The sequence below is a fragment of the Arcobacter acticola genome, assembly GCF_013177675.1.
Taxonomy (GTDB): Bacteria; Campylobacterota; Campylobacteria; order Campylobacterales; family Arcobacteraceae; genus Aliarcobacter; species Aliarcobacter acticola.
Genome location: NZ_CP042652.1, coordinates 1729770 through 1787440 on the forward strand (window position 1 = coordinate 1729770; position 57671 = coordinate 1787440).

The following is a 57671-nucleotide window of genomic DNA, read 5'->3' on the forward strand; positions in this document are numbered from 1 at the left end:
CTCACTTATAAGTTTGTGATGAAGATTAATATCACCTTCTAAAATGATAGATTTTTCCCTAGCCATAAGCTTTGAAAAACTATCTAAATAATCAATTAAGTCTAGTTTTTTTAATATATTTTGCATGGTGCGATTATATCTAAAAGGGAATAATATTAATATGAATTTTTTGTAAGTTAGAAGATCTTATTTTAAATACTAAGTTTTATTAGTCTATGAAAATATATCTCAAAACGTTATAACAATTTGAGATATATTTAAGTTTATTTTTGTATACTTCCGCCCCACAAAAAAAGATAGGAAACATATGAGAATAACAATAACAAACGAAGAATTTAACAATATTCAAAAAATCTTAGTTCAAAATGATATATCGTTGTATGAGAGATTTAATGAAGAGTTTAAGAAGTCAATTTTATCGTGTACACCAAAGAAAATAAAAGCTACAAATAAAGCAAACATAGCAAAAAGAAGAAAAAGTAGAAATGCAATAACAAATGCAGTTAATATGTTAAGATTTGAAGATAGAGATATTACAGTTTATAGTGTGGCTAAAACAGCTGCTATTAGCTATAACACTGCTAAACAATACAAAGATTTTATTCTGGCTCAATAAACTACAAAATAGCTTTCAAAACAAAATATATACAAATAAACTTATATAGTTTATTTGGTATTTTTCAAAATAATACAACAAAATGAAACACTAGCATCCCCCTCATACACAAGTTTAAAAGTTAAATATGCTAAAATCAATTTTTAAAACTATAAATATCAAGGTGTGTTGTGTCTATTTTTACTTTACAATCGTTAGCAGGTGGATTTCTAGATGAAGATTTAGAACATTTTAATAAAAAATTTGATGATTGGTGCGTCCAATTTGATAGTTATGAAAAAGCTATGAATAAAGTGAAAACTCTTGATAATCAAGAGTCTATAGATGTTGTAGAAATCACGCCACTAAGTTATCCAAAATATTTTTTTAGAGAGTTACAAGGCACTATTTATACAACAAGACAAATAGAAGATAAAATTGTCTGTGTTGTGGAGCCATATATGGGTTCTAGCTTTAGAATCGCAATATGCGATCTTAAAACAAAAAATGTAAGACTAACAAAAACCAACTACAAAAATATCCCAAGTATCGAAGCTGCTTTTGCTAATTTTGGAGAGTAATTGTTGTTTGTTAATTTTAAGAGAAATATCTTTTAGCTGATTAATTTTTATAAAAAATACTGCCAATAAACCAAAGCAACAACTGTTACCATTAAAATTGCCAGAATATTTATAAAAAACCCAAAACTTGCCATTTGTTTTACTTTTACAGCTCCGCTACTCATGGCTATTGCATTTGGTGGAGTGGCGATTGGTAGCATGAAAGCATATGAAGCACAGATTGTGGCTACCATTAGAATTAGAGTCATATTTATATTTGCAACTTGTCCTAGTGAATAGATTATTGGCAAAGCAATTGAAATAAGTGCTGTATTTGATGTGATTTCAGTTGTAAATGTAATCATACTAGCGATTATTAAAATAAGTAAAATCACTGGTAAATCTGTTAAAGACAACATATAATTTGCAACTTCATTAGCAAGACCTGTTTTTGAAAAAGCTGCTGCTATTGTAAATCCTGCTCCAAATAAGAAGATAATCTCATAAGGAATATTTTTAGCATCTTCCCACTCAATAAAGCCAATTTTTGGAACAAACATCAAAAGTCCAAAGCTTAATAATATAGCAGTTTCATCTAAACCAAGTCCTGAATAATAAGGCTCAATTTTTGAATTAACCAAAAGTGTAATAACCAAACCTAGTAGTATAAATAATAATCTTTTTTGCTTTGGTAATAAAACTTCTTTTGCTTTTATCTCTTTGTCAAGAACAACATCACCTAAACCCAAAGACAAAATAAAAGGTATAACAATAAGCATTAATAAAGCCAAAGGGCCTGTTAAAAACATCCATTGAATAAAAGCAATTGGTTCAATTGAGTGTTGTTGCATAAAGCCTAAAAGTATCAAATTTGGTGGTGTTCCAATTGGTGTAACAATACCTCCAATACTACAACCATAAGCAATAGCAAGGGCAAGTCTAGCTTTAAATTTTAAATCTTCTGTTAAAAATATAGCAATAGGAAGTAAAAGTAAAGCTGTTGTTGAGTTTGATAAAACAGAACTTAGAAGTGCTGCTGTTATGGATAATGAGAATATCATTCCCCTTGGAGTATTTGGAAAGATTGTTAATAATTTATTTGAAATATATTTATGCAAATTTATCTTTTGAGTGGCGATTGCAATCATAAAACCACCCATAAATAAAAATATAGTAGTATTAGAATAATTTGTAGTTGCACTTTTTATGTCCAATATTCCAAAAGCTGGAAACAACACAATAGGAAGTAGTGAAACTACTCCAATTGGTAAAGCTTCATTTGTCCATAAAATTACAAAAAGAACAATCAAAGCTATTAAAGTAGAATGTTGAGTATTAAAAAACATATTTGAAAGGAAAAAAAATCCTATTGCCACCACTATCGATAAAAATATATTTTTCAAAACAAACTCCTAATTTATTTTTGTTTAGGTCTAAATGGTTTTATAACCTCTTCATTGCACTCTAGAAATGGTCCTTCCATTAAATCTATACAATAAGGGATTGCAGGGAAAACTGCATCTAAGCACTCTCTTATTGATTTTGGTTTTCCAGGAAGATTTACTATTAATGAACTTCCTCTAAGACCTGCTGTTTGTCTTGAAAGAATAGCAGTTGGTACAAACTTTAAAGACTCAGCACGCATTAACTCTCCAAAACCTGGCATCATTCTATCACATACAGCTTCTGTGGCTTCAGGTGTTACATCCCTTGTTGCTGGTCCTGTTCCACCTGTTGTTACAACTAAACAACATTTTTCATTGTCAACTAAATCTTTCATTGTATCTTCAAGAGTTTTTTGATCATCTTCAATACATCTATAAATAGGTTCCCAAGAAGATGTTAAATAATCATTTAAAGTATCAATAATTGCTTTTCCTGATAAATCTTCGTAGATTCCCTTACTTGCTCTATCTGAAGCTGTAATAATTCCAATTTTTGCTATTTTTTCACTCATAATAAATGTCCTTTTTCTTTTATATAATATACCGTTGCAAATTCTTTAAAAAATTCTTGTGCTTTTGAAGCATCAATTATTTTATCATTTCCACCTAAATAAACTTCAATCTTCACACCTTTTTCAATAAGCTTTTGAAGCTTTTCTTCACTCCATTCATAATAAAGAAGTTCTTGTAGTTCTTCAATACTTCCTAATTTGAAATACTTTGAAATATCTAAATCTAGAGGAGAAAGAACATTTGATAAAAAAGTTTGACAATAGGCATTTGCATCTTTTTTGAAATACATAACTTGGGTTCTTTTAAATTTTTCATCTTTAGTTTGAAAGTAAGCGGGAGAAAAAAGTTGAAGTTTATCAACTCTTTTATTTGAATTTAAGACATCTTCAAAAGCCTTTACAGCCCCATAAGAAAAACCTGAAACTGTAAAATCATTTTGAATTATATAATCTTTAAATAATTCAGATTCTTCAAAAAAACAGAAACCTGAAAAGTATTTTTTAGATATCATCAAGAGTAATTACCTCGTTTTTAAGCATTACATTTTTTAATCTATTTATTTCTTCAGCATTTTGTGATAGTTCAGATCTTAATTCATTTTTTATATTTGTAAGAAGATCTTCAACGGAATTTACCATTTTGTATTTATTAACTACATCAGTTGCTGTTTTAAAAGCTGATTCTAAATCTTCATGATTTATTGCGTATTTTTCTTTTTTTATAACTTCAACACCAATGAATCCCGCTAAATCTCTTTTAATATTTTCACATAATTCATGATATGAAGGATATGCTGAATTTAGTTTTTGAACACTTTCATCAAATAAAGCTACTTTTGTTTTTGAAATAAACGCTTTGCTAGCTTGGTAAATAGATAAAATTTCTTTTTGTTTTTCATCTAATATTTTTATTTGTTTTTTTCCAAACTCTAGTTTGTTTTTTGCAATTAAAATATCATCATTATCAAGTATTTTTTTGTCATTTTTAATCATATTTAATAAAGCTTCGTTAATTAAAGTTGCAAGTGCTGCTGAGCTAAATCCTGCTGTTTCATTAACTAATCTTTCAATATTTATTTCATGATTTCTATTATTTAAATATAACTCTAAGATTTTCTTTCTATCATCAATATTTGGAAGACCAACATGAACACGTCTATCAAATCTTCCTGCTCTTAAAAGAGCATCATCTAAAACTTCGATTTTATTAGTTGCAGCTATTACAATAACTCCATTATCTCCATCAAATCCATCCATTTGAGTTAGAAGTTCATTTAATGTTGATTCTCTCTCATCATTTGATTTTCCACTTCTTGCTTTTCCAACGGCATCAATTTCATCAATAAATATAATAGCAGGAGCATTTTGTTTTGCTTTTGCAAAAAGTTCACGAACTTTTTTTGCACCCATTCCAACATAAATATGTACAAAACTAGCACCACTTTGATAAAAAAATGGAACATCTGCTTCACCTGCAACGGCACGTGCTATCAAAGTTTTTCCAACACCCGGAGGTCCTACTAATAGAACACCTTTTGGAAGTTTTATACCAAATTCAAGATATTTTTTAGGATTATTTAAAAAATCAACAATCTCTTCAAGCTCTTCTTTTATCTCTTTTATCCCAGCTATATCTTTAAAGGTAATATTAGAACTAACAGCTTGTATATTTGAGTTTAAATCATCTTGCACTACTTTTGCTTGACTTTTTGTAAGTTCAGTATCAAAAGCTGATTTCTCTTCTTTTTTACCCTTATTAAAAAATGCTCTTACTTTGTCTTGTTTTACTTTTAATAATAAAGCTAAAAAAAGTAGAATAAATAAGAAGATAATTCCTATATAATAAGAACTACCTTGAATATGTGAACTACTTTTATAAATAGTATAAACAAATAATATCAGCAATACAACTGCTGACATAGCCATCAATTTAAAGTTTTTTTCTAAATTTTTTTCTAAATCTTTATTATTTGAATCTTGCGACATTTTTATCAGCCTTTACTTCATAGTCATCTATAAAAACCCAATCCCCAATTAAATCTACAGGTGAATCAATTTCTATTTGATTAAAAAATTGATCAAACCCTATATATTTTCCATTTTTTTCTTGCTCTATTAAAATTTCTAATGTTTTAGTATTTGCTTTTCTAAAATCATAGTTCTTTTGCTCAATTATTTTTGTTAATTCATTGTATCTTATTTTTGCAATATCGCCTTTTACTTCAGGCTTCATAGTTGCACTTGGTGTTCCATCTCTTTTTGAATAAGTAAAGGCATGAATATGAGTTAAAGGAAATTTATGTAGATTTTCCATAGCTTCTTTCCATAATGCATCTGTTTCACCTGGATGTCCAACAATAAAATCAGTTCCTAATGCATAACCATTTTCTTTTAGGAACTCAAAAAGTTCTAAATCTGATAATACTTTATTTCTTCTATTCATAATTTTTAACATCTCTTTTGAAGTATGTTGAAGAGCAATATGAAGATGTTTTGCCATAAATGGCTCATTTATAATTTCTTTAAATTCATCATCAATTTGAATAGGTTCAATACTTCCCATTCTAATTCTTCTAACACCTTTTATTAAAGACATTTTTTTAAGAAGTTTTGCCATTGAAGTGTGTTGTTTTTTACCATAAGATCCAACATTTGTTCCAGTTAAAATAAACTCTCCAAAACCATTAGCAGCAAGTGTTGTAACTTGCTCTAGAATCTTATCTTCACTATAAGATCTTGCATCTCCTCTTACATAAGGAATAATACAATATGAACATCTAAAATCACAACCCTCTTGGATTTTGATAAATGCCCTACTCTTACCTACAAATTCTTCAACAATAGTTTCATCAATATGTGTTAAATCACCTGCATGGAAAAATCTCTCTTCTTGTAATAAAAGCTCATTAATCTTTTCTTTTTCAGAGTGTCCAAAAAGTGAATCTACTTTATTTTCTTTAAAAAGATTTTCACCTTTAGTCCAAACTCCACATCCAGTAAATACAACCCTTGGGTCTTTTGGAAGTTTTTTAAGTCCACTTATATAACCACGAGCTGTACTATCAGCGCTATTTGTAACTGTACATGAGTTAATAATAACAACATCAGCTTTAGATTCATCTTGTGTTACTTCAAAATCTTTTAAATTACTCATCATAACTTGAGTATCAAATACGTTTGTTCTACAACCAAAAGTTTTAAAATATACTTTTGGTTTTTCTTTTGCAAAATTCATAAATATTTATTCCTAATTTATCTTCTAATTATTTCATCTTCTAAATCTTTTGGTTGCTCTCTTCTTTTTGAAGCTACACCATAAGGATTATCTGTTCTATTAATATTAATTTGTTGAGTTGGGTATGCAATATGAATATCATCTTCTTTCATAAATGCATCTAAAATCTCTGGACTTATTGTACTTCTTAAAACAAGCGCTGCGTATGAGTTTGTTAAATACCAAGATGAGATAACAATACCGTGAGGTTCAACAAAAGTAAAAACTCTAGGCTCAACTCCTGTTGCTCTTAATTGATATTTATTTCTCATTTTAGATAACTGTTTTCTTGTTATATCTGTATAACCTTTTGAATAATGCTTTAAAATATCTCTAGCTAATCTTTGAGCTTTTTTGTGATTTGAATCAAATGTAATAGCAATATCAATTCCATCCCAAACAGTTCTAAGACCTGAGTGTGTATAGTTTGCTATCATTTCAGAGAAGATATAGTTATTTGGAATAAAGAAAATTCTTCCTGTTCTTCTATTTGTTGTATATGAAGTAAGTGTAATATCTTCTCTAATTGTAATTTTAAATAATGAAATATCAAGAACATCTCCAACAGCTTCAACACCATTTCTATTTACTTTTATTCTATCTCCCACTTGAATAGATCCAGAAGTTACTATAACCATCCATCCAAAAATTGACATAAACCAATCTTTTAGAGCAATAGCAATACCAGCAGATGCAAATCCAAGAATAGTAACTAAATATGAAACATTGTCAATATATGAGAAAAGTAAAACCATAATAATCAAAAAGAACAAAGTAAAATTGATTATTTTGTTTGTCATATAATAATTTTCATTTTGAGAAAAATATTTTTTTAATGCAAGTTTTACTAAAAATGCAATAACAGATAAAATTACTATTATTATAAAAATAACCAACATTTTTTGAATTTGTTGAGATATTTGATTTTTTATCTCTAAAATAACTTGTTCAATTTTTCTTGTATATACTTCTTCTGTTGTTGTTACAATCTCAAGAACCATTGAAAAATCTTTTTTCTGCTTATCTAAGAAAGTGATTTTTTCTTTATATTCTGCTTTTTGATCAAGATTAAATAATTCTAAATATAGAACTAATTCTTCATCTAGCCTAAGAGTAAGAACATCAATCTCTTTTTCCAAAGTATTAAATTGCTTCTTATTGTTTTCTAATTTTTTAATATGTGATAAAGCGTTAATAATTCCAAAAGGATTTGTTATATTTTCATATATACCAATTTCAGGAGGATTTATAAGGCCTCCGATTGGTGAACCTTTATATTCATTTATTAATTCAAGCTCGTTTTCTTTTACTCTAATTTTATTATGTAATTGATAAACTTGTTCTTCAATAGTATTATTCTTTCTTTTTAAAGAATCTTTTAATGAAGCTAATTCAGTAGAAATTTTACTGTATGAAACATAATTTGAATATCTTTTTAATAAAATATTATCTTTTAATTCAAAATCTATTTTTGATATTTTTTCAAGCAAAACATTGATTTGTGAAATATTTTGCATATCTAATTCTTTTGTTTTAAGGTCTTGTAATTCTTGCTTTCTTTTTAATTCAAGCTCTTTTTGAGCTTCATCATATTTTTCTTTTATAATCTTTTGTTCGATTTGTTTGACTTCAGCTTTGTCTTTTTTATCAACAACAACTGAAGATGTTGTACTAAGAGGTGCTTCTTCTTCTGCAAAAACAAAGCAAGTAAATAATACTAAAATTAATATTTTCTTAATCAATTTAAAAACCTTTTAATATTTGTATAACATCATTTTTTGTAATTTCATTAGTGATTTTACAATCTCCTAATCCTATTGGAAGAATAAATTTTATTTTATTATCCAGTGACTTTTTATCTAAGAAAAAATGCTCATAAAAATCTTCAACATCTTTGATTTTATAAGTTGTTGGGATATCATATTTTTCTAATAAATTTTTTACTCTTAGTTCTTCATCTTTACTCATAAGTCCAATTTTCACTGCTAGTGCGTTTGCCATGCACATACCAATTCCAACAGCTTCACCATGTAAATATGTATTATAGTTTGTTTCATTTTCAATTACATGTCCAAAAGTATGGCCATAGTTTAGAGCTGCTCGTATTCCTAACTCTTTTTCATCTTGAGAAACAACATCTGCTTTTGTTTGAACAGATTTTGCAATTGCTATTCTAATATTTTTTTCATCATTTAAATCATTTTGCTCTAACCATTCAAAAAAATCTTTATTAAAAGTAACTGCCATTTTTACAATTTCTGCAACACCTGCACCAAACTCTCTTTTTGGAAGAGTTTTAAGCATAGAAGGGTCAATATAAACAGCTATTGGCTGATGAAAAGCACCAATTAGGTTTTTACCAAACTTATTATTTATACCTGTTTTTCCACCAACACTTGCATCAACTTGGGAAAGTAGCGTTGTTGGAATTTGAACAAAATCAATTCCTCTTTGATAAATTGAAGCTGCAAAACCAGTCATATCACCAATAACACCACCACCGAAAGCCACAAGTAATGATTTTCTATCAAGTCTTTGTGTAAAACAGTGAGCTAAAATATCTTCGATTGTTTGCATATGTTTATATTCTTCTCCATCAGGGATTATACAAACACTAAGCTCTTTGGCATTTAATTTTGATTTTAAATAATCTAAATGAAATCCACTAACAGTTGGATTTGTAACAATTACAACTTTTCTATCAAAGTAAATTTCATTTAATTCATCTATAAAAATTTCATAAGAATTATCGTGGGGTAAAGTAATTTTAACAGTCATTTTTATTTATCCAAATATTTATTTAATTAGTTTTCTATATTATCTAAAAAAAACTAAAAATAGATTGAAAGCCCTCGTAATAAGGGCTAAAAACAATAATATTATATTCTAATCAAAATTTAGATACAATAGATAAAAATTAAGATTAGAAGGAAGTATTATTAAAACTTTTACATCAATGAACTTAGATGAAAAAATCATAAGTGCACTAAAAGATTTAGACTATGAAGAAGCTACGGAAATACAAAAAAAAGCTATTCCAATTGCTTTAAAAAGAAGAGATATATTAGCAGCTGCTCAAAGTGGTACAGGTAAAACTGCTGCATTTTTATTACCTATATTAGCAGAATTATTAGAAACAAAACAAACAAAAACTATTCTTAGAACTTTAATTTTAGTTCCTACAAGAGAATTAGCAAGTCAAATATCAAAAGCAGTTGAAGATTTTTCAAAATATATGGATATATCATCTCTTGCAATGGTTGGTGGAGTTTCAACAAAAGATCAAGAGAAAAAAATAGCAAAAGGTATCGATATTTTAGTGGCAACATCAGGAAGACTAATGGAACACTTAAAAAATGGAACAGTTGATCTATCAAGTGTTACGACTGTAGTAATTGACGAAGTTGATACAATGCTTGATATGGGATTTTTAGAAGATATTGAAAAAATTCTTCCAAATGTAGGTCCGAAACGACAAATCATGATGTTCTCTGCAACTATGAATCAAAATGTAAAAAAACTTGCAAAAGAATTTTTAAAAGATCCAGTTGTAATCGAAGTTGCTCAACAAAGATCAGCTGTAAAAATCATCGATCAACAAATTGTTTTGGTAGATGAAGCTAATAAAGCAGCAGCACTATCATATATCATTGGTTCAAACAATTATTCACAAGTTTTAGTATTTGTAAATATGAAAATAGAAGCTGATACATTAGTTGAACATTTAGAATTAGATGGATTAACAGCTGGTTGTATTCATGGTGATGTTAGACAAACAGCACGTGCAAAAGTTATGAGAAAATTCAAATCAGGTGATATTAGAGTTTTAGTAGCAACTGATATTGCAGCTCGTGGAATTGATATTCAACTTCTGCCTATTGTTGTAAACTATGCTTTACCGGAAACAACAGCTGATTATACACATAGAATTGGAAGAACAGGACGAGCTGGAAATCCAGGTATTGCCCTTACTCTTTTAAGCGTTAAAGATTATAAAATGATGATAGAAATTGAAAAAGATTTAATTATCAATATTCCAAGACGTGAAATTGAAGGTTTTGAAGCAACTGAAAAAAAACCAAGACTTTTCAAAGCTAGACCAAAACAATTAAGTGTAAAAATGGCAGAAGCTAAAAAAGCTGCTAAAAAATCAGGTTTTGCTAAAAATACTATAGCTAAAGATGTTAAAAAGAAAAAAACTACAAAAAGAGATGCAAATAGAAGTTTTGCTAAAAAGTAAGAGAAGCTAAGGCTTCTCTTTAACTATTTTATTATTTCATTCCCTCATAAATTTCTTTTATAGCATCCATAAAAAACCTATGATGATTTGGAGTTTTTGCAACTCTATAATCTTTTATTCCCAATTCTTCTGCAACTTCTAAATACTCCATATCAAGCTCATATTCTGTCTCTGAATTATCAACAGTAAAAGATATTGGATATATAATTACTTTTGATTTAATCTCTTTTAATTTATCTTCCATATAAGGTCTTAACCATTCCATTGGGCCTAATCTTGATTGATAAGCTACGTGTATTTTTTTAAAAGATATATTTTGCTCTTCTAACTCTTTCTTTGCAAATTCAACATTTGCTAAAATATGTTTTTGATACAAATCACCCTTATCTATAATTCTTTGTGTTAATCCATGAGCTGAGAATATTAGTTCAAATTCTTGTGAATCTTCACCTTTTAAAGCCTCTTTTATTCGCTCAACTATTGCTTTATTGTAAAGTTTATTATCATAGTAAGAATCTATTGTTTTTATTTTTTTATCTAAATTATATTTTTTAGCAATTTTTACAAAATCTTCAATTGATGATTTTGTTGTTGTACTTGAATAATGTGGATACATAGGAATTGCATAAATTTCATCATAATTTACAAGTTTTGGCATAACATCACTTGCAAATGGAGGCGTGTATCTCATTTCATAAAATACGTCTGCATCAAGTTCTTTATTTAATCTTCTTACAAGTCTTTTTGTATGTCCAACAATAGGTGACATTCCACCTAATTTATGATAGTTTTCTTGTGATTCTTTTAATCTTTTTGTGATTATTATTTGTCCTATCATTGCTCTTATTGGCTGTGGAGCTCCGATTATATATTTATCATTGAACATATTTCTTAAAAAAACTTTTACTTCACCTATATTGTTTGGTCCACCCATGTTCATTAAAACTACTGCTCTTTTCAAAACTTCTCCTACTTTCTTTCTAAAATTTCTTTTGTAATTTTATGTCTGAAATCAAACATCTTTTGTAAATCTTTTAAAACAAAACCTTCAAGTAGTTTTCCTAGTATCCCCAAAGGCATTTTAAAAGTTATTACATCTTTTAATTCACTCATATTTCCATGTTTTATAAATATATGTTTATGTTCCCAAAAAGCAAAAGGTGATTTTAATGCAAAATCAACTAATAAGTTTGGACTATCAATTTTCTCTATTTTAACTTCCCAATTCATTGGTATAAAATATTTAGTACTTTTTATTTTCAATATTTGTGATTTAACAGGTTTAAAATCTTTTGTTAATAATTCCACTTTAGTATCAGGAGGCGTAATATATGTTAGATTATTTGTATCTAAGTGAAAATCAAAAAGAGATTTCGTATCACAATTAATATATGAACTTTTAATAAATGTTTGCATTTTTTCTCCTTGTACCAATATTTTATACAAGGAGAGTTTACAAGAAAGGATGTGTATTTAGTAGGTGTTTTTTGTCTGTTTATAATTTATTATAAACTTCTTCGTTCAATATACTCACGGAACTCTTTTGCTCCATCTTTAGAACTTGTTATTACTTCTGTAATTCCATCAAAAGAGATTTGAAGTTTTGATTGCTCTACACTTCTCATTGATTTTATTTTATCTACATTTACAATATAAGATCTGTGGATTCTAAAGAAATTTCTATCTGATAATAATGTTTCTAAATCCCCTATTTTTCTTCTTACGTAAGCATCTGCTTCTTTTATTTTTATAATTACTTCGTCTAAATCAGCTTTAATATAATAAATATCATCTATATCAATAAGATATAATTTATCCCCTCTTTTCCCTAAAATCTTTTTAGAATCATTTGAAGATACTTTAAAAGATTTGATTTTATCTAAAATATTTTTTATATCAATTGACTCAATAGGTTTTACTAAATATCCCATTCCACCATTTTTAAAAGCCTCTAAAGCAAATTCTTCATAAGCTGTTTGAAATACAATAAAAGTTTTTGGCTCTATTTGAATAATAGAATCAGCAAGTTCTAAACCTGTTATATTTGGCATTGAAATATCTAAAAAAACAACATCAAATCTTGTTTTTGTTATCTCTTTTAATGCTTCTATTGGATTATCAAAAGCGGTTATATCTTCAACTCCATTTTCATTTAATAATCTTTTTAATCTGCTTAAAGCTAACTTCTCATCATCAACAATCATTACTTTCAAAACTAATCCTTTAAAATGTCCCATTTTAAAGGGACCATCTAATTTAATGTCTACTTTTTAACGATGAATAAAATTCATCTAAAAGTAGCAAAATCCTAAAGAAGGCAACGAGTTGCCTTTTATCTATTTTAATTCAATTACAAATTGCATTTTATCTTCTAAAACATTAGCAGATAAAGTACCGATTTTCTGTAATTTTAATCTACTTTTTAAATTTGTTAAACCTGTACCAAAGTTTATTTCTTTTGTTATTTTTCCATCGTTTTCTACTATTATTTTATCTTTTAAAAACTTAATATCTATATTTAAAATTTCTGATAAATACCCATGCTTTATAGCATTTTCAACAAGTAGCTGAATTGAGAACTTAGGTATTTTAATATTTTTATACTCATCATAATTTTCAATATTTAAAACTATTTTTTCATCAAATCTTATATTTTCAATATTAACATATGTTTGCACCATTGAAATCTCAGTTTCAAGTTTTATTAAACTATCTTTACTTATTGCATTTCTTAAGAATTTAGAAATATGTATGATTGCATGTTCCGCTTTCTTTGGGTCTTGATAAACTAGTTCTGATACAGAATTCAAAGCATTAAATAAGAAATGAGGATTAAGTTCATTTTCCAAAGCTTTTAATTTTGTCTCTAACATTTGACTTTTTATAGATTCATTTTTATATTTCATAGAAATAAATTGATGTAAAATCAATCCAACTAAAAAAGTTAGAAATCCAATAGTAATAGAAATATAAATCCAAAAAGATGAAAGAATATAAATAATTTTAAAATCACCAAAGGAAAAAAGAAGAAAGGAAAAAGAAAAACCTAAAAAACCTGATAAAAAAGAAAAGATAAAACTAATCAAATACCAAAATTTCTGTTTTACCTTTGGAAGAATAAATTTATTCGAAATTGTAATTAAAAAAAATGAAAATAACGAGATAAAAATAGCACTTGATGTACTAAAAATAATTGTAGAAATATTTTGTAAATCATAACTTAAAAAATAAAAACACAAAGAAATAAAAAATCCAAAAAATGCACCAATAATGGTTATGTAAATCCAATCTTTTAATGTGATTTTTAATTCAACGCTTTGCATTTAATTCCTTTTCACAATAAATCATTTTAATACCAATCAACTAATTGCAAATTTTCAACCCTTTGAAACTCTTTTGTATTTCTAGTGACTAAAATAAGATTATTAGCTTTTGCACAACCTGCAATTAAAACATCTATAGAGCCTATTGGTGTTCCTTTTTTTTCTAAATCTGCTCTTATTTTTGCACTTTGAATAGCCTCTTTTTGAGTGAAATCAATTATTGTAAGTTGAGATAAAAGTCTTTTTAGTTGTTCTTCACTTTTTTGACTATCATTTGATTTTGCAATCCCAACTTCAAGTTCATAAACTACAATTGAGGGAATAAAAATCTCTTTTGGGGAAATATTAAATAAGTTTTTTGAAATATCACCTAAACCTTTGAAAAAATAAATTATTGTATTTGTATCTAATAAATACATTTAAAACTCTTCTCTTTTTATGTCTATTGTATTATTTCTTATCTCTTCAAGTGTTGGAAAATCATTCCATGAACCACTTAAATTTTTTATATCTTCATTCCAACTATTATTTAGTTTTTGCTCAATTGCATTTGAGATATATTTACTTATTGATTGCCCTGTATTTTTAGCTACTTCTTTTATTTTTTCTTCTAAATTATTATCTATATAAATTGTTATTTGTGCCATTTTGAACTCCATAATATAAGTGTACTTATAAGTGTATTATATTTTATTTAATTCTTTGTTTAAAACATTAACTCCAATAGCAACACCAGGCCAGCCTTGTCCTGCAAAAACTGTATCTCCTACATTGTATAATCCTTTAAAAGGAGTATTACAAGAAGGTAGGCTAAAAGCTGATTTTATGTTTATTGGTTTTCCACCACAATTTGTTCTATTTATAAAAGAGTAAAAAGTTTTAGAAGTTGCTGCGAAACTTCTTGTGATATTTTCTTCTTTTACAGTATCAAAATATTTTAAAAACTCTTTAATAATAAACTCTTTTGTTTCTTCTTTTTTCTCTTCATACTCTTTTTTTGTTAAGCCTTCCCAAAATATTGCTTTTGAGTGAGTTGAGATTGTAAGACTTAATCCATCTTTTGACATTTTTTCATCATTAATATCACTTAATGAAACAAAAAATGAGTTTGAAATACAATTTGGAATTTGTTTATTTAAAACTATTTGATAGTGATGTATTAACTCTTTTTTGATATTTAATTTCAGATAAACAACAAAAGCACTTTGATCACCAAATTTAAATCCTTGAAAATATGATTTTATTTTTTCATCTTCAAAAAGTTTTGAGCTGTCAAAAATAGTTGAATTTAAAACTACTTTATTACATAAATATTCATCTTTTGTGGTTTTTAAAATATATTGCTTATCATTTTTTTGTATTGATATTACTTGTTCATTTTTATTAACTTTTACATCTTTTAATAAATCTTCAATTAGTTTTCCCATTCCACCATTTACATAAAAAACCTTATGAAAAGGATATGCTAAACCTAAACTCATAGATAAAAGTGTTGCATTTTGAGATGTAGTTTGAAGAGTTATTAAAAGTTGTGAATCAATAAAAGCTTTGTATTCAGCACTTATATTTGGCAAAGTATCATTTATAAATTTATCAGCACTTATAAGTAAATCTGTTTTAAACTCTTTTAAAAGCTCAAGAATAAAAATTGAAGATTTAAAAAAGGCTTTTAGAGAATATTTTGCAAAATAGATATGTTTTAATTTCCAGAATTTTTCATCTATTTGTTTTATCTTCGTCCAAAAAACTCTATTGTTTTTATGATAATAAACATTGTTTAACTGAGTTAAAAACTCTTCAAAATTTTGAACTCTATCTACTTTTTTATTTCCTTGAATATTTCTAATGGCAATTTCACTTTGTAAAATATCAGGTTTTAAACCAACTTTATCAAAAATATTTTTGATTATATGACCATTTTCGTATCCCACAAAAGTTGTAGCTCCTGAATTAAAATAAGCTCCAAATCTTTTAAAAGTAGATGCGCAACCCCCAAGATTATGATCTTTCTCAAAAACTACAATATCTTTATTTTTATTAAGTGCTGCTGTTAAAGAGCCACCTATTCCACTTCCAATAATAGCTATATCAATTTTTTTCATTATTAGCTCTTTTAAACTCATCTATTGCTCTTTTTCTAGAAAATTCTATACTAACAATTTGAGAAGGATAATCAAGGAAAATATTAGATTGAACACCATTTTCACTATGTATTTTTTTTGGCTCAACATCTTTTAACTCTTTTAATACTGATTTTATAAACACCGCTTCTTTATCAAATTTCGCAGATTGTAAATATGGATTAAAAATCCTAAAATATGGTACAGAATCAGCTCCAGTGCTAGCTGCCCACTGCCAAGAACCTATATTTGAGCTAGCTTCATAATCAAGAAGTTTAGAAGCAAAATATCTTTCACCTTTTTTCCAATTTACCAATAGATTTTTAGTCAAATATGATGAGACAATCATTCGAAGACGATTATGCATAGTTCCAGTTTGATTAAAGTGTCTCATAGCTGCATCTATTATTGGAACACCTGTTTTTCCTTCGCACCATTTTTGAAAAACTGTTTCATCTTCATTCCAATTTACATTTATACCATTTAGGTTTTCAAATTCACTTCTTGGAAAATGATATAAAATATAATTATAAAACTCTCTCCAAAAAAGTTCTCTGATAAAAAATTCTTTATTTTCAGTTCCACTTCGTAACTTTTTTATTTTATTAAAAGCTTCTCTTGGCGAGATTAATCCAAATCTTAAATGAACTGCTAAAGTTGAAGTTGCATTTTTATCAAAAAAATCTCTATCTACTTTGTAGTTATCTATTTTTAGGGCAAATTCTTTAATTAACTCATCTGCAGATTTTTGTAAAAAATCTACTAGTTTTTGAGCTTTGAAGCCAAGTTCTTCTAAAGTTGGTACTTTTTCATAATCAAAAGAAATCAATTTTAGATTTTCATTTCTATCAAGTTCTATTAGTTTATGCGAATCCCAAATAAATGATAGATTTTTATAATAAGGTGTAAAAACTTTATAAGGTGTTCCATCAGCTTTCAGACAATCATTTGGATGTGTAATAAATGAATCTGTAAAAGTTTGAATAGGAATAATCTGAGCTATTTGCTCATCTCTTTTTTTAGCATAATCATCAAAATCTATAGAGCATAAAATATTTTCAAAGCCTTCATTTTTTAGACTTTCAAAAACTTCTTTTGGACTTGAATGAAATATTGCTAAATCAAGTCCAATACTTTTTAACTCTTTTTTTAGATTTAAAACACTTTGATAAATAAAAGTAACTCTTTTATCATCACGTGATAGTTTATTCAAGATGTTTTTGTCAAAAATAAAAATAGGCAATACTTCATCTTTTGCAAAATGTAAAATTGCACTATCTGTGATTCTTAAATCTCGTCTAAACCATAAAATTTGTTTCATTACTTATAAGCCTTAACATCACTTCTTAGAGCTAACTCACTTGGATATGGATTTAAAAATTTTTGTACTTTTAAATACTGTACATCAAATCTGTTTACATATAAGTTGATTAGTTTCATAACTGCAATTAATGGAATGATTTTTTCTTTATACTCTTCTAAACTAGCTAAAATAATGTCCTTTTCTTCTTTTGTAATTAACTTTTTAAAGTATCCAAAAATATGAAGTAATACATTATATGTTTTGCTTACACTTCCTTTTAAAGAAATAGCTTTTAAAAACTCTTCTTTATACTCTTCTAAAACTTCGCCAAGTTGTTTTTTATCATGATTAGCAACTATTTTTCCAAGACTTGCATATGATTTTTGAGCTTTTGCGTAGATTAGATATTTATATGAAGTATGAAATATCACAAGATCATTAAAAGTAGGATTTGATTTTAAAAATTCATGAAAATGTTGATATGCAAAAATTTGCATTAAGAAGTTTTCCCTAAGCCAAGGATCGATTAACCTTCCTTCTTCTTCCATAGGTAAATAAGGATATTTCTCCTTTAATTGTTTAGCAAATAATCCAACTCCATTTTTAACACTTGGAGCATTTAAAGGTTTATATACTTTTACCCTTTCCATTCCACAAGTTGGAGATGCTGATTTTAAAATAAATCCACATAAATCATCATCTTTTACTTTATTTGCACATTCAACTGAGATATCTTCTAACTCTTTTGTTACATCTCTTGGATCTTTTTTTGTAGAAGTTAGAATTCGTAATTCTCCATCTTCATTTTGAACTTGTCTAATAGCTTCCCTTGGGCTTCCCCAGATAATAGTTTCAGGACAATAGGGAACAGTTTCAAAATATTTTTGTAAAATGTCAACTATAAATTTATCACTTGCGCCAACCCCATCATATCTACATTTTGTTCCAATTAAGCAAGATGATACACCTAGTTTCATTTTTTATCCTTTTTTTATTTTATTTTATAATAAAAAAGATAGTTTTAATAGTGTTAATTTAGCGATTAATAAATTTCAATATGTTCATTATCAAATATCAGCATAAAACTTTGATTCAAATTCCCACTTAACTTGAGCAAATACTTTTTTTATTTCTTCCAAGTTATTTGAATAAAATTCTCTTTTTATATTATCCAATTTAGATTGTATTTCTCGTTCTGCTTTTTTCCTATCATTGAAATACATATAATATTCTAGCTCATAATCTACAGGTACAGAAGTATTTAAATTTTTAATTCTTTTTTCAGGCTTATTTTTTGTCATACCAATTTTAAATCCATTAAAAAGATTATTTGAAAGTATGTAAACATATCCTTCATTCAATAATTCAATATTTTTTAATTTATATTCAATAAATTTATTGTTCCTATTATATAACTCAAATATTTTGCAATCTTTATATTTAATAATTTCCTTTAACTTATCTCTATATTTATAGGTTGTACATATATTCCCAAATGAATTGTATTTATTTAAATATTTTAATTTTTTACTTTCTTTATAATAAATATTTTCATAAGTCAGTTCATCATTATAATAATTTTTTTCAGAAAAAGTTTTAGAATTACTATAATCAATAATATACTTTATCTTTCTATCTTTATCATAAATTCTATACTCTGAGTTATTTGTATATATCATTAATAATTCATCAAATTCATTTTTATAAAATTGAATACTATTTTCTTCATAATCAAAATAAAAAATGGTATTTTTAATATTTATTTTTTGCTTGTGGTATAGGTGGTTAATCACTAAATTTCCTTGTTAAGTTATTTAATAATTATCACAAATTTTTATAAATAAATCAAAAAAGTATAAAAAGATTTACTACTTAATATAATTTATATAATATTAAGTTTATAGAGTTAAATTCATTCTTTTTAAAATTTCATAGGTTTTTGTCACATCATAAGTTGCACTATGATATTTATCTCCATCAAATTCTATTCCATAGTATAGACATGTTTCGTCTAATTTTGGATTTTTTAATCTTCCACTTTTTCCATAAACTTTTACTATGTTTTTATTTTCACTCATTGTGCAAATATGATTTTTAAAAGTAACTTTTCTGTCTATATGTCTTAACTCAAAAGAGATATTATGAGCTACTAAAGTATCACAATTTGAACAAAACTCTAAAAAATCATCATCTTCTGTAAAATAAGAACAATAAGATTTGTCTTTTCTATAATCTAAAATTAACTCAGGAGTAAGTCTATGAACCGCATAAGAGAAATAATTCACTGGATATCTTGATAAATAATATCTATGAAATTTATCTAAGATTTTATACTCCTTATCAATTCTAACAGCTGCTACTTCTATTACATCACCAATATTGCTACTATTTGTTTCAAAATCTATTATTATCATTTTATGGTTTTTTCTCTTTTTTCATAAATTATTTCTTTTATTTTTTGATAGTTTTTTTTATTTAAACTATCTATTTCATCTATTAAATATTCATATTTTTTATAGGTATTCCAAACATTTGAGCAGTGTTCAAATCTTTGCATTTTATATAACTCTATGCTAACACTTCCATTAACAAAGGCTTTTAAAATAAATGATTCTTTTCTTGTTGATTCATTGTTTTTGTACTTACGCCAAAGTTCTTCGAAAATATCATGTGATTCTACAAATTTATTTTGATCTAATAGCAGAATAATTTCTTCTAATTGTAAATTTATATCCATTTAAAGCCTATTTTTATTTAAAATATTATATCTAAAACTTAATAATGATTTAATCTAATTAGTACTAATATAAAGTATAGAATATTAAAAGGAGTATATTATGGAAATAAGTTCAAACTCAACGATAAACCAGAATCTTTATCTAAATAATAATCAAACCCTAAATAGAATAGCAACAGGTATTGAATTAAATCAATCAAGTGATAACTCTTCTGCCTTAGCAATTGCAAATAATCTTTTAGCTCAAGGGAATGGTTACTCAAAAGCTATAGAAAACACAAATTCAGCAATTGCATCAACACAAATAGCATCAAGTGCAATAACTGAACAATCAAGTATATTGGATAATATTAAAGAAAAACTTCTTCAAGCATCAACTGATACAACAAGTCAAGATGGAAGAGAAATGATTTTAAAAGATATTCAATCTCAACTTAATCAATTTGATCAAATTGCTAGTAGTACAAACTACAATGGACAATCGCTACTTCAAAATAGTGCAAGTGATAATTCAGCATCTCAAGCACAACAATATCAAGCTGGCTTAAACAGTGAAGATTTAATAGAAACAACTTCTGTTCAAGCAAATACAGAAGGTTTGGGATTAACAGCTCTCTCATCTCAAGATGCTACTTCATTTACTTCAAGTGCAGCAAAAGGATTTTTGCAAAGTGTAGATGATGCAATAAATAGTTTAAATGATATAAGAAGTGAATTTGGTTCTGTACAAAATCAGCTAGAAAGTTCAAATAGGAATTTAATGTCGCAAGAAACTAGTACTTTAAGTGCTGCTTCTGCAACTGATACAGACTATGCAAAAGAATCTGCAAATTTCTCAAAACAAAATATTATGGGACAAATTGGAGCTTTTAGTTTAGCTCAAGGAAATAATATAAATCAACAAATGGTAACTAGACTTCTTTCATAAAATGAAAGAAAATAAACGTTAGACTAAAAGTCTAACGTCTAGGAGGACCAGGATGTCTATCCCATCTACGATCTGGACCATGATGCCTTGGTATCATTCTATGTGGTGGCGGTCTATCAAAATCTCTATAAACAACAACTACTTGAGATGAAGGAACTCTTCTTTCATAATAATATCTATCATCATAGTAATAGTAATCATCTCTTATATATGTTGTAGTTCTTTCATAATTACCGCTATTATATGAGTTGTATCTATTATAATTATCATTGTCATAGTTATTATAATTTCTTGAATCTCTAGTACTATTTGCAACCGTTGCACCAATTAAACCACCTGCAACCCTAGCTACATCCTTTCCATTTCCTCTACCGATTTGATTACCTATTGCTACACCTATTGTTGCACCAACTATTGTATCTAATCCTATATCATTATTATTTCCAGCAAAAACTAGCGAACTTGATATAAAAAGTATTGATAATATTTTCTTCATTTTTGACTCCTAATAATCTATTAATTAAGGAAAGTATAGGTCATTATTGTGAAGGTATTGTGTACTATTTTAGTCTTCCAAAAATCTTATATTTCTCCCAATAACTATCTAATGCTTCATTTAATTTAGCATCTGTTAAATTAGTTTTTTTCTTTACTCCAAACCTTGTAATAAAAGACTCTGCCATTATAGTTTCTTCTTTTGTTGGATTTTTCAAATAAGCAAACATAGCTGCTTTTACTTTTGTTTCGCTACTATATTTTAATAAATATCTATAAAAATATTTATCAATAGTTACAGGCATTTTTTTATGACATCCAACACAATTCAAATCATAAATAACATCTTTGGTATTTTCTGCTAATAAAAAAGTTGTAAAGAAAATAAAAACTAAAAATATTTTTACCATGTAATACTCACTTTTGTTCCAATATTTATTTCAGATTCAACACTTATTTTCAAATTGTACTCTTTTGCAATCAAAGAAACAATATTTAATCCTATTCCAAATCCACCAACACTTTTATCAAATCTTGTATATCTTTCAAATAATGTAGCAAGATTTTCAGCACTTATACCTTTTCCACTATCTTCTATAATAAAACTATTTTCACTTAGAACTATTTTTATAGTTCCTGAAATTTTATTGTATTTAATTGCATTAGATAAAAGATTATCAATAAGTTTTGAAATTTTTTTATTATCACAAAATAAAAATACATCATCTTTAATATTTAGTTTAAAAGTGATTTTTTTCATAATTGCTAAACTTTTAAAGAAATCTACCCTTTGTTTTAAAATATTTGATAAATTAAGATCTTCATTATTTGAAATTATTTGATTATTTAATGTAACAAAAGTCAAATCTTCATAAATATTTGAAATAGTTTTTGCCCCTATTTCTATTCTATTTATTTTTTTTGCTAACTTTTCATCCAATAAGCTTTTATCAATCATTTCGATATTAGTAATTATTGCTGTTATTGGAGTATTTAATTCATGGGTTGTATCTTTAATAAATCTATCAAGAAGATGTAATGCATCTCTCATAGGTCTTAAGAAAAGTTTTGAAATAAAGTATCCAATAAGAATCATAAATAAAAAAGCTGCAAGAAAAGAAATAATCATTTTATACTTAATCTCTTCAAACCAAAGATGGTCATCTGGTATTTCAATGATTATATATTTACTTCCTAAGTAGTATGATTCAGGTTCTTTTATAAAATGTATTTGATTCCCGCTTGAATAAATAACATCATCCAAACTAATATTTGATGACTTTAAAGTTGAGAATATCTCTTTTTTATCACTATCAAAAATAGCTGACTCGTATTTTTCATTTCTTGGATAAATATTATGTTTGTCAATATTTACGTGTAAATCTTTTAATCTAATAACAAAATCGTTTGAATAATTTTGTAAAATTTGTCTTTTTTCTTGAAGCATTAAATCTTTTTGAAATTGGTAATACAAAAATGTAACAACACTTAATATCACTAAAACTAGGAATGAGTATAAAAGACTAAATCCTAAAAGTGTTCTAGTTTCACTACTGGTTAAATCTATACCCGAGTTTTTTAAGACTAACAATTTTATCTTTCCCTAATATTTTTCTTAGATTTTTTATATATGTTCGTAAAGAGTTATCACTATACTCTTCGTCATAATCCCAAACATGATCATAAATTCTATCATGAGATAAAAGTTCATTTGGATGTTGTAAAAAGAATTTTAAAAGCTTTAATTCTTTTAAATTTAGTTTTATTTCTTCATTATTGTTTTTTAACTCATTTGATATAGAATTAAATGTTATATTTTCTGTAATATTTATTACATCACTTTTTTGAGAAAATTCTCTTTTTAAAATAGTTTGTACGCGAAATAAAAGCTCTCTTAACTCAAATGGCTTTCTAATATAATCATCACAACCACTTATATATCCCTCTTCAAGAGAATTCATTGAATTTAAAGAAGTTGTGAAAATTGCTGGAACATTATTGTTTTGAGCTCTAATTTCTTTTAAAACATCAAAACCATTTTTATTAGGTACATTAACATCAAGAAGCAATAAGTCAAAATGATTTTCATAAATAGAAGAAATAGCATCATCTCCATCATAAACACAAACTACCTCAAATCCCTGTTCATCAAAGTATTCAGCAACAGTTTCACTTAAATTTAAATCATCTTCTAATAATAATATTTTATTTTTCATTTTGATCAAGCTTTTCTATAGTTTCTTTATATAAATTTCTTTCATCTTCTGTCATTGTAGAAATTCTTGAATTTAATTCTTTTATAAAAGAATCTTTATTTGCATCTTTCACATAACCAATAATTGCTATTAGTTCTTGAGTGCTCATTTCAGAATAATCTTCTTTTGCAAAAAGAGAGCTCACTATAAAAAGGAATATTAAGGCAATTTTTTTCATTTCACGCACTTTATTTTTATTTAATTGTAACATATTAAATGTATAATAATCGTTGTATATACTTTGTTATTTTGCAATAAATAACTTTTATTAACTATTTAAAAATAAATTTTAAGCTTTTATAAATAAATTTTCACTAAAATCAAGAAAAAAAAGAGAGTTATATGTTTAAAAATTTAATACTTCTAGGATGTGTAACATTCCTATTTAATGGCTGTTTTGGAGAAAAAAAAGAAGAAAAATGGACTGCATTTATTTACCCTGATAAGCAAGATACAAAGAAAAATATCAAAAGTCCTATAACTTTTAACTCATTAGAAGAATGTAAAAATGTTTCTATTTTAGAAATCAGAAATCAAAACTTAGAAAATATCGCATTTTTCAAATGTGGATTAAATTGTACTTATCATGAAGGTATGAAATTAGAAGTTTGTGAAAAAATGCTAAGTTCTACTGATAAATAGTATAAGGTAAATGATGAAAAAATTAAAGTATTTAAATATTTGTTACGATTTACAAGAAAATAATGAAAAATTCTATAATTATTTATCTTCTTATACAAGTAACCTTTTTAAATATGACAATGATGATGAATTGATTGAGTTAATAAACACAAAAGAAATACATTTAGTTGTTACAAAATATAATTTTGAGATACTAAGAAAAATTAGATCTTTGAATAATCAAATCCAAATAGTTGCTTTTTTAGATGAATTAAATCATACACATTTATTAGAAAGTTTAGAAATTGAGTATATAAAATTTATTAAATCACTAAATTGTGCAAATGAAATAATAGATACATTGATACATTGTATAGAAAATATAGATTCTAAAAAATCTAATATTATAAAGTTAGGTAATGACTTTATTTATGATTCTTATAATAAAACACTTTTTAAAAATGAACAAATTGTTCCTTTAACAAATAAAGAAAATTCGTTTTTATATTTTTTATTAAGAAATTATACTAAAGATATAAATTATGATGAGATAAATAAAGAAATTTGGAAAAATAAAATGAGTCCTGATGCACTTAGATCTTTGGTTAAAGAAATAAGAAAAAAAACATATAAAGATTTAATAAAAAATGTTTCAGACATAGGATATAGAGTAGATTTATAATAAAATGAATGAAAACAATGAAAAAATATCTTTAAACTATATATTTAAACTTCTATTACATAATAGAAAAGCGCTTATAATAGGTCAAATTCTAACTATCATTGCAATAATGGTAAGTGTTCCTATTCCTCTACTTCTACCTCTTTTAGTTGATGAAGTATTACTTAATAAACCTGATTTTTTTGTAAACAATATTGATAAGTTTTTTGGAAGTGGAAATGCAATTTACTATATTGTTATTGTTACGATTATTGTTTTATTTTTAAGATTAGTATACTTTATTTTTGGAGTAGCTATTACAAAGATATTTACTAAAGTATCAAAATATGTAACTTTTAAAATAAGAGAAAGACTTTTAAATCATCTTGAACATGTAAATATGAATGAGTATGAAAGCTTAGGTTCAGGCTCTATTTCTGCAAATTTAATAACAGATGTAAATACCTTAGATAACTTTATAGTTTCAATTGCAAGTAAATTCATAGCCTCTATTCTTACATTAATTGCAGTTGCCATTGTTATTATTACTATTAATCCTGTTTTAGGTCTTATGATATTATTTATTCAACCTATTATTATGATACTTTCTAAAAAAATTGCAAAAAAAACAGGTGTTTTAAAACAAGAAGAAAATAAAGCAATAGAAGTTTTTCAAAACAATATAAATGAAACATTAGACTTATTTGGTCAAATAAAAGCTAGTAATAAGGAGAAATATTTCTTTGATGATTCTATAAAAAAAGCGCAAAATATTCAAAAAACATCAAATGAGTTCAACTATAAAAGTGTAGCTTATGAAAGATTTTCATTTACAATCTTTTTAATTGCTTTTGAAATTTTTAGAGCAGTTGGATTAATTTTAGTAGCTTACAGTGATTTATCAATTGGTTTAATGTTTGCTATGTTTGGATATATTTGGTTTATTATGACACCTGTTCAAGATATTTTAACTATTCAATATGCCTATGCAAGTGCAAGTGCTGCAATTAATAGAATAAATAAAATATTAGATTTAAAGTGCGAAAAAAATGGAACTGAAGAACTAAATAAAAGCTCAGAAAAAATTGATATTTCTATCCAAAATCTAAACTTTTCATATAAAGAAGATAAAGATACATTAAAAGATGTTTCCTTTGATATAAAATCAGGTGACAAAGTAGCAATCATTGGAGCAAGTGGTAGTGGTAAAACAACAATAGCTCATCTTATCTCTGGATTTTATTCAAAAAACTCAGGAGACATTTTATACAACAATATAAGTATAGACAATCTTAGTAGACAAAGTTTGAGGGAAAATATATTTCTAGTATTACAAATGCCAATTTTATTTAATAACACTTTGAAATTTAATATAACTATGGGAAATGAAAATATAAGTGATGAACAAATTTATAAGGCTTTAAAAATTGCTCAACTTTATGATACCGTTGAAAAAATGAGTGATAAGTTAGAAACAATAGTTGGAAAACATGGGGTTAGATTAAGCGGTGGACAAAGACAAAGACTATCAATTGCTAGAATGATTATAGCAAATCCTGCTGTTGTTATTTTTGATGAATCAACATCTGCTTTAGATGTTCATACAGAAGTAAAACTATTTAATGATTTAGAAGAGTTCTTAAAAGAAAAGACTGTAATAACAATTGCACATAGATTAAGCACAGTTAAAAATGCTCATATGATTTATGTATTAGAAGATGGGAAATTGGTACAAAGTGGCAATCATAAAGAGTTAGAAGAAAAAGAAGGTCACTATTTAGAGTTTGTTAAAAACCAGTTAATTTGACTATAATACAAAAAAATTAAATTTAAACTAAAAGGTTGTAGATGGATTCAATAAATTTAAAGAATTATTTCTTTTATTTTGCAAGTTTTGTTGTAATAATAGCAGGGGTAAAAATGGCAAGCCAAGTGGTTGTAATACTCTTTTTGGCTATATTTATTTCATCTATTTTTTCTACACTTTTAAAAGTTTTACAAAAAAAACACATTCCTAGACTTTTTTCATATTTTATAATATTACTGATAGTTTCTGGGATCGGGGTGATGTTAGCTTATGTTATAAATATTTCATTAAATGATTTTTTAACAAATTTACCTACATATGAAGAGAAGTTAAAGAATACCATTTTAAATCTACTTCATTTTGCCCAAGACTCAGGTATTCAAATAGATAAAGCCAAAATTATGGGAGCATTAAATTTCAATTCTTTTTTTGGTTTTACAACAAATATTATAGGAAGTATTGGAACATTTTTATCAAAATTCTTACTTGTGGTAATTGGAGTTGCGTTTATACTTGCAGAATCAAAATCTTTCCAAACAAAATTAAGAGTTATATTTAGAAACAATGCAAAAAAATTAGAACACTTCAACCTTTTTTCATTTAATATACAAAAATACTTTGTTGTAAAATCATTTACAAGTTTTTTAACAGGTTTTATCATAACAATTGTTTTAACTCTATTTGGTGTAGATTATCCAGTTTTATGGGGAGTAATTGCAATGCTATTTAATTTTGTACCAGTTGTTGGTTCAATTATCGCATCAATTCCAGCTGTTTTATTAACATTTATGAATCTTGATATAAACACCACTATTTGGGTGATAGTACTTTATGTGATAATTAATATATCAATAAGTAATATTTTAGAGCCAAAACTTATGGGAAAAGAGTTAGGATTATCTCCATTAGTTATTTTCTTTTCTTTAATATTCTGGGGTTATATATTAGGTATTGTAGGTATGTTTCTAGCAGTTCCTATAACTATGACGCTTAAAATTGCATTTGATTCAAATACAAGCACTCATTGGTTGGGGATATTAATGTCAGATTTATCAAGAAAGAAATTAAAAGCACGAAAAGAGCAAAAAACTTCGGATTTAATATAAAGCTATATTAAATCCGTTTTACTATTAAAAATGATAGTATAAACCTGCGTAGGCACCTTTTATTTCTATATCTGAATACGCATCACTTACATCATCTAATTTTATTTTTTCAGCTCTATATCCTACTGTACCACCTAAACCAAATGATGTTTCATAAAGTATTCCACCTTTTACATCATAAAAATCACTATCTGCGTAAGTTATATAACTTACATCAGTTTCAACAAATAATCCACTAAGAGGTAAATCAAATTTAGCTTTTGCATAAACCATTGGAATAACATAACTTAAATCTTTTGTTGATGCAGAAGTTGTCCCACTGTTATCACTAGCACTAACTGAACCATCAATGTATTTACCATTAATTCCAAAATCAAGGTTTACCCAGTTATCTAATAATCCATAATAAAGAATAAAATCTGTTTGATTAAGTTGTAAACTTGAAGATATAGTTCCAGAATAAATTATATTATCAAAAGTAATACTTGATGTTTTTGAAGAAGAATCTTCTATTTTTGTATGTTGAATTTTAATATTTGGAATAAAAGGAAGTGAATGTTCAAAACTTGCCCAAATAAAATTTGTATTTAAATCCCCATAACCTAAATCTTTAGCTAAATCAATACTGTCACCTTTATATTCAAAAGTACCAGATGTTTTTGCACCCCAAACAGCAGCTCCTGCTTCAAAGCCTAAAGTGTCAGCACTCATATTTAATGCAAACACAGCACTGAAAGATAGTAATACTAAGTTTTTTCTCATATATTTTTCTTTTTTTATTATAATTATCTTATTTTTTGTATCTAGCCATCATACTATCAATTTTATGATTTGATTTTATGATTTGCTCTAATGAAATTTCTTCACTTAAAATCTGTGAATAAATTGTATCAACTATTTGTTTTAAAGCTATTGGCTTTGCTGTTTGATTTGCAAATAAAAGCATATTTACACCTGAATTAATAGCCAAAGTTAAAGTCTGTTTTAAATCATAATGTTTTGAAATAGCATACATTTGTAAATCATCACTAACTAATACACCATCAAAACCTAGTTTATATCTTAACAGCTTTGTATTTACATTATAAGATAGTGTTGCTGGATATTTATCATCTAACTTTTCATTAAAAACATGAGCTGTCATAATCATATCAACTTTATTATTGCTAATAAAATATCTATAAGGCTCTAACTCTTTTTCACTCCATGTATTTGTAATATCAACAAATCCAAGATGAGAATCACTAAGTGATGACCCATGTCCAGGAAAATGTTTTAAAACAGAAATAACATTTTGTTTCTTTAATTCTTCAACAAAAATTGAAGAGTATTTTATAACATCCTTTGATGATTCACCAAATGAACGGCCTTTTGTAACTATTACTTTATTTTGTTTATTTATTGCTAAATCAACAACAGGTGCAAAATCATTGTTAATTCCTGATTCTTTTAAATCTTTTGCCAAAGATTTATATGTATTTCTAGCAAAACTTTCACCCATTAAAGCGACACTACTAGCTTTTGGAATATCTACAAATCCATCTTCTTTTTTTAGTCTTTGAACTATTCCGCCCTCTTGGTCAATAGAAATCAAAAGTTTTTGTTTTGATATTGCTTGTAAAGAAGCAGTAAATATTTTTAACTGAGTCTTATTTCTTACATTCTTTATTTTTGTTTTATCAGTGGGGTCTTTATCAAATAAAATAACACCACCTAAACCATCTTTAATATTTTTATATATTTCATCATTAGGATTTACAGTTTCACCTGTAAATCCTAAAATTACCATCTTTGAGATCATTCTTTCAATTTGTTCTTTTGTATAGGATTCATTTGCAAATGAATTTAAACAAAAAGAACATACTAAAACAAGAAAAACTAAAATTTTTTTTTCCATTATTACTCTTTTTTAATTATCTGGATTTCTATCTTTAAATAAATATCTTTGAGATGAAATTACTGATAAGTACCTAATAAATAATAAAAACACTATCACCCCTGATAAAACCAATAAATTCATATTAACTGAACTTGTGAAAATAGCTTCAAATGTATTTAAATTTTCCTTATTAACTTTCACAACATTTACAATAAACTCTCTTAATGCTAATATGATAAATGCATCAACAAGTAATGATAAACTAACTCGCTCTTCTCTTATATAATTGACAACTGCCCTTACAATTTCAAGAAAAATTATAAAATAAAGCATATAGATAATAAAATCCATTAACATATCTAATACAAGTGCAACAAGAAATAAAACTGCTGCAATAGATAATTCAATATACAATTTTTCTGAAAAGAAATTTATTATAGTTTTTTTCATAAATACACCTTTTAAATTTTTACCTTTAAATTTAACCAATTCTTTGGTATTTCACTCATTTGTTTATTTGCAAGTAAAATAACACTTGCAATCATAGCTCTTGCACTTGTATCTCCCCCTGCTTTTAAGTTTGAAATAAGCATATCCTTTAAGTTATCATATTTACATAAAAGATGTATAACACCACTAAATCCACCATTTATATCACAAGCAGGACCAAATTCTCTGATAGTTTTAAAAGTATCTGAATTTTTTGAATCAAGACCTTTTTGTATCATATCTTGGAAATATGAATCGTATGAACTTTTTAACTGTACAATCGATTTTTCAATATCATTTTTTTCAAGAACCATTAATAAAAGATTTGCAAAAAAATCAGCATTTTTTACTGCTTCTTTACTATTATGAGTCAATTTAACAAATTTTTCTACATTTTGTAAAAACTCTTCTTTTGTTTTTGATACTTTTAATAAAGGAACTATTCTGCCAACAATTGATAAATCATGTGAATTAGAACCACTTGGTGTAACACTATTTTCAATATTTAAAATAGTATCTCTACTTGCTCCATCAATATAACCTGTATATGTTTTCATTTTTTCAAACCAAAACTTTAAATACTCATTTTCATCAAAACTATCTTTATCTTTTAAAAACTCATATAGCCAATAAGTTTGATCACCATAATGAGTGAAATCACCTGCACTTTTACCTTTGTGCCATATAGCCAAGGGTTTATTTAATTCTTCCCATCTAATATCATTATTAATTAATTGATTTTCATCATAAATCCAATGTGTACCTAAGCAATAAGCATCTGTTACAAGGCTTGTTAATACTAAATCTTTTATTTTATCTTCGTACATTTTAATCTCCTATTTATTCCAGTTTTTATAATTTGTAAAAGAAGGAAACTGTTGTTTAAATTCATCTTTCTCAAAAGAAAAATAATAAGAATCCATATAAGCGCAAAGCAAGTCATAATTTTTCTTTAATTCTTTAAATTTTTCATCACTACCTTCTGGCATATCTGGATGAAACTTCTTTGATAATTTTAAATATTTATTTTTTAAATCTTTTTTCGAAACTCTTGTTAATATTCCAAACATATCAACAGCTTTCTCAAACTCTTCATATTCCATAAAAATCCTTTAAACTGTAACATATTGTACTCAAAAAATTTTAAATATAATTAATATTAGTTTTTAGAACCATTTAATTCCAATAATGATAATCTATTTAAAATTTAAAAAAGGAAATTTTATGATTTATACTTTATATCATGTTCATGACCCAATGTGTTCATGGTGTTATGCGTTTAAGCCTACTTTAGATGAATTAAGAAAAAATTTAGACTCTAATATAAAAATTCAACATGTGGTTGGAGGACTTGCAAAACATAGTGATGAGATAATGCCAAAAGATATGCAAGAAAAGATACAAAGTATTTGGCATGATATAGAAAAAACCGTAGGAACAAAATTTAATCATAATTTTTGGAAAGATTGTCTTCCAAGACGTTCAACATACCTTGCTTGTCAAGCAACAATGCTTGCTAGGGGCGAAAATAAAGAAGATGAAATGATAGAAGCTATTCAAAAAGCTTATTATTTAAATGCACAAAATCCAAGTGATGCATCTACTTTAATAAATCTTGCAAAACAAATTGGAATGGATGGAAAAAAATTTGAAGAAGATTTAAAATCAGAAAAAATTGAAGATGATTTACATAATGAACTAAACTTAAGACGCTCATTAAATGTAAGAGCTTTTCCATCATTAGTTTTAAAATACAAAAAAGAGTTATATCCTATAAATATAAAATATAATGATTATAAATCTATGTTAGACCAAATAAATAATATGGTAGAAAATAGCTATTTTTAATAAAAAAAGAGCAAAAGCTCTCTTTTTATTTTTTAATATTTATTATTTCATAAGTGGATCAGTTAATCCTAAATAATACATTCCAATTAAACCAATGATTCCTGCTAATAAACAATAATAAATTGTAGGAATAATAGTTTTTCTTAAAGTCTCACCTTCTTGGTCAAGTAAACCAACCGTTGCGCTTGCTGCTACTACATTATGAATTGCTATCATATTACCAGCTGCTGCTCCAACTGCTTGAAGAGCTACCATAAACGCAGTAGAAATTCCTAAAGCATCTGCAACACCAAATTGAAACTGAGATAACATCATATTTGATACAGTATTACTTCCTGCAATAAATGCACCTAAAGCTCCAACAAGTGGTGCAAATAATGGATAAATATCGCCCATACTATGTGCAACAAAATTTGCCATTGCAACAGGCATTGAATCGAAACCAGAATCATTTATCCCTGAGTTAATTAAAATTCTAACAAGAGGAATAGTAAATACAAGTACAAAACCCGCACCAATCATAACTTTTGAAGATTCTCCAATAGCTGCTGTTAACTCTTTAAATTCCATTTTATGTAAGAAATAAGTAATTAATACAACAAAAACTAAAATCCCACCTGGTAAATATAAAGGGGTCATAGAGAAATTTAATCCCTCACCTAAAATATCTTTATATGAAAAAGCCAAAGATGTAACAAAAGCTTTTGCATCAGCACTAACTCTTGTTAATACCAAAATAATTGCAACTAAAACATAAGGAATCCAAGCTTTTGTTAAAGACATTGGAACTTTTGCAGTCATTGCATCAAATTTCATCTCAAATTTTGAAACCCAAGCAACAGGCCATTTTTCTCTAGGAGCAAAATCCCAAGTTTTTTTAGGAATTAAAAAGCCTTTTTTTGCAGCAAATATAACAATAGGAAGTCCAATTAAAGCTCCAATTAATGATGGAAATTCAGCACCTAAAAACACACCTGTTAGTGCATAAGGAATAGTAAAAGCAATTCCACCAAAAATGGCAAATGGTAAAATAGATAAACCTTCACTCCATGATTTATTTTCACCAAAAAATCTTGTAAGCATAACAATCATAAATAAAGGAATAAATGTTCCTACAATTGCATGAGTAATTGCAACTTCTGAAGTAATTATTTGTAAATAAACATCCCATGATGAACCCGTTGCTTCTAAAGTATTTGCAATTCCTGCTGAATCTAATCCTTTATTAACACCAATTAAAATAGGAGTTCCAACTGCACCAAAAGATACAGGTGTACTTTGAATCATCATACCTACCATAACAGCAGCCATTGCAGGGAATCCAATAGCAACAAGTAAAGGAGCAGCGATAGCAGCAGGTGTTCCAAATCCAGAAGCACCTTCCATAAATGATCCAAATAACCAAGCTACAATAATAACTTGAACTCTTCTATCAGGACTTATATTATTAAATCCTTCTCTAATTACAATAATTGCACCTGAATGCTTAAGTGTATTTAAAAGTAAAATAGCACCAAAAATAATCCATAACACAGAAACTGTAATTAACATTCCTTCAATCGTAGAAGCTAAAACTCTATTAAAAGATACTTCCCAAACAACAAAAGCAACAGCTACAGTTGCTATGTAAACTAATGGCATAGCTTTCTTTGCTGAAATTCTAAGACCTACTAATAAAATACCAGCAAATACTATTGGTAAAACAGCAAAAAAAGCTTGTAAACCTAAACTCATATAATCCTCCTGTAAAAATATACTACAAGGATAATTATGAAGTATGATATTTTTATGATAAAAAATAGCATAGCAATAAAATAGCAAAATTTATACTCTTAATGATAACTTTAGTAACAGAATTAATTTGTATTTTAAAGTACCAATAATCTTTTTGTTTAATTTACTTATTGTAAAAGTAATTATATAATACAAAACTATTTTTAAAAGGGTATTTTTTTATGTACAACAATACAGCTATTTATATTTTTAATAGATTGGTAAGATTAGCTATTATATTTTTTATTCTCTACTTAATTTTTACAAATTTTGGAACTTTTTTGATGATTATAGGAGTTATCTTTGTTATCATCACTTTTTTAATATATAATTTTAAAAAGAAAATGCAAACAAACAGTTTTAAATTTAGATTTGATAGTCAAAATTTTCAAAATGGACAAAATTTTAATTTTAATGATTTTAGAAACTTTAATCAATCAGATTTTCAAGGCTTTGCAAATGCACCAAGAGTTGATGAAGTAGCAAAAGCAAAAGAGTTTTTTGGATTTACTCACTCTCCTTCAAAAGAAGAAATAAAAAAAAGATATAAAGAGCTTGCTCGTAAATATCATCCAGATATAAATAATGGTGAAGATGTAAAAATGAAAGAATTAAATCATTATAGAGATGTTTTAATAAAAACTGTAGAATAAACAAACTTTAAACTAGCAAAAGGAATTTTTTGAGTATAGATATGACAAAAGTAGCAAATGTAATTTTATATATGTTACACAAACAAGTAAAACAATTGAATGATAAAAAAGTATCAATAATGCTTTTTTTAATGGATTATAATCATCAGAAGTATTGTGGACAAAAACTTTTCAATGAAACTTATATAAAAGGCTCTCGTCATCCTGAACCTATAGTTTTAAGTGAATTATTTGATATTGTTGCAAATGAAGAAGATTTAGAAGAAGAGGATGAAAGAATTTATTTAATGCAAGAGTTATTAGATTATTTAGATATCGAAGTTATAAAAAAAGAAAAGTTTATTGAATTAAATTTCATTAAAATGGAAGAAGAGTTTGACGAATCGATTTTTTCTAAAGATGAACTTAAAACTGTATATAAAATTGTAAGTCAATATCAAGATTCAAGTGCTAGAAATATTGCTAATGATTGTTTTAAAATAGATGAAGTTAGAAATACACCAAAAGGTGAAATTATTATTTAATTATTTAAGATATTGAGAGGCTTTAAAAACTTGTGAGTATTAGAAATTATTTTTAAAACTCTCAATATCTTCTTTAGTTAAAGCTAGTTTGTTTAGTTGATTGTTTTGTAAAAGTGGATTCATTAAAGCCCCATTTACTTCAATATGAGGAACACCGACTAAATGCATTATTTCATGTGCAATGATTACTTTTAATTGAGATAATGAATCAAAACTATAGATTTCAATTTTATCCATATTTGTTTTAACACTTTTTTCTTGAGTCATTTTTCCATCCTTATAAATAGTTTTTAAAGTGGTTTCTTGTAAACCAAAGGTCCTTCCATTTATTACCTTTACACTTCTTGTCATAGATTCTATTTCACTAACTAAGGTATTAATTTCTCTTGTTAAATTATTATATGAAAAAACCTTTTGATTATAACTATTTAGAGTTTTTGTTAAATTACTTTTTACCTTTTTTTGCTCTTTTAAGTCTATGTCTATTTTAGTTCTTTCATTTTTCACATACTCTTGAACACGATTATATTCATTTTTATCTAGTTTTTTTTGCTTATTTATCTCTTTTATATAATTATTCAAAATATCAACTTTTTTATTTAATAAATTAGTTTGTACGGTATAAGAATCTTCTAATTTATCTATTTCAACTTTTTGAGTAGAAAAAAAATCATTTAAAGAATCTAATTTTTCCTTTTTTGAGTTTAATTTATCTATTTTCTTAGAGATATCTCTTTGTAATTTAGAATCAGGAACATAAAGAATATCTATTGGTTTACCATTTGATGAATAATCAAATATATTCATATTAAGTTGAGTTTCTAAAGTTTCTTCTATTTCATCAAGGATATTTTTTAATTGTTGTTGAGAAATTTTATCTTTATAATAATCATCAATTTTGCCAATCTTTATTTGTTCATAAGAGGCAAAGCAGTTAAAAGAAAGAAAAATAAATAGATATAAAAATTTGTAGTTCATAATAGATTTTAATAAAAAATTGTTTCAGAATTACTTATAAATATTTATTATTTTAGTTTTATATAATTTTCTTTTGATATAGTAAAAGCCATAAATAAAGGATGAAAATGGCAATTAAAATTAACCAAATGGTAGAAATGTTTTACGAACTTAAAATACAAAATGAAATAGTAGATTCAAATCTTGAAAAAGAAGCGATATGTTTTCCTTATGGCTTAGGACAAATTATTTCAGGTTTAGAAAGTAGAATAATTGATATGAACGAAGGGGAAACGAGAACTATAAAAGTACCTGCTAATGAAGCATATGGAGAATATGATGAAACACTAACTCAAATAACTCCCATAGAAGACTTTGAAGGTATCAATTTAGAAATAGGAATGACATTAGAAGGTGAAGGCGAAAATAATGAAATATTAAGAGCCACAGTAATTGATGTAACAAAAGAAGATGTAACCGTTGATTACAATCATCCATTAGCTGGTTGTGAATTGGAATTTAAAGTTATTATTAAAAGTATTAAATAATTACTACTAAATAATATATTTGTACTTGATTATAAATAGAATTTATAATCAAGTAGAATCTTAAATCATAATCTCACTAATTTGAATTTGTGGTTGGCAATTTGTAAAATTTACAATATCAGAAAGTAATTCTTCTGAATGAACTGCAAATATATTTTGAAAAGATTCAATTGAATCAAAGCTCATATGAGTCATAACTACATATTTAAGTGCTTCATTAGGATTTCCATTAGCTAAGCCAAAATCAACTTGTACATTTTTTAAACTTTCACCTAATAATTTCGAAACTAAGGGCATATGTTTATCACAATAATAATCTTTATCAAATATTAAATCTTGTGAATTTGAATATAACACACTTATTTTTATCATAATATTTTCCTATTTAAAATTTAACTATTAATTAGTTATAAAAAAGTCTAACATAAGAATATAGCCTGAGTATATCCATACAAAATTTAAATAAATTTAGTTACACTATAAGAAGTTAAATTGGAGAAAAAATGAATATTGAAAAAGAAATAGAAAAAATATTTGATAGTCTAAAGAAAGTAGCTTTTTATGTAGGACACGGGAAATATAATGATTATATGAGTACTGAAGAAGTGCAAAAAATAAAAGCAAAACTAGAAAAAATACTTGAAATAGAAAAAGAATATTTAGAATCAACTAATGCGGAAGAAAAAAATCTTATTTATAAACGATTATCTATATTTCAAACTTTTAGTATAAAAGACTTTATTAATTATCAGATATAAAAAGAGAAAAACTTATTTTAGTTTTTCTTCTTCATTTTTGTTTGGTGGTGGAAGTAATCTATTGAAATCATAAGGAATGATATTGTGCTCTATTTTTTCAGTAAAATCATATAATTTTATACAAACACCTATTAGAATCGGCCAAACAAATATTTGATTTACAATAGATATTGAAAAAACAATACCAATAATTACCCCTAAAATACCTACTTTTATTAAATAATCATCAATCTTTTCCTGACTTTCTCATATGGACACACACTTTTTAACTATTTTTAATTGCATTATAAACTTGTTGTTGAATTTCATCAAATTTCAAGTAGACTAATTTTCCATTTGTTCTAAGTGCAAACATATGTTTAATTATATCTCTTAAAAGTTTTTGTGAGAATTTAAATTTAATATTATTTTCTTTAAGTTTTGAATCAAACTCTTTATAAATTGAGTATGATACAAATGAAATAAGAATATGAGCCTTTATTCTGGTTTCTAGCCTATGGTATATGGGTCTGATTTTAAGATCAGTTTTTGATATTCTAAATGCTTGTTCTACTGCATATTGATTATTATAGTGTTCTATAATTTCACTTGGTGTTAGTGTAAAATCATTTGTAATAAAACCTTTTATACCATCTAATTTTGAATCATTATCAACTTTTTGATTATTGATATTAAAAGTGATATCACATTTATGATCATCGATGTTAAGATATTTAGCATAGTATGATAGTTTTAAATCTTTTTTTGTGATAGATTTTGAGAATTCAATTTTTTTCTTTAATCTTTCAAGTGCTTTATCTCTATTATGTTTATCTTTCTTAGCTCTTGCCGTTGAATATGAAAGAACTAACCTTTGATTGATATTTATGGATTGTTTATTGTCATTCTCATCAGTATATGGTATATCTTTATTAAATTTAAGTGTATGAGTTACTCCATCATTTAAAAATATCAAGTTTGATATTTGCTCTTTTAAATCATTTGATATATTTTTTATTTTGGCTGCAAGGATATATTTATATCCATTATTTTCAAGATATACTAGATTATTATTGTTTAGCATTCCTCTATCAGCTACAACTACAGGTTTATTTTTTAATTGAAATTTATTTTGAAACTTTTTAAGTACATCAACTAAAGTATGTCCCTCATATTTATTACCCTCATAAACCTCAAAGCTTAATGGATATCCTTGTAGTGTTGTAAACAATCCCAGTTGTATCTGAGGACGTGCTAATTTACCCTCTTTACTAAATCCAATACGTCTAAGATCGTCTTCACTCTCAGATTCAAAGTACAGGGTTGTAACATCATAAAATGTAAATGCAATAGTTTGGTTCATTTTTGCATAAGTATGATCAAATACACATTTTTCAATTTGTAGTTTTAAATTCTCTTCATAAAGTGTATCTAAAAATCTATAGATAGCATTTTTATCTACACTCTCTTTTTTAAAATATTCAAGATAATCAATCAAATATAATTTACTACCAGGATACAGTAATCTTGATACAACAAGATTTTTAAACATCTGAAGTCTTTTACAATCCAAATCTACACTAGAACATCCCAATCGTTCAAATAATTTTCCATAGATTAATTCATCACCTATTGGTATTAAATCATTATTTCCAAGTTCTATGAATATTAACTCTTCATTTTTATTTTCATCAAATAAAGTAGGATACATTTGTTGACGCAGTTCTTCTAAACGTTTATTTGCAACATCTAAATAAATTTGTAAATCTAAATCATTTTTTACACAAGCAATAGTTTCTATAACCTTATATTTCCTATGAACTCTATCGATAATCTGAATACTGATTGTTCCACTACTATTTTTCTTCTGTCTAATATGTAAACTCATACTAAAATTGTAGCAGGTTTTAGACTATAGGACACACACTTTTATGAATTTTATAGTCTATAAAGCCCTTTAATAAGGGATATCACTTTTAGAAAAATTGATTTTTGATAAAAATGAGAAAGTCAGGAGAAAAACTTATTTTAGTTTTTCTTCTTCATTTTTGTTTGGTGGTGGAAGTAATCTATTGAAATCATAAGGAATGATATTGTGCTCTATTTTTTCAGTAAAATCATATAATTTTATACAAACACCTATTAGAATCGGCCAAACAAATATTTGATTTACAATAGATATTGAAAAAACAATACCAATAATTACCCCTAAAATACCTACTTTTATTAAATAATCATCAATCTTTTTTACTTTTATTAATTTATAATATTCTTTTATTTTGTCAATCATAATAATTTCCTTTTAATAATGTTACCATTTATACCTAAAAAAAGTATAAAAGAGAAGTTTATAATTGACAATTTTAAAGATGATGTTAGAAATATTAGATTTTGAAGTTAATCAAGGCGAAGTTTGAATTTTAAGCGGAGCGTACAAGAGGTACGTGAGCATTAAAATTCAAACTTCAACGCAGAGTAAATTTAAAAGATGATGTTTAAAACATCATCTTTTAGATGTGGTAGTTTGGAGCTTCGTTAGTTATTGTAACATCATGAACATGTGATTCTTTTAATCCAGCACTTGTAATTTCTACAAACTCTGCAGTTGCTTGGAATGTTGCAACATCTTTAGAACCTAAATATCCCATTGAAGATCTTAATCCTCCAACCATTTGATGAATAATATCAGAAATACTTCCTCTGTATGGAACCATACCTTCAATTCCTTCAGGTACTAATTTATCAGCAGCTGTTCCTTCTTGGAAATATCTATCAGTACTTCCTTTAGTCATAGCTCCAATTGAACCCATACCTCTATAAGTTTTGAACTTTCTTCCTTGAGCTAATACAACTTCACCAGGACTTTCTTCCGTTCCTGCTAATGCAGATCCCATCATAACAGCATTTGCACCAACTGCTAAAGCTTTTGCAACATCACCTGAATATCTAATTCCACCATCTGCAATAATTGGAGTTCCTGTTTTAGCACCTTCAGCTGCACATTCATCAATTGCACTTATTTGAGGAACACCTACACCTGCAACAATTCTTGTTGTACAAATAGATCCCGGTCCAATTCCAACTTTAACAGCATCTGCTCCTGCTAAAATTAAATCAGCAGTTGCTTCAGCAGTTGCAACGTTTCCAGCTATGATTTGAACATCCATTTCAGCTTTTATTGCTTTAACAGTATCTAAAATACCTTTTGAATGACCATGAGCAGAATCTAAAACTAAAACATCAACACCGATAGCAACTAAAGCTCTTGCACGATCAAGTTGTCCAACACCAATAGCAGCACCTACTCTTAATCTTCCAAACTCATCTTTATTTGCATTTGGATATTCTCTTTTTTTATTAATATCTTTAATAGTAATTAATCCAATTAATTTATTTTTTGAATCAACAATTGGTAACTTTTCAATTTTATTTGCATGCATAACTTCAGCTGCTTCTTCTAATGTTGTACCCTCTTTTGCTGTAACTAATGGCATAAGAGTCATTTTATCAACTGCTTTATGAGTAAAATCTTTTGTAAATCTCATATCTCTATTTGTTAAAATACCAACTAAAATATTGTTATCATCAACAACAGGAACACCTGAAATTTTGTAAGAAGCCATTATATCTTCTGCATCTTGTAAAGTTTGATCTGGTTTTATAGTAATTGGATCAATAATCATTCCAGATTCTGATTTTTTTACTTTTTTACATTGTAACACTTGAGTATTAATATCCATATTTTTATGTATTATCCCAATCCCACCAAGTCTAGCCATTGCAATTGCCGCTTCAAATTCAGTTACTGTATCCATAGCTGCACTTATAAAAGGAATGTTTAATCCAATTTTTTTAGTAAGTTTTGTTTTAATACAAACATCTCTTGGTAGTACTTCTGATTTAGCTGGTACTAATAATACGTCTTCAAATGTTAATGCTCTTTTTCTAATTCTCATTTTATAATCCTAGTTAATATTTATTTATAGTTAATAGCTTTTTCTAAAGATAAAGCGCCATCAAATAGAGTTTGTTCTTCATATGCGTTTGCAATAAATTGAAGACCAACAGGCATTCCATCTTCATCTTTATCTACGGGTAATGAAATAGCTGGAAGTCCTGCAAGGTTCACAGAAATTGTGTAAATATCACTTAAATACATCTCTAAAGAAGTTTTAAATGAACCAAATTTTGGTGCAGTTGTTGGAGCAACTGGAGATAAAATTAAATCTGCTTCTTCAAATATTGCTGAATATTCATCTTTAATTAAATGTCTTACTTTTTGAGCTTTTATATAATAAGCATCATAATATCCAGAACTTAACACAAAAGAACCTAACATAATTCTTTTTTGTACTTCATCACCAAAACCTTGTGACTTTGTTTGAACATACATATCTTTAAGTCCTGCATCACCTTTTCTATTTCCATATCTAACACCATCAAATCTTGCAAGATTTGCAGATGCTTCAGCCGTAGCAACAATATAATAAGTAGATACAATTTTATCAGTATCCAACATATTTTTATGAATAATTTTATGACCTGCATTTTCTAAAGCGCTAACTGCTTTTGCAAAACCTTTTTGAATTGCAGGACTTGCTTCTGAAACAAAGTTGTCTATCACTGCAATAGTTAATTTTCTTTGTGAATTTAAATTAGGTGTAACTGCATCATATTTAACATTAGCAGATGTAGAATCCATTGGATCATATCCAGAAATAATATCGTATAAAATTGCTGCATCTTCTACGTTTTGAGTAATTGGTCCACATTGATCTAAAGATGAAGAATAAGCTGTAATTCCGTATCTTGAAACTCTTCCATAAGTAGGTTTCATTCCAACAACACCACAATAAGCAGCAGGTTGTCTAATACTTCCACCTGTATCTGTTCCTAAAGCTGCAATTGCGATTCCAGCAGCAACAGCAGCTGCACTTCCACCTGAACTTCCACCTGGAACTTTTGTATTATCAAGAGGATTTAAAGTTTTTCCATAACAAGAAGATTCAGTAGAACTTCCCATTGCAAATTCATCCATATTTGTTTTACCAAATGGACTTAATCCTGCTTTTTCTAAATTATTAATTACTGTAGCATTATATGGACTAATATATCCTTTTAAAATATTACTTGAACAAGTAATTTCCCAATTTTTAACATTAATATTATTTTTAATAGCTATTGGGATTCCAAAACCTGATTGTGAAATATCTGTTGAAATTAATTGTTCAACATAAGCGCCAGTATTGTCTTCTTTTATTTTTTGATTTAAATCATTTCGTAATTTTTCTATATCATCACTAGCTAAAGTTAGTGCTTCTTTTAGGGTTATCAATCGCTTCTCCTATGTTCTACGCTTGTAGTATTACGCTGGATTTTATCAAAAAGATGATTAAGAAAAGATTATAATTTGATTTTTTAAGGAAGTTTTATTTTTATTTTGAAATAAAAAAAGGGACAGAACATTTGTTCTATCCCCTCTAAAAAGTATAATATCTTAATACTATACGAATGAAATGAATGCCATTGGAGTAGCATCCCCTCTTCTAATTCTAGTTTTAACTATTGAAGTATATCCACCATTTCTACCTAAGTATTTTGGTGCAATTTCGTTAATTAATTTTTTAGTAGCTTCTTTACTTTGTAAAGCTGCAAATACATATCTGTGTGTATTTAAATCAGCCTCTCTAGCAACAGTTACTAATTTTTCAATATATCTTTTTAATTCTTTTGCTTTAGGAACAGTTGTTTCAATTTTTTCTCTTTCGATAATCGCAATTGCCATGTTTTTTAACAATGCTTTTCTATGAGAAGAAGTTCTACTTAACTTTCTATATCCATGCTTATGTCTCATATTAAACCCTTAATTATGCTTTTAGTTGCTCTAATTTTCTTCTTAATGCAGAAGCAACATTTTCTGGAAGTGTATTTTCAACTGGGTAACCTAGTGATTCTAACTTTTCAGCAATCTCATCATAAGATTTTTTCCCAAGATTTTTAATATTTTTAACTTCAACTTCACTCATAAGTACTAATTCACCTAAGAATTTAAGTCCAGCTCTATCTAAAGAGTTGAAACTTCTAGCACTTAAATTTAAATCATCAATTTTAATAACTAATTCTTTAAGTTCAACTGGCTCTTCACCACTTTCACTAACTGTTACTTCTGATAAATCAAAAACTTTGTTAAAAACTGACATTTGTGCATACATAACAGTTACAGCTTCTTTAAAAGCAGTAATTGGAGAAATTTGTCCATTTGTTTGTATTGTAAATACAGCTTTTTCAAAGTTAGGATTATCTTCAACTAACATTTTTTCAATATCATAAACTACTTTTTTAACAGGTGTAAAAAAAGCATCGATTGGTATAAAATCAGGTCCAACAATATCTCTAATGTCTTCACTTGCCATATAACCGATACCTTTTTGAATAATAACTGAGAACGTTAAGTTACAGTCACTATTAATAGTTGCTAAATGAACATCTTTTGATACAATTTCCACATCAGAATTTACAAGGTCTTCACCTTTAATTTCTCTTGGCCCATTGAAAGAATATTCAACCGTAACTTGATCTTTATCACCATTTATTTTAAATTTAATATTCTTTAAATTTATAACAAAAATAGCTATATCTTCTAACATACCTCTTAATGAGTCAAACTCGTGAGAAGCTCCTTCAATTTTTACTGCAATTGGTGCATAACCAACTGAAGAACTTAAAAGAAGTCTTCTTAAAGGGTGTGCTAAAGTAATAGCAAACCCATCTTCAAATGGATATGCTGATATTTTAGCTTCATTATCACTGATAGCTTCTATTTCCACTTCAGTTGGTAAAAATGGTGTCTCTGCAAATTTTTTCATTAACTACCTTTTACTTATTATTTAGAATATAACTCTACGATTAATCTTTCTTCAACAGGAATAACAACTTCTTCTCTAGCTGGGATTCTTGTGAAAATTCCAAATACTTTATCTTTATCTACATTAACCCAATCAACCATTCCAGTTTGATTTGTTAATTCTAAAGCTCTAACAACTTGAGTATTAGATTTAGATTTTTCTTTTATTTCAATTTTTTGTCCAGCTTTAACGATGAAAGAAGGAATATCAACTTTTTTACCATCTACTAAAACGTGTCCATGAGTTGTAAATTGTCTAGCATTTGCTCTAGTTGTAGCAAATCCCATTCTATAAACAACATTGTCTAATCTTCTTTCTAATAAAGTAATAAGATTAGCTCCTGTATTACCTTCAACTCTTGCAGCTTCTTTAAAGTATTTTCTGAATTGTTTTTCAGAAACACCATACATAAATTTAGCTTTTTGTTTTTCTCTTAATTGTAAACCATACTCAGAAATCTTAGCTCTTCTTTGTCCGTGTTGTCCTGGAGCAAATGGTCTTTTTTCTAAAGCACTTTTACCTGATAATCTTCTCTCACCTTTAAGTCCAAGATCTGCATCAAGTCTTCTTTCGATTTTTTCTACTGGTCCTCTATATCTTGCCATTATTTACTCCTTACACTCTTCTTCTTTTAGGAGGTCTACAACCATTGTGTGGTAATGGTGTAACATCTTTTAACCAAGTAATTCTAATTCCGTCCATAGCTCCAACTGCTTTAACAGCTGTATCTCTACCAGAACCTGGTCCTTGAATTTTAATTCCTACGTTTTTGATTCCGTGTTCCATTGCTTTTGCCATAGCATCTTCTACTGCTGCTTGAGCTGCGAATGGAGTTGATTTTTTAGAACCTTTGAATCCTAAATTTCCAGCACTTGACCATGCGATTGCGTTTCCTGCATTATCCGTAACTGTAACCATTGTATTGTTGAAACTTGCAGCAATATGTACGATACCGTCAGCAATATTTTTTCTTACAATTTTTTTTCTAGTAACTTTTCTTTTTGCCATCTACAATCCCTTATTTAGTTGCTGCACCAACAGTTTTCTTTTTACCTTTTCTTGTTCTAGCATTAGTTTTAGTCTTTTGCCCTCTACAAGGTAAACCTTTTCTATGTCTTAACCCTCTATATGAACCTAAATCCATTAAAGCTTTAATATCCATAGCAACTTTTTTTCTTAAATCACCCTCAACTAAATAGTTGTCTTGGATTTCTTTTCTGATAATTGCTGCTTCGTCTTCTGTTAATTCAAAAGCTCTTTTGTTGTAATCAATTCCAACAGCATCTAAAATTAATCTAGAATTATGTAATCCGATTCCGAAGATATACGTTAACGCATATTCCATTCTCTTTTTATTTGGTAAATCAACACCCGCGATTCTTGCCATGTGTCTTATCCTTGTCTTTGTTTGTGTTTTTTAGTTTCGCAGATTACTCTTACTACACCACTTCTTTTGACAATTTTACATTTGTCACACATTTTCTTTACTGAAGCTCTTACTTTCATAAGCCTGTCTCCTCTTTCTTTGTGTTTGTTTCCGATTTATCAACAGGAAAAAGCATTAAAAAAAATAAAATACTTTACTTTTAGCTTTTACCAACTCTTTATAAAATAAATCTATATTTTACAAAAACTTCCTCAATTGCTGAAAAATGGAGTTGGATTATAATTAATTTTTACTTAAAGCTTGTTGAATCTATTTAAGATTTGTTTTATTTAATTATAGTTATTGTAATATTTACAAAATAAATCAATAAAAGGCCAATTTTGTCAATACTTTATAAAAATGAACTAATTAAAATTGAAATAGAATCATCAGAGATTCCATGGTTGAAAATATTTACTATAGAAGATATAAAAGAATTTTCTAACTGTAATGAAGAAACTAAACGTGAAATTTGGAAATATCTAGATTTAATTGAAAAAGAAATGATATCTTATTTCAAACCAGAAAAAATTAATATTGCATCATTTGGTAATTATGTACCACATGTTCATTTTCATGTGATGGCTAGATTTAAAGAGGATTCATATTTTCCAGAACCAATGTGGGGTAAAAAACAAAGAGATGCAAATTTAACTCTACCCTCTTTTGAAGATTTTTATGAAATGATAAAAAAGAAGTTTTAATTAACTTCTTTTTTAAGTATCTTGATTAATTTGTTTAATCAATTCTTCTAATACAGTTTGGGCATCAGCTATATCAATTTGGCAACCACCAGCTGCTTTATGACCACCACCATCATATTTAAGCATTAATTCACCAACATTTGTATTTGATGTTTTATTTATAATAGATTTTCCAACACTAAAAGCTACTTTTTCCTTATCTTTTGCGTACATAATATGAATTGAAATATTTTGTTCTGGATTCATAGCATAAACCATAAATCTATTCCCTGGCCATATTGTTTCAATGTTTCTATAATCAATAATTAATAGATTATCTTTTTTTGTAGTAATATTTTTTAATTGTTCTTTAAATTCTTCTTCATATTTAAAATATAAATCTACTCTTTCTTTTACATCTGGTAATTCTAAAATTTCATCAATATTATGCCTAGCACAATATTTTATTAGATCCATCATAAGTTGATAATTTGAAATTCTAAAATCTTTAAATCTTCCAAGACCTGTTCTTGAGTCCATTATAAAACTTAGTAATGCCCATGCTCTTGGATTTAAAATATCATCTTCTATAAAATCAGCACTATCAGCTTTATTAGCACCATTCATCATTCCTGTAAAATAACCAGGAAAAACTTCATCCCCACCGTAATAATCAAAAACCACCTGAGCAGCACTTGCAGCATCAGGATCAATTATATGATTATCTTTTTTTTCATTTCTTAGAGTTTCTGAAAAATGATGATCAAAGGCTAAATAAACACCTTCAACATAAGGAAGATTAGTAGTTATATCATTTCTTTTAACTTCGATTTTTCCATCTTGCATGTCTTTAGGATGAACAAATACTACTTCGTCAATAATATCTAGATAAGTAAGTAATGTGCCACATACTAAACCATCCATATCACTTCTAGTAATTAATCTATGCTTTTTTTTCATATGAGGAAATCCAATTTTTTTATTAATGTTATCACAAAAAATTATTTTTTGCAATAAAATAGATTTATATTTTAAGTTCTAAGCTTAATAAAGAAAGCAAAAGCCTTCTTTATTATTTACTTATATAAGCAGCGATTAAATCACCCATAGCAGTAGTATTTAAAACTTCTTTTGCATCAAATGAAGCTAAATCTTTTGTTCTATATCCATCTTTTAATACAGCTTTAATTGCATCTTCTATTAAATCAGCAGCTTTAATTTCATTTAACGAATATCTTAACATCATAGCAGCACTTAAAATTGTTGCTATTGGATTTGCTATTCCCATTCCTGCAATATCAGGAGCTGATCCATGAATTGGTTCATAGATAGCTGTTTTATCTCCAGTTGAAGCTGATGGTAAAAGTCCAATTGATCCTACTACCATTGAAGCTGTATCTGAAAGAATATCTCCAAAAATATTTCCAGTTACAATAACATCAAACTGTTTTGGATTTCTAACAAGTTGCATAGCTGCATTATCTACATACATATGAGAAAGAGTTACTTCTGGATAATCTTTTGATAATTCATTCATAGTATCTCTCCATAGTTGAGAAACTTCTAATACATTTGCTTTATCAACAGAACAAACTCTTTTATCTCTTTTCATAGCTAGTTCAAATGCTTGTTTACCAATTCTAATTATTTCAGGTTTAGTATAAACCATTGTATTATAAGCTTTAAATCCATCATTTGCTCTTGGTTGACCAAAGTAAATTCCACCAATTAGCTCACGTACTACCATAATATCACAACCTTGAATTACTTCAGGTTTTAAAGTTGAAGCATTAACAAGTTCATCATAAACAATAGCAGGTCTTAAATTTGCATAAACACCCATTTCTTCTCTAAACTTTAAAAGTCCAGTTTCTGGTCTTAATTCTCGAGGAAGTGTATCCCATTTTTCTCCACCAATAGAACCAAATAAACAAGCATCAGAATCTAAAACGCCATCAACTGTTTCTTGTGGTAAAGGATGTCCAGTTGTATCAATAGCAATACCACCCATTAAATACTCTTTATAATCTAAAGTAAAGTCACATTTTTTTGAAACTGAATTTAATACTTTAATTGCTTCATCTACGATTTCAGGACCAATTCCATCACCTTTAATTACTGATATTTTATAGTTTTTCATTATTAGTTAGCCTTTTTCATTTCTGTTTTTGCAAAATTAATTAATCCACCAGCTGCAATTAATTCTTGCATAAAAGGAGGAATAGGAGTAAATTTATAAGTTTTTTTAGTAGTGTTATTTGTAATTTCACCATTATCTAAATTAATAGAAATATTTTCACCCTCTTTTATTTCTAATGATTCAGGTAATTCAAAAATTGGTAAACCCATATTAAATGCATTTCTATAAAAAATTCTTGCAAAAGAAGGAGCAACAACAGCAGCAACACCTGCAGCTTTTAATGCGATTGGAGCATGTTCTCTACTTGAACCACAACCAAAATTTTCACCAGCAACGATAATGTCACCTCTTTGTAATTTTTTAGGAAAATCAGGATCTGCATCTTCCATAACATACTTTGCTAAATGTTCAGGGTCTGAACTATTTAAATATCTTGCCGCAATAATCACATCTGTATCTATATTAGCGCCAAAATTCCATACTTTTCCAGTAATTGTATTCATATTTATGTCCTTGAATTTAATAAATTTTAAAATTCATTAAATGAATATTTTCAAAAAAAATGCATTTTAGCGAATTTTTCAGTAATATTTGTTTAAATAGTTTTTTTTAATAGTTTTTTTAATTAATTTGGGTATAATATCCGACCATCTTACGAAGAGGATTTCCTAATACAATGAGTGTAAAAGATATAAATAAAGTTATCGAACAACTTGTAAAAGAGTACAAAGATTCAGTACTTACTTACGAAAAAATTATTAAAATCTTCCCTAAAGCACCTTCTGGTCCAAATATCAAAAAACTTTTAGCATTAATTCAATTATGTAATGTAACTGTAATTAGTTCTCAAGAACAAGCAAAAAGAATGAATGCAGAAGAGGCTAAGAAAAGAAGAGAATTAAGAGAAAAGTTAATTGAGAATGAAGATGACGTTTACGATTTATTGAAAAATAAAGAGTTATTAGAATGGTCAAGATCTGATTCTCCTGTTAGAATGTATTTACGAGAAATGGGACAAATTCCATTACTTACTAAAGAAGAAGAGATCGAAATCTCTAAAAAAATTGAAATGGGTGAAGATATTATTCTTGATGCTATTTGTTATGTTCCATACTTAATAGATTTCATTTTAGAATATAGAGAACCATTAGTTAATAGAGAAAGAAAAGTAAAAGAATTATTTAGAAATTTTGATGATGATGATTCTGATAGTGATGAAGAAGAAGAGGAAATTGAAGAAGATACTTCTGATGATTCTGATGATGATTCTGATAGTGATTCTGATGAAGAAAAAGGTGGTGTTAAAAAGCAAAAGAAACTTGATAAAAGAGCACAAACTATCATCGAAGCATTTAAAATCTTAGAAAAAGCAAAAAAAGATTGGCTTAAATTTTCAGCAAAAGAAACAGCAAAATCAGATGATGAAGTAGATCAAATGACTTTCAATCTTGCAGTTGCATTTAAAAAGAAAATCTTAAAAGAAGCATTACTTGACTTAGGACCTACATCTAAATTAATTACTGAAATTGTAAAAGCAATGGAAACAGCTTTAAAATCTGATACAGGTTTTGATGGTGAATTAAAAAGATTAGAGTATAAATTACCTTTATTTAATGAAACATTATTAAAAAATCATAAAAAGATTTTAGATAATATTGTTAATTTAACAAAAGCACAAATTACTTCAATGGTTCCTGAAGCTACTATGGTTTCTTCTTATATGGAAATTAAAAAACTTTTCCAAACAAAAGAAGCATCTAAAGGTGGTTTTGATTTAACACCTGAAGAATTAAAAGATGTTCTTGAACAAATCAAAAGAGGTAAACAAATTACTGATACTTCTAAAACAAGAATGGCAAAATCAAACCTTAGACTTGTTGTATCTATTGCAAAAAGATATACAAATAGAGGTTTACCATTCTTAGATTTAATTCAAGAAGGAAACATCGGTCTTATGAAAGCTGTTGATAAGTTTGAGTATAAAAAAGGTTATAAATTCTCTACTTATGCAACATGGTGGATTAGACAAGCAATTTCTAGAGCAATCGCAGATCAAGCAAGAACTATTAGAATTCCTATACATATGATTGAAACTATTAATAGAATTAATAAAATCATCAGAAAAGGTATTCAAGAAAATGGGAAAGAGCCAGATGTGGATGAAATCGCAAAAGAAGTTGGACTTCCTGTTGATAAAGTTAAACAAGTAATTAAAATCACTAAAGAGCCTGTATCTTTAGAAGCTCCAATTGGAAGTGATGATGATGGTAAATTTGGAGATTTCGTTCCTGATGAAAAAGCACCAACACCTGTTGATAACATCATGAAGGAAGATTTACAAGGTCAAATTGATCAAATTTTAGGTCAATTAAATGAAAGAGAACAAGCAGTTATCAGAATGAGATTTGGTCTTATGGAAGATGCAAGTGATAGAACATTGGAAGAAATTGGGAAAGAACTTTCTGTTACAAGAGAAAGAGTAAGACAAATTGAATCTAGTGCTATTAAGAAATTAAAGCATCCTAAAGTAGGTAAAAATCTTAAAAATTACGTAGAGAGCTAGAATCATGAGTTTTTTTGAAGAGTGGATTGAATTAGATTTAAATCCTATATTATCTTTTTCATCTACTTCAAAGATAATATATTCTAATTCTGAAGCACAGTTTTTATTAAATAGAATAAAACAAAAAGAGCTTTTTGATTTAGCTTTAAGTTATGCCCCAAAAACTTTTGGGGCACTAACTTCTTATATTGATTTAACAATTAAGAATTATACTTTTTATGCTATAACTGTAATGTATGAAAATGAAGATGAAATTCATATGAAACTGTATAAAAGTGCAATGGTAAAAAAAGAGAATACTCTTAATATAAAAAATATCAACGTTACAAATATTTTTACTTTAGTTGATTTATCAATTTCAACAAGTAAAATTAAATCAGATATCAATTTTATTAAGAACTATGATCCTTCTATCCCTGAGTTTAAGCTTGATGCTAGTTCATTTATAAAAACACTAAATCAAATTTTTGATGCCTTTAAAGGTAATAAAAATGTTTCATGTTCAATATTATTAAAAATTGGTGAATACATCAAAATTGATGAGAAAAAATATTCATTAATAAGTGTTGAAATTTCTACAGATAAAGAAAATGATTTCTCTTCTTTAAATATTAAAGAAAACAACTCATTTATTTTAACAAAAGATGATACTAAGGTGACAATAGATTTACCTTTAATTCTTTAAGTTTTCAAAGCTTTATTTTAAAAGCTTTGAAAATAAAACTCCAATTGGTACAATTCCCAATCCAATAATAAATGCAAGTGGTAAAAAGATACCATTATTGTTTAAAGCAAAAAATCCAAAAATCAATACTCCATAACCTAAGACTCTATAAATAGATAAAAAGCCTCCTGCTGAAAATAATGTATTTTTAAAAGTATTTTTCTTTACCTTTGATTTTTCATCATTTATAATCTCTTTAATTTTTTCAGGAGTTAATTCACTTTCAGGTATTTCTTCATATTCAGTATATAAATCATAAGGATCATCTATTTCATCAATTTTATCTCTTTGGTCTAAGCCATTTGATTGGGATAAATCAAGATTTGATATTCTACTTTGAATATTTTTTTTATAGGATAAAAAAGAAGCAATTGTAATAAATAATGATGAAAAGAAAGCAACCTGAGAATTTAAAAACCATAAACCATTTTGGAAAATAAATGCATAAAAGAAAATACAAAGGTCAATTATAATAAAGACCTTTGCAAACTTCAAAATTTCTGGATTAATCTTCATCATCAAAAGATTTATCTCCATGTTTTGCTCTATATGCATATCGAGGATCGTTTTCCATTCCTTCATATACTTTTTGTGCTTTTTTATATGCTCTATAAATATTTAAAATAGCTGCTGCGATTCCCCATGCAATTCCAACCCATAAAGCCCATGTATAACCTGTTAATTGTTTTAAACCATACCCAACACCAAAACCTATGATTATAGCAGCAACGATAGATATCCCTAGAGATAAACTATCAAGAGCTACTATCTTATCTTGGTGCTTTGGTTTTGGTTCAGTATTTTCATCTTTATTTACGTTATCTGACATAATAATCCAAAACTATGCTAAATATGTACAACAATAATCTGTTATCTCTAAAACTTTAATTTCAAAAGAACAATTAGCTGGAACTTCAAAATATTCTCCACCATTAATAGTCTCCCAGTTACTATCACCACAAGCTATTAAAATTTCAACTTTCCCTGAAATAATTTCCATATGTTCAGCTTCATTTGTTCCAAAAGTATATTCACCAGGCATCATAATACCTAAAGATTTTTTTACACCATTTTCATCTACAAAACTTCTACTTGTTACTTTTCCCTCAAAATATACATTTGCTTTTTTTGTTAACTCTACATTTTTAATTGTTGGCATTTTTATTCCTTTTTAGAAGTCCCTTCTAAAATGGGACCTTAAATATTAAATTTCTTTTAACGCTATAGCAAAGCTAAAGCTAAAGAAACAAACTTTAAAGAGAACAACGAGTTGTTCTTTAAACTATAAATTTTTCATAACTTCGTTAGCTGCACTAATACAAGCATCGATATCATCATTTGTTATTTTAGTACAAATAAATCCAGCTTCATATTGAGAACAAGCAAAATAGAAACCTCTTTTTAACATTTCGTGGTGAAATGTAGCAAATCTTTTGAAATCACAAAAACTTGATACTTCTTTGAAATTTGTTGGCATTTTATCTGCAAAGAAAAATCCAAACATACTTCCTCTTGCATCTGCTTGTAAACCAATATTATTAGAACTTGCTACTTCTTTTAATCCATTTATTAATCTAAGTGCTTTAGCATTTAATTCATCATAAACTTCAGGATTTGCTTTTAATTTTCTAAGACTCACTAGTCCTGCTGCCATAGCAACTGGATTTCCACTTAAAGTTCCTGCTTGATAAACAGCACCATCAGGGCTTAAATGACCCATGATTTCTTTATTAGAAGCGAAAGCACCAACAGGCATTCCAGCACCTATTACTTTACCAAAAGTGATAATATCAGCTTTTGTTTTTAAAATACCACTAGCACCTTTTAAAGAAGCTCTAAATCCTGTCATTACTTCATCAAAAATCAATAAAGCACCATTTGCATCACATAATTCTCTACAAGCTGCTAAAAACTCATCACTAGCTGGAACGAATCCCATGTTTCCTGCTATTGGTTCGATTATAATACAAGCAATATCAGATGAATCTTCAAAACATTTTTTTAAGTTTTCAATATTGTTATATTCACAAACTAAAGTATGTTTTGTTAAATCAACAGGAACTCCTGGACTACTTGGTGTTCCAAAAGTAGCTAATCCAGATCCAGCGTGAACTAAAAGTGAATCAGAATGACCATGATAACAACCTTCAAATTTTAAAATATCATTTTTCCCAGTTACACCACGTGCAAGTCTAATAGCACTCATAGTAGCTTCAGTTCCAGAACTCACAAATCTAACTTTATCAATATTCTCATACATTTCAACTATTTCACTAGCTAATTGTGTTTCAAGCAGTGTTGGTGCACCAAAAGATAAACCTTTTTTTGCAGTTTCAATAACAGCATTTTCAATATCTCTATCACAATGACCAAAAATAAGTGGTCCCCAAGATTGTACAAAATCTAAATATTTATTTCCATCTATATCAAATAAATAAGCACCCTCACCTCTATCTATAAAAGGGGGAGTTCCTCCTACACTTTTAAAAGCACGAACAGGAGAATCAACTCCACCTGGTATTACTTTACAAGCTTCTTCATAAGCTTTAATTGATTTATCAAACATTCACTTTCCTATTAATCATTTATTATGATAATTGTACTATAATCGCGCTATGAAAATTATTATCTTAGCCCTTATTATCTCAATATCTTTGCATTTTCTTGCATTTTATAATTATGGAAATAAAGAATTTAATGAAAAAAAGAATAAAGATGAAATTATAGAAAAAAAATCTGATGTAAAATTTGTAAAACTAAAGAAAAAAGAGATTACAGAAGAGATAAAAAATACTCCTGAAATTAAAAAAAATTTAGAGCCTGAAAAAACTGAAGAAACAAAAAAAGTAGAGAAACTATTAAATAAATTGAGCGAATCAAAAACTCAAAAAAAAGAGATAGAAAAAACTGAAACAAAAAAAATTGAAAAAATTGAAAAAAGAGCTGAAGTAAAAAAACAAATTGATGTTACACAATCAAAAGAATTTCAAGAAAAAGTATTAAAAGATCAAATTATTAAAAAAGATGATTCTTTACAAAATAGTATTTTAGAAAACTTTTTATCACAAAAAGAACCAATAAATAAAGAAATACTAAATGAACTTGAAAAACTATATGGTGAAGAATATCAAACTTTTACAAAAGTTCAGAAAGCATATTTAGAAAAAAATCTTAATAACTTTCAAGTTATTACACAAAGAGTTTTAACAAGACTAGGTTATCCTCCATTGGCTGCTAAACTAAAAATTGGTGGAGCAAATGTTATTGAATTTATGTTTCATCCAGATGGAAGTATTACAAATCTTAGAGTTACAAATTCATCTGGTTATGAAGTTTTTGATAAGTATTCTTTAGAGTTGATAGAAATTGCATATAAAGATTATCCAAGACCTACAACATCAACAAAATTAAAATTTAATGTTAGATACCAATTATACTAAGGCTAATTATGAATAAAATAAAAATATACTTTAAAAAACTGCTAAGAGGAGAGATATCACTTTTTATAGTATTTTGGTTTTGGTTTATTTTTATTTCTTTTTGTATAGAAGTGTTTTTTCAAATTGAATCTTTAAGTAATACTTTTTATGAAACAAACTATTTCCAATTATTTTTATATTTAATTATTTTAATATATTCCATATTAATATTTATGTTTGTTTTTAAAAGTGCAAATAATTATAAAGGCTCAAAAATATGGTCATTTCTTTCAAAAGTTATAGTATCAATAAATCTGTTTTTTTCATTAAGTTATTTTACAGATATTCTTGAATTTTATTTTTTAGAAGATTATTCTATTGAAAATGAAATTAAAGATTTTAGGAAAACATTACCTATGCAAGTTGATTCTGTGAGTATTTTAATAGATATTTATAAAGAAAAGAAAACAATATTTTATAATTATCAATTATTTAATATCTCACTGATTGAAGAAAATGATAAAAGTAGATTTACAAGACAAATACAAAATTCTCTTTGTGAAGATGAAATTAGTTTAAGTTTATTAAAAAAAGATTATATTTTAAATTATGAATACGTAAATGAAAAAGAAGAAAAAGTTATTAATATTCAAACTAAGAAAGATGATTGTGGAAAATCAATCTATGACTTAGAGATTTTAAATAAGGTTTTGGATGAACAAGGTATGCATTAGATATTCTTAAAATTATATTTATATCTTTCCCTCTAGGGATAGATATAAAATACTCTCTTTAAATTCTTTATTATTTATAATTTTCTCTCATAATTATATAAGTTCATATATCTAAATGCTAATAAATTTTCTAAAATAGCAAATGTCACTATAAAATTAATAAAAGAACTACCACCATATGAAAACAAAGGTAAAGGAATTCCAACAACTGGGGCAAATCCAATAACCATCAAAATATTAATACTCATATTAAAAAATATCAAAAGCCCCAAACCTGAAGCAAAAGCCCTGACTATATAATCATCTTTAAAATAATAATTCATGGTCAATAAATGCATAATAATTAATAAATATAAGAAGATTAATCCAATGGCTCCTAAAAAACCATATCTTTCTACAAAATAAGCAAAAATAAAATCACTTGTAGCAATTGGTAAAAACTTCAATTGAGTTTGAGTAGCCTCTTCACTTAATTTTCCAGTTAAACCACCTGAACCAATAGCAATAATTGATTGTTGTACGTGATAACTAGGTTTTTCTGAAATAAAGTCTGTGATTCTTTTTTTCTGATAATCTTTTATCAAATAAGTGTAAATAAAAGGTGAGGCAATACCAAGGGTAATAATAATAGTTGCCCAAATCTTCCAATTTACTCCTATTATAAATAATATTCCATAACCAACAAATAATAATACTAAAGCTGTACCTAAATCAGGTTCTTTTGCAATTAATAAAAATGGTAACAAAATATAAAATGAAAAATATAAAAAGTCTAAAACTTTATATCCATTTTTAGGAGGTGGTCTTTGTTGTATCAAATATCCTAACATTAAAATAAAAATAGGTTTTATTAATTCAGATGGTTGGATTGTAGTACCAAGGATAGGAATATGTATCCATCTTTGAGCACCAAGTTTTGATATACCTACGAACTCTACAGCCACCAGTAATGCTATACCAATCCAGTATAATGTGGGGATCATTCTTAATTTTTTTCTTATAGGTAAAACAAATACTATAAAAAATGCAAATAAGGAAATTGAGTAATAAAATAATTGCTTATTAGCTAATTGTTCGTTTGTTTCACCAATTAAATGGTATGATAAGAATATCAATGGTAAAACAAATATTATTAACAAATAATCAAAATGGGAAATAATTCTTTTATCAAATAAACGCATAGTGAAAGAGTATCTAAATATGGATAAAAATTTTATTGTAAATGAAGAAAATAGACTGGATAAATTTCTTGCATCAAAAATAGACGCATCAAGAAATCAAATCGAACAATTAATAAAAAAAGAATACGTAAAAATTGATGGTAAAACAGTAAGTAAAACAAGTTATAAATTAAAAAAAAATCAAAGTATTGATGTTCATTTTCCCCAAGCTGAACTAAATCCTACTAAAGATGAAAATTTTGTAAGAGAATCTCTAAAAGATAAAGATGTAGAAATTATTTATGAAGATGATCATATTTTAGTTGTAAATAAGCCTTATAATCTAACAGTTCATGATGCACCAAGCGTTAAAGATGCAACTTTAGTGGATTGGTTAAAGCTAAAAAAAATCTCACTTTCAACAATTAGTGGTGAAGAAAGACATGGTATCGTTCATAGACTTGATAAAGGTACAAGTGGTGTAATGGTAGTTGCAAAATCAAATGAAGCACACCTAGGATTGTCAA

70 protein-coding genes (2 of these 70 cut by a window edge) are annotated in these 57671 nt (G+C 26.9%); 19 read left to right on the top strand and 51 right to left on the bottom strand.

What is annotated here, in order from left to right:
- Window positions 1–126, bottom strand: partial view of an endonuclease MutS2 gene (locus AACT_RS08870; RefSeq protein WP_172126453.1) — the 5' portion only. It extends 2079 nt beyond the left edge of the window; the window shows 126 of its 2205 coding nt (coding positions 1–126); it begins with the start codon at window positions 124–126; its stop codon lies beyond the left edge, outside the window.
- Window positions 127–307: 181 nt separating this feature from the next.
- Between AACT_RS08870 and AACT_RS08875 the strand changes: the two genes are divergently transcribed.
- A complete protein-coding gene (locus AACT_RS08875; protein WP_172126454.1) occupies window positions 308–616 on the top strand; it encodes a hypothetical protein in 309 nt (102 codons plus the stop codon).
- 170 nt (window positions 617–786) lie between these two features.
- Entirely contained in the window at window positions 787–1176 is a 390-nt protein-coding gene (locus AACT_RS08880) for a hypothetical protein (RefSeq protein WP_172126455.1), read from the top strand.
- A gap of 47 nt (window positions 1177–1223) precedes the next feature.
- Here AACT_RS08880 and AACT_RS08885 read toward each other — a convergent pair whose 3' ends face one another.
- The 7 genes from AACT_RS08885 to aroB are packed head-to-tail and all read right to left on the bottom strand — an operon-like array spanning window position 1224 to window position 9164.
- On the bottom strand, window positions 1224–2558 hold the full coding sequence (locus tag AACT_RS08885; RefSeq protein ID WP_172126456.1) for an SLC13 family permease: 1335 nt from the start codon (window positions 2556–2558) through the stop codon (window positions 1224–1226).
- Window positions 2559–2572: 14 nt separating this feature from the next.
- Window positions 2573–3112: a molybdopterin adenylyltransferase gene (mog, locus tag AACT_RS08890; RefSeq protein ID WP_172126457.1), complete on the bottom strand. Its 540-nt coding sequence runs from the start codon at window positions 3110–3112 to the stop codon at window positions 2573–2575.
- On the bottom strand, window positions 3109–3624 hold the full coding sequence (gene bioV, locus AACT_RS08895) for a pimelyl-ACP methyl ester esterase BioV (protein ID WP_430385336.1): 516 nt from the start codon (window positions 3622–3624) through the stop codon (window positions 3109–3111). Before bioV ends, mog begins: the two co-directional genes overlap by 4 nt.
- A complete protein-coding gene (locus AACT_RS08900) occupies window positions 3614–5098 on the bottom strand; it encodes an AAA family ATPase (RefSeq protein ID WP_172126459.1) in 1485 nt (494 codons plus the stop codon). Before AACT_RS08900 ends, bioV begins: the two co-directional genes overlap by 11 nt.
- Window positions 5079–6347, bottom strand: a complete 1269-nt coding sequence (gene mtaB, locus AACT_RS08905; RefSeq protein ID WP_172126460.1) for a tRNA (N(6)-L-threonylcarbamoyladenosine(37)-C(2))-methylthiotransferase MtaB — start codon at window positions 6345–6347, stop codon at window positions 5079–5081. Before mtaB ends, AACT_RS08900 begins: the two co-directional genes overlap by 20 nt.
- A gap of 17 nt (window positions 6348–6364) precedes the next feature.
- Entirely contained in the window at window positions 6365–8128 is a 1764-nt protein-coding gene (locus tag AACT_RS08910; protein WP_172126461.1) for a mechanosensitive ion channel family protein, read from the bottom strand.
- A 1-nt stretch (window position 8129) separates the two neighbouring features.
- The gene (gene aroB, locus AACT_RS08915) at window positions 8130–9164 is read right to left on the bottom strand and encodes a 3-dehydroquinate synthase (RefSeq protein WP_172126462.1); all 1035 of its coding nucleotides are present in this window, start codon (window positions 9162–9164) and stop codon (window positions 8130–8132) included.
- A gap of 178 nt (window positions 9165–9342) precedes the next feature.
- On the opposite strand from aroB, the gene AACT_RS08920 reads away from it, so the two are divergent.
- Window positions 9343–10626 carry a DEAD/DEAH box helicase gene (locus tag AACT_RS08920; protein WP_172126463.1) on the top strand — a complete coding sequence of 428 codons (1284 nt, stop codon included), beginning with the start codon at window positions 9343–9345 and terminating at the stop codon, window positions 10624–10626.
- 31 nt (window positions 10627–10657) lie between these two features.
- Here the strand turns inward: AACT_RS08920 and hemH are convergent, their stop codons facing one another.
- From hemH to AACT_RS08980, 12 genes are all read right to left on the bottom strand, one after another.
- Complete coding sequence (gene hemH, locus AACT_RS08925; RefSeq protein WP_172126464.1) at window positions 10658–11587, bottom strand: ferrochelatase; 930 nt, start codon at window positions 11585–11587, stop codon at window positions 10658–10660.
- Window positions 11588–11595: 8 nt separating this feature from the next.
- A complete protein-coding gene (locus tag AACT_RS08930; RefSeq protein ID WP_172126465.1) occupies window positions 11596–12042 on the bottom strand; it encodes an SRPBCC family protein in 447 nt (148 codons plus the stop codon).
- A gap of 89 nt (window positions 12043–12131) precedes the next feature.
- Window positions 12132–12830 carry a LytR/AlgR family response regulator transcription factor gene (locus tag AACT_RS08935; protein ID WP_228720575.1) on the bottom strand — a complete coding sequence of 233 codons (699 nt, stop codon included), beginning with the start codon at window positions 12828–12830 and terminating at the stop codon, window positions 12132–12134.
- Window positions 12831–12962: 132 nt separating this feature from the next.
- Window positions 12963–13949, bottom strand: a complete 987-nt coding sequence (locus AACT_RS08940; protein WP_172126467.1) for a sensor histidine kinase — start codon at window positions 13947–13949, stop codon at window positions 12963–12965.
- Between the two features lie 26 nt (window positions 13950–13975).
- Window positions 13976–14368 carry a type II toxin-antitoxin system VapC family toxin gene (locus AACT_RS08945; RefSeq protein WP_172126468.1) on the bottom strand — a complete coding sequence of 131 codons (393 nt, stop codon included), beginning with the start codon at window positions 14366–14368 and terminating at the stop codon, window positions 13976–13978.
- Window positions 14369–14596: a DUF6364 family protein gene (locus AACT_RS08950; RefSeq protein ID WP_172126469.1), complete on the bottom strand. Its 228-nt coding sequence runs from the start codon at window positions 14594–14596 to the stop codon at window positions 14369–14371.
- Window positions 14597–14632: 36 nt separating this feature from the next.
- Window positions 14633–16051 carry an NAD(P)-binding protein gene (locus AACT_RS08955; protein WP_172126470.1) on the bottom strand — a complete coding sequence of 473 codons (1419 nt, stop codon included), beginning with the start codon at window positions 16049–16051 and terminating at the stop codon, window positions 14633–14635.
- Window positions 16038–17390: a cryptochrome/photolyase family protein gene (locus tag AACT_RS08960; protein WP_172126471.1), complete on the bottom strand. Its 1353-nt coding sequence runs from the start codon at window positions 17388–17390 to the stop codon at window positions 16038–16040. The genes AACT_RS08955 and AACT_RS08960 overlap by 14 nt, the downstream gene beginning before the upstream one ends.
- Window positions 17390–18349: a YbgA family protein gene (locus AACT_RS08965; RefSeq protein WP_172126472.1), complete on the bottom strand. Its 960-nt coding sequence runs from the start codon at window positions 18347–18349 to the stop codon at window positions 17390–17392. The genes AACT_RS08960 and AACT_RS08965 overlap by 1 nt, the downstream gene beginning before the upstream one ends.
- A 90-nt stretch (window positions 18350–18439) precedes the next feature.
- The gene (locus AACT_RS08970; protein ID WP_172126473.1) at window positions 18440–19165 is read right to left on the bottom strand and encodes a GIY-YIG nuclease family protein; all 726 of its coding nucleotides are present in this window, start codon (window positions 19163–19165) and stop codon (window positions 18440–18442) included.
- Between the two features lie 105 nt (window positions 19166–19270).
- Window positions 19271–19786, bottom strand: a complete 516-nt coding sequence (locus AACT_RS08975; protein WP_172126474.1) for a 3'-5' exonuclease — start codon at window positions 19784–19786, stop codon at window positions 19271–19273.
- On the bottom strand, window positions 19783–20109 hold the full coding sequence (locus AACT_RS08980; RefSeq protein WP_172126475.1) for a DUF309 domain-containing protein: 327 nt from the start codon (window positions 20107–20109) through the stop codon (window positions 19783–19785). The genes AACT_RS08975 and AACT_RS08980 overlap by 4 nt, the downstream gene beginning before the upstream one ends.
- 100 nt (window positions 20110–20209) lie before the next feature.
- Between AACT_RS08980 and AACT_RS08985 the strand changes: the two genes are divergently transcribed.
- Window positions 20210–21037, top strand: a complete 828-nt coding sequence (locus tag AACT_RS08985) for a flagellin N-terminal helical domain-containing protein (RefSeq protein WP_172126476.1) — start codon at window positions 20210–20212, stop codon at window positions 21035–21037.
- Between the two features lie 31 nt (window positions 21038–21068).
- Here AACT_RS08985 and AACT_RS08990 read toward each other — a convergent pair whose 3' ends face one another.
- The 5 genes from AACT_RS08990 to AACT_RS09010 form a co-directional block, all read right to left on the bottom strand.
- Window positions 21069–21533, bottom strand: coding sequence for a glycine zipper 2TM domain-containing protein (locus tag AACT_RS08990; protein WP_172126477.1), 465 nt, complete (start codon window positions 21531–21533; stop codon window positions 21069–21071).
- A gap of 64 nt (window positions 21534–21597) precedes the next feature.
- Complete coding sequence (locus tag AACT_RS08995) at window positions 21598–21942, bottom strand: hypothetical protein (protein WP_172126478.1); 345 nt, start codon at window positions 21940–21942, stop codon at window positions 21598–21600.
- Window positions 21936–23123, bottom strand: coding sequence for a sensor histidine kinase (locus AACT_RS09000; protein WP_172126479.1), 1188 nt, complete (start codon window positions 23121–23123; stop codon window positions 21936–21938). Before AACT_RS09000 ends, AACT_RS08995 begins: the two co-directional genes overlap by 7 nt.
- Complete coding sequence (locus tag AACT_RS09005; RefSeq protein WP_172126480.1) at window positions 23083–23748, bottom strand: response regulator transcription factor; 666 nt, start codon at window positions 23746–23748, stop codon at window positions 23083–23085. The genes AACT_RS09000 and AACT_RS09005 overlap by 41 nt, the downstream gene beginning before the upstream one ends.
- The gene (locus AACT_RS09010) at window positions 23738–23965 is read right to left on the bottom strand and encodes a DUF1104 domain-containing protein (protein WP_172126481.1); all 228 of its coding nucleotides are present in this window, start codon (window positions 23963–23965) and stop codon (window positions 23738–23740) included. The genes AACT_RS09005 and AACT_RS09010 overlap by 11 nt, the downstream gene beginning before the upstream one ends.
- A 164-nt stretch (window positions 23966–24129) precedes the next feature.
- Between AACT_RS09010 and AACT_RS09015 the strand changes: the two genes are divergently transcribed.
- Genes AACT_RS09015 through AACT_RS09030 form a run of 4 tightly spaced genes read left to right on the top strand, consistent with a single transcriptional unit; the run spans window position 24130 to window position 27982 of the window.
- On the top strand, window positions 24130–24429 hold the full coding sequence (locus AACT_RS09015; protein WP_172126483.1) for a hypothetical protein: 300 nt from the start codon (window positions 24130–24132) through the stop codon (window positions 24427–24429).
- A 13-nt stretch (window positions 24430–24442) separates the two neighbouring features.
- Entirely contained in the window at window positions 24443–25090 is a 648-nt protein-coding gene (locus AACT_RS09020; RefSeq protein WP_172126484.1) for a helix-turn-helix domain-containing protein, read from the top strand.
- 4 nt (window positions 25091–25094) lie between these two features.
- Window positions 25095–26876: an ABC transporter ATP-binding protein gene (locus AACT_RS09025; RefSeq protein WP_172126485.1), complete on the top strand. Its 1782-nt coding sequence runs from the start codon at window positions 25095–25097 to the stop codon at window positions 26874–26876.
- A gap of 41 nt (window positions 26877–26917) precedes the next feature.
- Window positions 26918–27982, top strand: coding sequence for an AI-2E family transporter (locus AACT_RS09030; protein ID WP_172126487.1), 1065 nt, complete (start codon window positions 26918–26920; stop codon window positions 27980–27982).
- A 24-nt stretch (window positions 27983–28006) separates the two neighbouring features.
- On the opposite strand, the gene AACT_RS09035 is transcribed toward AACT_RS09030, so the two are convergent.
- From AACT_RS09035 to AACT_RS09055, 5 genes are read right to left on the bottom strand one after another with little or no spacing between them, the layout of a single operon-like run.
- Window positions 28007–28744, bottom strand: coding sequence for a TIGR04219 family outer membrane beta-barrel protein (locus tag AACT_RS09035; RefSeq protein WP_172126488.1), 738 nt, complete (start codon window positions 28742–28744; stop codon window positions 28007–28009).
- A gap of 28 nt (window positions 28745–28772) precedes the next feature.
- Window positions 28773–29879 (bottom strand): glycoside hydrolase family 3 protein, encoded by a 1107-nt coding sequence (locus AACT_RS09040; protein WP_172126490.1) that lies wholly within the window; start codon window positions 29877–29879, stop codon window positions 28773–28775.
- Window positions 29880–29891: 12 nt separating this feature from the next.
- Window positions 29892–30311 (bottom strand): phosphate-starvation-inducible PsiE family protein, encoded by a 420-nt coding sequence (locus AACT_RS09045; RefSeq protein WP_172126491.1) that lies wholly within the window; start codon window positions 30309–30311, stop codon window positions 29892–29894.
- An 11-nt stretch (window positions 30312–30322) separates the two neighbouring features.
- Window positions 30323–31177 carry an ADP-ribosylglycohydrolase family protein gene (locus tag AACT_RS09050; RefSeq protein ID WP_172126492.1) on the bottom strand — a complete coding sequence of 285 codons (855 nt, stop codon included), beginning with the start codon at window positions 31175–31177 and terminating at the stop codon, window positions 30323–30325.
- A gap of 9 nt (window positions 31178–31186) precedes the next feature.
- Window positions 31187–31453, bottom strand: coding sequence for a DnaJ domain-containing protein (locus tag AACT_RS09055; protein WP_172126494.1), 267 nt, complete (start codon window positions 31451–31453; stop codon window positions 31187–31189).
- A gap of 121 nt (window positions 31454–31574) precedes the next feature.
- Here AACT_RS09055 and AACT_RS09060 point away from each other — a divergent pair, with 121 nt between their 5' ends.
- Window positions 31575–32198, top strand: a complete 624-nt coding sequence (locus AACT_RS09060) for a DsbA family protein (protein WP_172126496.1) — start codon at window positions 31575–31577, stop codon at window positions 32196–32198.
- A gap of 42 nt (window positions 32199–32240) precedes the next feature.
- Here the strand turns inward: AACT_RS09060 and AACT_RS09065 are convergent, their stop codons facing one another.
- On the bottom strand, window positions 32241–33932 hold the full coding sequence (locus AACT_RS09065; protein ID WP_172126498.1) for an L-lactate permease: 1692 nt from the start codon (window positions 33930–33932) through the stop codon (window positions 32241–32243).
- Window positions 33933–34153: 221 nt separating this feature from the next.
- Between AACT_RS09065 and AACT_RS09070 the strand changes: the two genes are divergently transcribed.
- Window positions 34154–34624, top strand: a complete 471-nt coding sequence (locus AACT_RS09070) for a J domain-containing protein (RefSeq protein WP_172126499.1) — start codon at window positions 34154–34156, stop codon at window positions 34622–34624.
- Between the two features lie 29 nt (window positions 34625–34653).
- Window positions 34654–35148 (top strand): type II toxin-antitoxin system antitoxin SocA domain-containing protein, encoded by a 495-nt coding sequence (locus AACT_RS09075; protein ID WP_172126500.1) that lies wholly within the window; start codon window positions 34654–34656, stop codon window positions 35146–35148.
- A 39-nt stretch (window positions 35149–35187) separates the two neighbouring features.
- Here the strand turns inward: AACT_RS09075 and AACT_RS09080 are convergent, their stop codons facing one another.
- A complete protein-coding gene (locus AACT_RS09080) occupies window positions 35188–36126 on the bottom strand; it encodes a matrixin family metalloprotease (RefSeq protein ID WP_172126501.1) in 939 nt (312 codons plus the stop codon).
- Window positions 36127–36233: 107 nt separating this feature from the next.
- On the opposite strand from AACT_RS09080, the gene AACT_RS09085 reads away from it, so the two are divergent.
- The gene (locus tag AACT_RS09085) at window positions 36234–36653 is read left to right on the top strand and encodes an FKBP-type peptidyl-prolyl cis-trans isomerase (protein WP_172126503.1); all 420 of its coding nucleotides are present in this window, start codon (window positions 36234–36236) and stop codon (window positions 36651–36653) included.
- Between the two features lie 60 nt (window positions 36654–36713).
- Here the strand turns inward: AACT_RS09085 and AACT_RS09090 are convergent, their stop codons facing one another.
- Complete coding sequence (locus AACT_RS09090; protein ID WP_172126504.1) at window positions 36714–37025, bottom strand: EthD family reductase; 312 nt, start codon at window positions 37023–37025, stop codon at window positions 36714–36716.
- Window positions 37026–37156: 131 nt separating this feature from the next.
- Here AACT_RS09090 and AACT_RS09095 point away from each other — a divergent pair, with 131 nt between their 5' ends.
- On the top strand, window positions 37157–37411 hold the full coding sequence (locus AACT_RS09095) for a hypothetical protein (RefSeq protein WP_172126505.1): 255 nt from the start codon (window positions 37157–37159) through the stop codon (window positions 37409–37411).
- Window positions 37412–37676: 265 nt separating this feature from the next.
- Here the strand turns inward: AACT_RS09095 and AACT_RS09100 are convergent, their stop codons facing one another.
- The 10 genes from AACT_RS09100 to rpmJ all read right to left on the bottom strand — a co-directional run bounded on the left by AACT_RS09100 (window position 37677) and on the right by rpmJ (window position 45801).
- Complete coding sequence (locus AACT_RS09100; protein ID WP_172124149.1) at window positions 37677–39278, bottom strand: IS1634 family transposase; 1602 nt, start codon at window positions 39276–39278, stop codon at window positions 37677–37679.
- Between the two features lie 135 nt (window positions 39279–39413).
- On the bottom strand, window positions 39414–39680 hold the full coding sequence (locus AACT_RS09105) for a hypothetical protein (protein WP_172126506.1): 267 nt from the start codon (window positions 39678–39680) through the stop codon (window positions 39414–39416).
- A 220-nt stretch (window positions 39681–39900) separates the two neighbouring features.
- Window positions 39901–41346 (bottom strand): IMP dehydrogenase, encoded by a 1446-nt coding sequence (guaB, locus tag AACT_RS09110; protein ID WP_172126507.1) that lies wholly within the window; start codon window positions 41344–41346, stop codon window positions 39901–39903.
- Between the two features lie 20 nt (window positions 41347–41366).
- The gene (gene gatA, locus AACT_RS09115; protein ID WP_172126508.1) at window positions 41367–42725 is read right to left on the bottom strand and encodes an Asp-tRNA(Asn)/Glu-tRNA(Gln) amidotransferase subunit GatA; all 1359 of its coding nucleotides are present in this window, start codon (window positions 42723–42725) and stop codon (window positions 41367–41369) included.
- A 168-nt stretch (window positions 42726–42893) separates the two neighbouring features.
- The gene (rplQ, locus tag AACT_RS09120; protein WP_172126509.1) at window positions 42894–43244 is read right to left on the bottom strand and encodes a 50S ribosomal protein L17; all 351 of its coding nucleotides are present in this window, start codon (window positions 43242–43244) and stop codon (window positions 42894–42896) included.
- Between the two features lie 13 nt (window positions 43245–43257).
- A complete protein-coding gene (locus AACT_RS09125; protein ID WP_172126510.1) occupies window positions 43258–44256 on the bottom strand; it encodes a DNA-directed RNA polymerase subunit alpha in 999 nt (332 codons plus the stop codon).
- A 17-nt stretch (window positions 44257–44273) separates the two neighbouring features.
- On the bottom strand, window positions 44274–44900 hold the full coding sequence (gene rpsD, locus AACT_RS09130) for a 30S ribosomal protein S4 (protein WP_172126511.1): 627 nt from the start codon (window positions 44898–44900) through the stop codon (window positions 44274–44276).
- Between the two features lie 10 nt (window positions 44901–44910).
- Window positions 44911–45303, bottom strand: a complete 393-nt coding sequence (gene rpsK, locus AACT_RS09135) for a 30S ribosomal protein S11 (RefSeq protein WP_172126512.1) — start codon at window positions 45301–45303, stop codon at window positions 44911–44913.
- A gap of 10 nt (window positions 45304–45313) precedes the next feature.
- Window positions 45314–45682: a 30S ribosomal protein S13 gene (gene rpsM / locus AACT_RS09140; protein ID WP_128358804.1), complete on the bottom strand. Its 369-nt coding sequence runs from the start codon at window positions 45680–45682 to the stop codon at window positions 45314–45316.
- 5 nt (window positions 45683–45687) lie between these two features.
- Window positions 45688–45801: a 50S ribosomal protein L36 gene (gene rpmJ / locus AACT_RS09145; protein WP_172126513.1), complete on the bottom strand. Its 114-nt coding sequence runs from the start codon at window positions 45799–45801 to the stop codon at window positions 45688–45690.
- A gap of 267 nt (window positions 45802–46068) precedes the next feature.
- On the opposite strand from rpmJ, the gene AACT_RS09150 reads away from it, so the two are divergent.
- A complete protein-coding gene (locus tag AACT_RS09150) occupies window positions 46069–46425 on the top strand; it encodes an HIT family protein (RefSeq protein ID WP_430385344.1) in 357 nt (118 codons plus the stop codon).
- 12 nt (window positions 46426–46437) lie between these two features.
- Here AACT_RS09150 and AACT_RS09155 read toward each other — a convergent pair whose 3' ends face one another.
- The 3 genes from AACT_RS09155 to AACT_RS09165 form a co-directional block, all read right to left on the bottom strand.
- Window positions 46438–47364, bottom strand: a complete 927-nt coding sequence (locus AACT_RS09155; RefSeq protein ID WP_172126515.1) for a DHH family phosphoesterase — start codon at window positions 47362–47364, stop codon at window positions 46438–46440.
- A 112-nt stretch (window positions 47365–47476) separates the two neighbouring features.
- Window positions 47477–48544, bottom strand: coding sequence for a 3-isopropylmalate dehydrogenase (leuB, locus tag AACT_RS09160; protein ID WP_172126516.1), 1068 nt, complete (start codon window positions 48542–48544; stop codon window positions 47477–47479).
- Between the two features lie 2 nt (window positions 48545–48546).
- On the bottom strand, window positions 48547–49047 hold the full coding sequence (locus tag AACT_RS09165) for a 3-isopropylmalate dehydratase small subunit (RefSeq protein ID WP_172126517.1): 501 nt from the start codon (window positions 49045–49047) through the stop codon (window positions 48547–48549).
- Window positions 49048–49220: 173 nt separating this feature from the next.
- Between AACT_RS09165 and rpoD the strand changes: the two genes are divergently transcribed.
- Entirely contained in the window at window positions 49221–51107 is a 1887-nt protein-coding gene (gene rpoD, locus AACT_RS09170; protein ID WP_172126518.1) for an RNA polymerase sigma factor RpoD, read from the top strand.
- Between the two features lie 4 nt (window positions 51108–51111).
- Window positions 51112–51792 (top strand): hypothetical protein, encoded by a 681-nt coding sequence (locus tag AACT_RS09175; RefSeq protein WP_172126519.1) that lies wholly within the window; start codon window positions 51112–51114, stop codon window positions 51790–51792.
- A gap of 12 nt (window positions 51793–51804) precedes the next feature.
- On the opposite strand, the gene AACT_RS09180 is transcribed toward AACT_RS09175, so the two are convergent.
- The 4 genes from AACT_RS09180 to hemL form a co-directional block, all read right to left on the bottom strand.
- Entirely contained in the window at window positions 51805–52350 is a 546-nt protein-coding gene (locus tag AACT_RS09180) for a hypothetical protein (RefSeq protein WP_172128623.1), read from the bottom strand.
- Window positions 52337–52660, bottom strand: a complete 324-nt coding sequence (locus AACT_RS09185; protein WP_172126520.1) for an AtpZ/AtpI family protein — start codon at window positions 52658–52660, stop codon at window positions 52337–52339. The genes AACT_RS09180 and AACT_RS09185 overlap by 14 nt, the downstream gene beginning before the upstream one ends.
- Before the next feature lie 12 nt (window positions 52661–52672).
- Window positions 52673–52990: a pyrimidine/purine nucleoside phosphorylase gene (gene ppnP / locus AACT_RS09190; protein WP_172126521.1), complete on the bottom strand. Its 318-nt coding sequence runs from the start codon at window positions 52988–52990 to the stop codon at window positions 52673–52675.
- 123 nt (window positions 52991–53113) lie between these two features.
- On the bottom strand, window positions 53114–54397 hold the full coding sequence (hemL, locus tag AACT_RS09195; RefSeq protein ID WP_172126522.1) for a glutamate-1-semialdehyde 2,1-aminomutase: 1284 nt from the start codon (window positions 54395–54397) through the stop codon (window positions 53114–53116).
- 49 nt (window positions 54398–54446) lie between these two features.
- Here hemL and AACT_RS09200 point away from each other — a divergent pair, with 49 nt between their 5' ends.
- Together AACT_RS09200 and AACT_RS09205 are read left to right on the top strand one after the other, a co-directional pair.
- Entirely contained in the window at window positions 54447–55271 is an 825-nt protein-coding gene (locus tag AACT_RS09200; RefSeq protein WP_172126523.1) for an energy transducer TonB, read from the top strand.
- A gap of 8 nt (window positions 55272–55279) precedes the next feature.
- On the top strand, window positions 55280–55984 hold the full coding sequence (locus AACT_RS09205) for a hypothetical protein (RefSeq protein WP_172126524.1): 705 nt from the start codon (window positions 55280–55282) through the stop codon (window positions 55982–55984).
- Between the two features lie 74 nt (window positions 55985–56058).
- Here AACT_RS09205 and AACT_RS09210 read toward each other — a convergent pair whose 3' ends face one another.
- A complete protein-coding gene (locus tag AACT_RS09210; protein WP_172126525.1) occupies window positions 56059–57165 on the bottom strand; it encodes an FtsW/RodA/SpoVE family cell cycle protein in 1107 nt (368 codons plus the stop codon).
- Between the two features lie 19 nt (window positions 57166–57184).
- Here AACT_RS09210 and AACT_RS09215 point away from each other — a divergent pair, with 19 nt between their 5' ends.
- Window positions 57185–57671, top strand: the 5' end (the start) of a protein-coding gene (locus AACT_RS09215) for an RluA family pseudouridine synthase (protein ID WP_172126526.1). The gene runs 500 nt beyond the window's last position; only the first 487 of its 987 coding nucleotides appear in the window; the start codon lies at window positions 57185–57187; its stop codon lies off the right edge, out of view.

Bases quoted from the DNA above. Each gene is read 5' to 3' on its own strand.
- hemL (WP_172126522.1), bottom strand. From the start codon at position 54,397: ATGTTTGATAAATCAATTAAAGCTTATGAAGAAGCTTGTAAAGTAATA.
- AACT_RS08930 (WP_172126465.1), bottom strand. From the start codon at position 12,042: ATGCAAACATTTATTAAAAGTTCATATATTAATTGTGATACGAAATCT.
- AACT_RS09205 (WP_172126524.1), top strand. From the start codon at position 55,280: ATGAATAAAATAAAAATATACTTTAAAAAACTGCTAAGAGGAGAGATA.
- AACT_RS09065 (WP_172126498.1), bottom strand. From the start codon at position 33,932: ATGAGTTTAGGTTTACAAGCTTTTTTTGCTGTTTTACCAATAGTATTT.
- AACT_RS09060 (WP_172126496.1), top strand. From the start codon at position 31,575: ATGATTTATACTTTATATCATGTTCATGACCCAATGTGTTCATGGTGT.
- AACT_RS09020 (WP_172126484.1), top strand. From the start codon at position 24,443: ATGAAAAAATTAAAGTATTTAAATATTTGTTACGATTTACAAGAAAAT.
- AACT_RS08955 (WP_172126470.1), bottom strand. From the start codon at position 16,051: ATGAAAAAAATTGATATAGCTATTATTGGAAGTGGAATAGGTGGCTCT.
- AACT_RS09010 (WP_172126481.1), bottom strand. From the start codon at position 23,965: ATGAAAAAAATTGCCTTAATATTCCTTTTTATAGTGAGCTCTCTTTTT.
- AACT_RS08960 (WP_172126471.1), bottom strand. From the start codon at position 17,390: ATGAAACAAATTTTATGGTTTAGACGAGATTTAAGAATCACAGATAGT.
- rpsD (WP_172126511.1), bottom strand. From the start codon at position 44,900: ATGGCAAGATATAGAGGACCAGTAGAAAAAATCGAAAGAAGACTTGAT.
- AACT_RS09185 (WP_172126520.1), bottom strand. From the start codon at position 52,660: ATGTCAGATAACGTAAATAAAGATGAAAATACTGAACCAAAACCAAAG.
- rpmJ (WP_172126513.1), bottom strand. From the start codon at position 45,801: ATGAAAGTAAGAGCTTCAGTAAAGAAAATGTGTGACAAATGTAAAATT.
- AACT_RS09070 (WP_172126499.1), top strand. From the start codon at position 34,154: ATGTACAACAATACAGCTATTTATATTTTTAATAGATTGGTAAGATTA.
- AACT_RS09095 (WP_172126505.1), top strand. From the start codon at position 37,157: ATGAATATTGAAAAAGAAATAGAAAAAATATTTGATAGTCTAAAGAAA.
- leuB (WP_172126516.1), bottom strand. From the start codon at position 48,544: ATGAAAAACTATAAAATATCAGTAATTAAAGGTGATGGAATTGGTCCT.
- AACT_RS08935 (WP_228720575.1), bottom strand. From the start codon at position 12,830: ATGATTGTTGATGATGAGAAGTTAGCTTTAAGCAGATTAAAAAGATTA.
- AACT_RS09155 (WP_172126515.1), bottom strand. From the start codon at position 47,364: ATGAAAAAAAAGCATAGATTAATTACTAGAAGTGATATGGATGGTTTA.
- AACT_RS08940 (WP_172126467.1), bottom strand. From the start codon at position 13,949: ATGCAAAGCGTTGAATTAAAAATCACATTAAAAGATTGGATTTACATA.
- AACT_RS08945 (WP_172126468.1), bottom strand. From the start codon at position 14,368: ATGTATTTATTAGATACAAATACAATAATTTATTTTTTCAAAGGTTTA.
- AACT_RS09005 (WP_172126480.1), bottom strand. From the start codon at position 23,748: ATGAAAAATAAAATATTATTATTAGAAGATGATTTAAATTTAAGTGAA.
- AACT_RS08975 (WP_172126474.1), bottom strand. From the start codon at position 19,786: ATGATAATAATAGATTTTGAAACAAATAGTAGCAATATTGGTGATGTA.
- AACT_RS09165 (WP_172126517.1), bottom strand. From the start codon at position 49,047: ATGAATACAATTACTGGAAAAGTATGGAATTTTGGCGCTAATATAGAT.
- AACT_RS09030 (WP_172126487.1), top strand. From the start codon at position 26,918: ATGGATTCAATAAATTTAAAGAATTATTTCTTTTATTTTGCAAGTTTT.
- AACT_RS09210 (WP_172126525.1), bottom strand. From the start codon at position 57,165: ATGCGTTTATTTGATAAAAGAATTATTTCCCATTTTGATTATTTGTTA.
- ppnP (WP_172126521.1), bottom strand. From the start codon at position 52,990: ATGCCAACAATTAAAAATGTAGAGTTAACAAAAAAAGCAAATGTATAT.
- rplQ (WP_172126509.1), bottom strand. From the start codon at position 43,244: ATGAGACATAAGCATGGATATAGAAAGTTAAGTAGAACTTCTTCTCAT.
- rpsM (WP_128358804.1), bottom strand. From the start codon at position 45,682: ATGGCAAGAATCGCGGGTGTTGATTTACCAAATAAAAAGAGAATGGAA.
- guaB (WP_172126507.1), bottom strand. From the start codon at position 41,346: ATGAGAATTAGAAAAAGAGCATTAACATTTGAAGACGTATTATTAGTA.
- AACT_RS09080 (WP_172126501.1), bottom strand. From the start codon at position 36,126: ATGAACTACAAATTTTTATATCTATTTATTTTTCTTTCTTTTAACTGC.
- AACT_RS08950 (WP_172126469.1), bottom strand. From the start codon at position 14,596: ATGGCACAAATAACAATTTATATAGATAATAATTTAGAAGAAAAAATA.
- aroB (WP_172126462.1), bottom strand. From the start codon at position 9,164: ATGACTGTTAAAATTACTTTACCCCACGATAATTCTTATGAAATTTTT.
- AACT_RS09085 (WP_172126503.1), top strand. From the start codon at position 36,234: ATGGCAATTAAAATTAACCAAATGGTAGAAATGTTTTACGAACTTAAA.
- AACT_RS08990 (WP_172126477.1), bottom strand. From the start codon at position 21,533: ATGAAGAAAATATTATCAATACTTTTTATATCAAGTTCGCTAGTTTTT.
- AACT_RS08920 (WP_172126463.1), top strand. From the start codon at position 9,343: ATGAACTTAGATGAAAAAATCATAAGTGCACTAAAAGATTTAGACTAT.
- AACT_RS09180 (WP_172128623.1), bottom strand. From the start codon at position 52,350: ATGATGAAGATTAATCCAGAAATTTTGAAGTTTGCAAAGGTCTTTATT.
- rpsK (WP_172126512.1), bottom strand. From the start codon at position 45,303: ATGGCAAAAAGAAAAGTTACTAGAAAAAAAATTGTAAGAAAAAATATT.
- AACT_RS08965 (WP_172126472.1), bottom strand. From the start codon at position 18,349: ATGAAACTAGGTGTATCATCTTGCTTAATTGGAACAAAATGTAGATAT.
- AACT_RS09200 (WP_172126523.1), top strand. From the start codon at position 54,447: ATGAAAATTATTATCTTAGCCCTTATTATCTCAATATCTTTGCATTTT.
- AACT_RS09055 (WP_172126494.1), bottom strand. From the start codon at position 31,453: ATGGAATATGAAGAGTTTGAGAAAGCTGTTGATATGTTTGGAATATTA.
- AACT_RS09175 (WP_172126519.1), top strand. From the start codon at position 51,112: ATGAGTTTTTTTGAAGAGTGGATTGAATTAGATTTAAATCCTATATTA.
- AACT_RS09050 (WP_172126492.1), bottom strand. From the start codon at position 31,177: ATGTACGAAGATAAAATAAAAGATTTAGTATTAACAAGCCTTGTAACA.
- AACT_RS09100 (WP_172124149.1), bottom strand. From the start codon at position 39,278: ATGAGTTTACATATTAGACAGAAGAAAAATAGTAGTGGAACAATCAGT.
- mtaB (WP_172126460.1), bottom strand. From the start codon at position 6,347: ATGAATTTTGCAAAAGAAAAACCAAAAGTATATTTTAAAACTTTTGGT.
- AACT_RS08995 (WP_172126478.1), bottom strand. From the start codon at position 21,942: ATGGTAAAAATATTTTTAGTTTTTATTTTCTTTACAACTTTTTTATTA.
- AACT_RS08985 (WP_172126476.1), top strand. From the start codon at position 20,210: ATGGAAATAAGTTCAAACTCAACGATAAACCAGAATCTTTATCTAAAT.
- AACT_RS08900 (WP_172126459.1), bottom strand. From the start codon at position 5,098: ATGTCGCAAGATTCAAATAATAAAGATTTAGAAAAAAATTTAGAAAAA.
- mog (WP_172126457.1), bottom strand. From the start codon at position 3,112: ATGAGTGAAAAAATAGCAAAAATTGGAATTATTACAGCTTCAGATAGA.
- AACT_RS09090 (WP_172126504.1), bottom strand. From the start codon at position 37,025: ATGATAAAAATAAGTGTGTTATATTCAAATTCACAAGATTTAATATTT.
- AACT_RS09025 (WP_172126485.1), top strand. From the start codon at position 25,095: ATGAATGAAAACAATGAAAAAATATCTTTAAACTATATATTTAAACTT.
- rpoD (WP_172126518.1), top strand. From the start codon at position 49,221: ATGAGTGTAAAAGATATAAATAAAGTTATCGAACAACTTGTAAAAGAG.
- AACT_RS09035 (WP_172126488.1), bottom strand. From the start codon at position 28,744: ATGAGAAAAAACTTAGTATTACTATCTTTCAGTGCTGTGTTTGCATTA.
- AACT_RS09040 (WP_172126490.1), bottom strand. From the start codon at position 29,879: ATGGAAAAAAAAATTTTAGTTTTTCTTGTTTTAGTATGTTCTTTTTGT.
- AACT_RS09045 (WP_172126491.1), bottom strand. From the start codon at position 30,311: ATGAAAAAAACTATAATAAATTTCTTTTCAGAAAAATTGTATATTGAA.
- AACT_RS08875 (WP_172126454.1), top strand. From the start codon at position 308: ATGAGAATAACAATAACAAACGAAGAATTTAACAATATTCAAAAAATC.
- AACT_RS09125 (WP_172126510.1), bottom strand. From the start codon at position 44,256: ATGAAAAAATTTGCAGAGACACCATTTTTACCAACTGAAGTGGAAATA.
- bioV (WP_430385336.1), bottom strand. From the start codon at position 3,624: ATGATATCTAAAAAATACTTTTCAGGTTTCTGTTTTTTTGAAGAATCT.
- AACT_RS09105 (WP_172126506.1), bottom strand. From the start codon at position 39,680: ATGATTGACAAAATAAAAGAATATTATAAATTAATAAAAGTAAAAAAG.
- AACT_RS08980 (WP_172126475.1), bottom strand. From the start codon at position 20,109: ATGGATATAAATTTACAATTAGAAGAAATTATTCTGCTATTAGATCAA.
- AACT_RS09015 (WP_172126483.1), top strand. From the start codon at position 24,130: ATGTTTAAAAATTTAATACTTCTAGGATGTGTAACATTCCTATTTAAT.